At 67.3% G+C, this 56530-nt stretch carries 52 protein-coding genes and 1 tRNA gene (2 of these 53 running past the window's edge); 22 read left to right on the top strand and 31 right to left on the bottom strand.

Annotated elements, in window-relative coordinates:
• The 3 genes in view from GV161_RS16470 to GV161_RS16460 are tightly spaced (at most 16 nt apart) and all read left to right on the top strand, a layout consistent with a single transcriptional unit that may run on beyond the window.
• Positions 1-120: the final stretch of a glutamine synthetase family protein gene (locus tag GV161_RS16470; RefSeq protein WP_152016717.1), read on the top strand. Its footprint begins 1254 nt before the window's first position; only the last 120 of its 1374 coding nucleotides appear in the window; its start codon lies beyond the left edge, outside the window; the stop codon is at positions 118-120.
• A 16-nt stretch (positions 121-136) separates the two neighbouring features.
• On the top strand, positions 137-1528 hold the full coding sequence (locus tag GV161_RS16465; RefSeq protein WP_152016716.1) for an aldehyde dehydrogenase family protein: 1392 nt from the start codon (positions 137-139) through the stop codon (positions 1526-1528).
• Between the two features lie 12 nt (positions 1529-1540).
• Complete coding sequence (locus GV161_RS16460) at positions 1541-2689, top strand: iron-containing alcohol dehydrogenase (RefSeq protein ID WP_152016715.1); 1149 nt, start codon at positions 1541-1543, stop codon at positions 2687-2689.
• A 51-nt stretch (positions 2690-2740) separates the two neighbouring features.
• Here the strand turns inward: GV161_RS16460 and GV161_RS16455 are convergent, their stop codons facing one another.
• From GV161_RS16455 to GV161_RS16430, 6 genes are all read right to left on the bottom strand, one after another.
• Positions 2741-3223, bottom strand: a complete 483-nt coding sequence (locus GV161_RS16455; RefSeq protein ID WP_152016714.1) for a YHS domain-containing (seleno)protein — start codon at positions 3221-3223, stop codon at positions 2741-2743.
• Positions 3224-3239: 16 nt separating this feature from the next.
• Positions 3240-3725: a DUF6789 family protein gene (locus GV161_RS16450; RefSeq protein WP_152016713.1), complete on the bottom strand. Its 486-nt coding sequence runs from the start codon at positions 3723-3725 to the stop codon at positions 3240-3242.
• A gap of 20 nt (positions 3726-3745) precedes the next feature.
• Positions 3746-5152: a tetratricopeptide repeat protein gene (locus GV161_RS16445; RefSeq protein ID WP_152016712.1), complete on the bottom strand. Its 1407-nt coding sequence runs from the start codon at positions 5150-5152 to the stop codon at positions 3746-3748.
• Positions 5153-5221: 69 nt separating this feature from the next.
• A complete protein-coding gene (locus tag GV161_RS16440) occupies positions 5222-6415 on the bottom strand; it encodes an OpgC domain-containing protein (RefSeq protein WP_152016711.1) in 1194 nt (397 codons plus the stop codon).
• Positions 6415-8061 carry a thiamine pyrophosphate-binding protein gene (locus tag GV161_RS16435; protein WP_152016710.1) on the bottom strand — a complete coding sequence of 549 codons (1647 nt, stop codon included), beginning with the start codon at positions 8059-8061 and terminating at the stop codon, positions 6415-6417. The genes GV161_RS16440 and GV161_RS16435 overlap by 1 nt, the downstream gene beginning before the upstream one ends.
• A gap of 72 nt (positions 8062-8133) precedes the next feature.
• The gene (locus GV161_RS16430) at positions 8134-9024 is read right to left on the bottom strand and encodes a PHB depolymerase family esterase (protein ID WP_152016709.1); all 891 of its coding nucleotides are present in this window, start codon (positions 9022-9024) and stop codon (positions 8134-8136) included.
• Between the two features lie 149 nt (positions 9025-9173).
• Between GV161_RS16430 and GV161_RS16425 the strand changes: the two genes are divergently transcribed.
• Together GV161_RS16425 and GV161_RS16420 are read left to right on the top strand one after the other, a co-directional pair.
• Positions 9174-9749, top strand: a complete 576-nt coding sequence (locus GV161_RS16425) for a sigma-70 family RNA polymerase sigma factor (RefSeq protein ID WP_244624237.1) — start codon at positions 9174-9176, stop codon at positions 9747-9749.
• 49 nt (positions 9750-9798) lie between these two features.
• Positions 9799-10455 (top strand): DUF1109 domain-containing protein, encoded by a 657-nt coding sequence (locus tag GV161_RS16420; protein ID WP_152016707.1) that lies wholly within the window; start codon positions 9799-9801, stop codon positions 10453-10455.
• A gap of 70 nt (positions 10456-10525) precedes the next feature.
• Here the strand turns inward: GV161_RS16420 and GV161_RS16415 are convergent, their stop codons facing one another.
• The 4 genes from GV161_RS16415 to GV161_RS16400 all read right to left on the bottom strand — a co-directional run bounded on the left by GV161_RS16415 (position 10526) and on the right by GV161_RS16400 (position 15155).
• Positions 10526-11524, bottom strand: coding sequence for an extracellular solute-binding protein (locus tag GV161_RS16415; protein WP_152016706.1), 999 nt, complete (start codon positions 11522-11524; stop codon positions 10526-10528).
• Positions 11525-11598: 74 nt separating this feature from the next.
• Complete coding sequence (locus tag GV161_RS16410) at positions 11599-13239, bottom strand: iron ABC transporter permease (protein WP_152016705.1); 1641 nt, start codon at positions 13237-13239, stop codon at positions 11599-11601.
• Positions 13236-14294, bottom strand: a complete 1059-nt coding sequence (locus tag GV161_RS16405) for an ABC transporter ATP-binding protein (RefSeq protein ID WP_152016704.1) — start codon at positions 14292-14294, stop codon at positions 13236-13238. The genes GV161_RS16410 and GV161_RS16405 overlap by 4 nt, the downstream gene beginning before the upstream one ends.
• A 66-nt stretch (positions 14295-14360) precedes the next feature.
• The gene (locus GV161_RS16400; RefSeq protein ID WP_152016703.1) at positions 14361-15155 is read right to left on the bottom strand and encodes an inositol monophosphatase family protein; all 795 of its coding nucleotides are present in this window, start codon (positions 15153-15155) and stop codon (positions 14361-14363) included.
• Positions 15156-15310: 155 nt separating this feature from the next.
• Between GV161_RS16400 and GV161_RS16395 the strand changes: the two genes are divergently transcribed.
• Complete coding sequence (locus tag GV161_RS16395; protein WP_152016702.1) at positions 15311-16087, top strand: DeoR/GlpR family DNA-binding transcription regulator; 777 nt, start codon at positions 15311-15313, stop codon at positions 16085-16087.
• Positions 16088-16317: 230 nt separating this feature from the next.
• Here the strand turns inward: GV161_RS16395 and GV161_RS16390 are convergent.
• From GV161_RS16390 to GV161_RS16375, 4 genes are all read right to left on the bottom strand, one after another.
• Positions 16318-16393 (bottom strand) — tRNA-Thr (locus GV161_RS16390).
• 116 nt (positions 16394-16509) lie between these two features.
• Positions 16510-17454: a prephenate/arogenate dehydrogenase family protein gene (locus GV161_RS16385; RefSeq protein ID WP_152016701.1), complete on the bottom strand. Its 945-nt coding sequence runs from the start codon at positions 17452-17454 to the stop codon at positions 16510-16512.
• Complete coding sequence (locus GV161_RS16380; RefSeq protein WP_152016700.1) at positions 17451-18560, bottom strand: histidinol-phosphate transaminase; 1110 nt, start codon at positions 18558-18560, stop codon at positions 17451-17453. The genes GV161_RS16385 and GV161_RS16380 overlap by 4 nt, the downstream gene beginning before the upstream one ends.
• 23 nt (positions 18561-18583) lie before the next feature.
• Positions 18584-19417, bottom strand: coding sequence for a chorismate mutase (locus GV161_RS16375; protein WP_152016699.1), 834 nt, complete (start codon positions 19415-19417; stop codon positions 18584-18586).
• Between the two features lie 155 nt (positions 19418-19572).
• Between GV161_RS16375 and GV161_RS16370 the strand changes: the two genes are divergently transcribed.
• Both GV161_RS16370 and metW read left to right on the top strand, forming a co-directional pair.
• Positions 19573-20751 (top strand): homoserine O-acetyltransferase, encoded by a 1179-nt coding sequence (locus GV161_RS16370; protein ID WP_152016698.1) that lies wholly within the window; start codon positions 19573-19575, stop codon positions 20749-20751.
• Positions 20752-20753: 2 nt separating this feature from the next.
• Positions 20754-21377: a methionine biosynthesis protein MetW gene (gene metW, locus GV161_RS16365; protein ID WP_152016697.1), complete on the top strand. Its 624-nt coding sequence runs from the start codon at positions 20754-20756 to the stop codon at positions 21375-21377.
• A 123-nt stretch (positions 21378-21500) separates the two neighbouring features.
• Here the strand turns inward: metW and GV161_RS16360 are convergent, their stop codons facing one another.
• The gene (locus GV161_RS16360; protein ID WP_152016696.1) at positions 21501-23339 is read right to left on the bottom strand and encodes a glycoside hydrolase family 15 protein; all 1839 of its coding nucleotides are present in this window, start codon (positions 23337-23339) and stop codon (positions 21501-21503) included.
• 14 nt (positions 23340-23353) lie between these two features.
• Positions 23354-24151 carry a trehalose-phosphatase gene (gene otsB / locus GV161_RS16355; protein ID WP_348521240.1) on the bottom strand — a complete coding sequence of 266 codons (798 nt, stop codon included), beginning with the start codon at positions 24149-24151 and terminating at the stop codon, positions 23354-23356.
• A gap of 220 nt (positions 24152-24371) precedes the next feature.
• On the opposite strand from otsB, the gene GV161_RS16350 reads away from it, so the two are divergent.
• The 6 genes from GV161_RS16350 to GV161_RS16325 all read left to right on the top strand — a co-directional run bounded on the left by GV161_RS16350 (position 24372) and on the right by GV161_RS16325 (position 32124).
• On the top strand, positions 24372-25925 hold the full coding sequence (locus GV161_RS16350) for a trehalose-6-phosphate synthase (protein ID WP_244624236.1): 1554 nt from the start codon (positions 24372-24374) through the stop codon (positions 25923-25925).
• 118 nt (positions 25926-26043) lie between these two features.
• Positions 26044-28311 (top strand): phosphoenolpyruvate--protein phosphotransferase, encoded by a 2268-nt coding sequence (gene ptsP / locus GV161_RS16345; protein WP_193219585.1) that lies wholly within the window; start codon positions 26044-26046, stop codon positions 28309-28311.
• A 61-nt stretch (positions 28312-28372) separates the two neighbouring features.
• A complete protein-coding gene (gene prfA / locus GV161_RS16340) occupies positions 28373-29458 on the top strand; it encodes a peptide chain release factor 1 (protein WP_152016694.1) in 1086 nt (361 codons plus the stop codon).
• A 62-nt stretch (positions 29459-29520) separates the two neighbouring features.
• Positions 29521-29766 (top strand): hypothetical protein, encoded by a 246-nt coding sequence (locus tag GV161_RS16335; protein ID WP_152016693.1) that lies wholly within the window; start codon positions 29521-29523, stop codon positions 29764-29766.
• A gap of 94 nt (positions 29767-29860) precedes the next feature.
• Positions 29861-30679, top strand: coding sequence for a peptide chain release factor N(5)-glutamine methyltransferase (gene prmC / locus GV161_RS16330; RefSeq protein WP_152016692.1), 819 nt, complete (start codon positions 29861-29863; stop codon positions 30677-30679).
• A gap of 392 nt (positions 30680-31071) precedes the next feature.
• Entirely contained in the window at positions 31072-32124 is a 1053-nt protein-coding gene (locus GV161_RS16325) for a DUF4167 domain-containing protein (protein ID WP_159650275.1), read from the top strand.
• A 57-nt stretch (positions 32125-32181) separates the two neighbouring features.
• On the opposite strand, the gene GV161_RS16320 is transcribed toward GV161_RS16325, so the two are convergent.
• A complete protein-coding gene (locus GV161_RS16320; RefSeq protein ID WP_244624235.1) occupies positions 32182-32970 on the bottom strand; it encodes an MOSC N-terminal beta barrel domain-containing protein in 789 nt (262 codons plus the stop codon).
• A gap of 102 nt (positions 32971-33072) precedes the next feature.
• The gene (locus tag GV161_RS16315) at positions 33073-33411 is read right to left on the bottom strand and encodes a DUF2293 domain-containing protein (protein WP_152016690.1); all 339 of its coding nucleotides are present in this window, start codon (positions 33409-33411) and stop codon (positions 33073-33075) included.
• A gap of 180 nt (positions 33412-33591) precedes the next feature.
• Between GV161_RS16315 and clpB the strand changes: the two genes are divergently transcribed.
• The gene (clpB, locus tag GV161_RS16310) at positions 33592-36213 is read left to right on the top strand and encodes an ATP-dependent chaperone ClpB (RefSeq protein WP_152016689.1); all 2622 of its coding nucleotides are present in this window, start codon (positions 33592-33594) and stop codon (positions 36211-36213) included.
• Between the two features lie 174 nt (positions 36214-36387).
• On the opposite strand, the gene GV161_RS16305 is transcribed toward clpB, so the two are convergent.
• The gene (locus tag GV161_RS16305) at positions 36388-37596 is read right to left on the bottom strand and encodes a M20 family metallopeptidase (protein ID WP_152016688.1); all 1209 of its coding nucleotides are present in this window, start codon (positions 37594-37596) and stop codon (positions 36388-36390) included.
• Positions 37597-37831: 235 nt separating this feature from the next.
• Between GV161_RS16305 and GV161_RS16300 the strand changes: the two genes are divergently transcribed.
• Entirely contained in the window at positions 37832-39298 is a 1467-nt protein-coding gene (locus GV161_RS16300; protein WP_159650274.1) for a methyl-accepting chemotaxis protein, read from the top strand.
• 210 nt (positions 39299-39508) lie between these two features.
• Here GV161_RS16300 and GV161_RS16295 read toward each other — a convergent pair whose 3' ends face one another.
• Together GV161_RS16295 and GV161_RS16290 are read right to left on the bottom strand one after the other, a co-directional pair.
• Positions 39509-40699, bottom strand: a complete 1191-nt coding sequence (locus GV161_RS16295; RefSeq protein WP_152016686.1) for an aminotransferase class V-fold PLP-dependent enzyme — start codon at positions 40697-40699, stop codon at positions 39509-39511.
• A 107-nt stretch (positions 40700-40806) separates the two neighbouring features.
• Positions 40807-41439 (bottom strand): LysE family translocator, encoded by a 633-nt coding sequence (locus GV161_RS16290; RefSeq protein WP_152016685.1) that lies wholly within the window; start codon positions 41437-41439, stop codon positions 40807-40809.
• 176 nt (positions 41440-41615) lie between these two features.
• On the opposite strand from GV161_RS16290, the gene GV161_RS16285 reads away from it, so the two are divergent.
• Positions 41616-42152 carry a GNAT family acetyltransferase gene (locus GV161_RS16285; protein WP_152016684.1) on the top strand — a complete coding sequence of 179 codons (537 nt, stop codon included), beginning with the start codon at positions 41616-41618 and terminating at the stop codon, positions 42150-42152.
• 13 nt (positions 42153-42165) lie between these two features.
• On the opposite strand, the gene GV161_RS16280 is transcribed toward GV161_RS16285, so the two are convergent.
• The 3 genes from GV161_RS16280 to GV161_RS16270 all read right to left on the bottom strand — a co-directional run bounded on the left by GV161_RS16280 (position 42166) and on the right by GV161_RS16270 (position 44898).
• Positions 42166-42672 carry a DinB family protein gene (locus GV161_RS16280; protein WP_152016683.1) on the bottom strand — a complete coding sequence of 169 codons (507 nt, stop codon included), beginning with the start codon at positions 42670-42672 and terminating at the stop codon, positions 42166-42168.
• Positions 42673-42690: 18 nt separating this feature from the next.
• On the bottom strand, positions 42691-43911 hold the full coding sequence (locus tag GV161_RS16275) for an FAD-binding oxidoreductase (RefSeq protein ID WP_152016682.1): 1221 nt from the start codon (positions 43909-43911) through the stop codon (positions 42691-42693).
• A gap of 72 nt (positions 43912-43983) precedes the next feature.
• Entirely contained in the window at positions 43984-44898 is a 915-nt protein-coding gene (locus tag GV161_RS16270) for a LysR family transcriptional regulator (protein ID WP_152016681.1), read from the bottom strand.
• Positions 44899-45079: 181 nt separating this feature from the next.
• Between GV161_RS16270 and GV161_RS16265 the strand changes: the two genes are divergently transcribed.
• From GV161_RS16265 to GV161_RS16250, 4 genes are all read left to right on the top strand, one after another.
• Positions 45080-46600, top strand: a complete 1521-nt coding sequence (locus GV161_RS16265; RefSeq protein ID WP_152016680.1) for an aldehyde dehydrogenase family protein — start codon at positions 45080-45082, stop codon at positions 46598-46600.
• Between the two features lie 125 nt (positions 46601-46725).
• Entirely contained in the window at positions 46726-47943 is a 1218-nt protein-coding gene (locus tag GV161_RS16260; RefSeq protein ID WP_152016679.1) for an acyl-CoA dehydrogenase, read from the top strand.
• Between the two features lie 102 nt (positions 47944-48045).
• Positions 48046-49236, top strand: coding sequence for a CaiB/BaiF CoA-transferase family protein (locus GV161_RS16255; protein ID WP_152016678.1), 1191 nt, complete (start codon positions 48046-48048; stop codon positions 49234-49236).
• Positions 49229-50905 carry a thiamine pyrophosphate-binding protein gene (locus tag GV161_RS16250; protein WP_152016677.1) on the top strand — a complete coding sequence of 559 codons (1677 nt, stop codon included), beginning with the start codon at positions 49229-49231 and terminating at the stop codon, positions 50903-50905. Before GV161_RS16255 ends, GV161_RS16250 begins: the two co-directional genes overlap by 8 nt.
• Here the strand turns inward: GV161_RS16250 and GV161_RS16245 are convergent.
• Together GV161_RS16245 and GV161_RS16240 are read right to left on the bottom strand one after the other, a co-directional pair.
• Positions 50890-51444 carry a cytochrome b/b6 domain-containing protein gene (locus tag GV161_RS16245; RefSeq protein ID WP_152016676.1) on the bottom strand — a complete coding sequence of 185 codons (555 nt, stop codon included), beginning with the start codon at positions 51442-51444 and terminating at the stop codon, positions 50890-50892. The two genes, GV161_RS16250 and GV161_RS16245, sit on opposite strands and share 16 nt — an antisense overlap.
• A 38-nt stretch (positions 51445-51482) precedes the next feature.
• Positions 51483-52049, bottom strand: a complete 567-nt coding sequence (locus tag GV161_RS16240; RefSeq protein WP_152016675.1) for a YceI family protein — start codon at positions 52047-52049, stop codon at positions 51483-51485.
• 269 nt (positions 52050-52318) lie between these two features.
• On the opposite strand from GV161_RS16240, the gene GV161_RS16235 reads away from it, so the two are divergent.
• A complete protein-coding gene (locus GV161_RS16235; protein WP_152016674.1) occupies positions 52319-52822 on the top strand; it encodes a hypothetical protein in 504 nt (167 codons plus the stop codon).
• Here the strand turns inward: GV161_RS16235 and GV161_RS16230 are convergent.
• The 5 genes from GV161_RS16230 to GV161_RS16210 all read right to left on the bottom strand — a co-directional run.
• Entirely contained in the window at positions 52816-53532 is a 717-nt protein-coding gene (locus GV161_RS16230) for an SDR family NAD(P)-dependent oxidoreductase (protein ID WP_152016673.1), read from the bottom strand. The genes GV161_RS16235 and GV161_RS16230 overlap by 7 nt on opposite strands.
• Complete coding sequence (gene tal / locus GV161_RS16225; protein WP_152016672.1) at positions 53529-54515, bottom strand: transaldolase; 987 nt, start codon at positions 54513-54515, stop codon at positions 53529-53531. The genes GV161_RS16230 and tal overlap by 4 nt, the downstream gene beginning before the upstream one ends.
• A gap of 128 nt (positions 54516-54643) precedes the next feature.
• Positions 54644-55480: a carbohydrate ABC transporter permease gene (locus tag GV161_RS16220; RefSeq protein ID WP_244624234.1), complete on the bottom strand. Its 837-nt coding sequence runs from the start codon at positions 55478-55480 to the stop codon at positions 54644-54646.
• The gene (locus tag GV161_RS16215; protein WP_348521258.1) at positions 55480-56277 is read right to left on the bottom strand and encodes a sugar ABC transporter permease; all 798 of its coding nucleotides are present in this window, start codon (positions 56275-56277) and stop codon (positions 55480-55482) included. Before GV161_RS16215 ends, GV161_RS16220 begins: the two co-directional genes overlap by 1 nt.
• 196 nt (positions 56278-56473) lie before the next feature.
• Positions 56474-56530, bottom strand: partial view of an ABC transporter substrate-binding protein gene (locus tag GV161_RS16210; protein ID WP_152016669.1) — the final stretch only. The gene runs 1323 nt beyond the window's last position; only the last 57 of its 1380 coding nucleotides appear in the window; its start codon lies beyond the right edge, outside the window; it ends in the stop codon at positions 56474-56476.

Here is a 56530-nt window from a genome sequence, read left to right as displayed (position 1 = left end):
CGGGCTGCCTTGGGCGATGCGGTGGTCGACCATTACGTCCACACCGCGCGCTGGGAGCAGCTCGAATACGACCGCCGCATCACCGACTGGGAACTGAAGCGCGGCTTCGAACGCTACTGAGACGGATAGCCCGACAATGACTGACGTATTGCGCTGCGTGTCGCCCGTGGACGGGCGTGTCTATGCCGAGAGGCCCGCTGCCAGCGATGCCGCGATCGCCGCGGCGCTGAGCGCCGCCCGCGATGCCCAACGCGACTGGCGCCGGCTTGATATCGCCCGCCGAGCCGCGCTCTGCTCCGCCTTCGTCGATGCGATGCTGGCGATGAAGGACGAGATCGTTCCCGAGCTCGCCTGGCAGATGGGTCGGCCGATCCGCTACGGCGCCGGCGAGTTGCGCGGCTTCGAGGAGCGCGCCCGCCATATGATCGCGATCGCCGGGAGCGCGCTCGCGCCCTTGCGGCCAGAGCCGAAGGACAAGTTCGAGCGCTGGATCGCCCGCGAGCCGCTCGGCGTGGTCATGGTCGTCGCGCCCTGGAACTATCCTTACCTCACCGCGGTGAACACGGTCGTCCCGGCGCTGATGGCCGGCAATGCCGTCATCCTCAAGCATGCCGCCCAGACGCTGCTGGTCGGCGAGCGCTTCCAGAAGGCGGCGGAGGCTGCGAGGCTTCCGGCCGGGCTGTTCCAGAACCTCGCGCTCAGCCATGCCCAGACCGGCTGGATCATCGCCGGCCGCGGCGTTGACCAGGTCAACTTCACCGGCTCGGTCAATGGGGGCAAGGCGATGGAGGCGGCGGCGAACGGCACCTTCATCGGCCTCGGGCTCGAGCTCGGCGGCAAGGACCCGGCCTATGTCCGGGCCGATGCCGACCTCGCCCAGGCGGTCGAGAACCTGGTCGATGGCGCCTTCTTCAACTCCGGCCAGTCCTGCTGCGGCATCGAACGCATCTATGTCCATCGCGACCTCTATCCGAAGTTCGTCGACGGCTTCGTCGCGCTGACCAAGACCTACGTGCTCGGCGATCCGCTCGACGAAGCCACGACCCTGGGCCCGATGGTGAAGGCCGAGGCGGCCACCTTCGCCCGCGGCCAGGTCGCGGAGGCCGTGCGAGCAGGAGCCAGGGCGCTGGTCGATCCTGGCCTGTTCGCCCGCGATCGCGACGGCACGCCCTATATGGCGCCGCAGGTCGTGGTCGACGTGAACCACCAGATGGGCCTGATGCGCGAGGAAAGCTTCGCGCCAACCGTCGGCATCATGCCGGTCGCCGACGACGACGAAGCGCTCGCGCTGATGAACGACAGCCCCTACGGCCTGACCGCCTCGCTCTGGACGCAAGATCCGGACGCCGCCGCGCGCCTCGGTGCCGAGATCGAAACCGGCACGGTCTTCATGAACCGCTGCGACTATCTCGACCCGGCTTTGGCCTGGACCGGGGTCAAGGACACCGGCCGCGGGGCGACGCTCTCCCCTATCGGCTACGAGACACTGACACGCCCGAAATCCTTCCATCTCCGCACTGCGTTCTGAAAGAGGCGACCCGTGACGCTGAAGGCCAACTGGAATTACCCGACCGCGGTCCGCTTCGGACCGGGGAGGATCAGCGAACTGGCGCAGGCCTGCCGCGCCGCTGGCATCGAACGCCCGCTGCTCGTCACCGATTCCGGCCTCTCCGGCCTGCCGATGATCAAGGACGCCATCGCGCAGCTCGGCACCGACGGGCTCAAGGTCACACTGTTCGACCGCGTCCAGGCCAATCCGGTGGCCGCGAATGTCGAGGACGGGCTGAAGGTCCTGCGGGACAGCGGCAGCGACGGCGTCATCGCCTTCGGCGGCGGCTCGGCGCTCGATTGCGGCAAGGTCGTCGCCTTCATGGCCGGGCAGAGCCGGCCGATGTGGGATTTCGAGGACATCGGCGACTGGTGGACGCGCGCCGACCCTTCCGGCATCGCCCCGATCATCGCCGTCCCGACCACGGCCGGCACCGGCTCCGAGGTCGGCCGTGCCGGCGTGATCACCGACGAGACGACGCAGACCAAGAAGGTGATCTTCCACCCGAAGATGATGCCGCAGATCGTGATCTGCGACCCCGAGCTCACCGTCGGCCTGCCGGCGAAGGTCACGGTCGGCGCCGGGATGGATGCGCTGGCCCATTGCCTCGAAGCCTATTGTGCGCCGGGCTTCCACCCGCTGGCGGACGGGATCGCGGTCGAGGGCATTCGGCTCTGCAAGGTCTTCCTGCCGCGCGCGGTCGCCGATGGCGCCGATATCGAGGCACGGGCCCAGATGATGGCCGCCGCCGCCATGGGCGCCACCGCCTTCCAGAAAGGGCTCGGCGCCATCCACGCTTTGTCGCATCCGATCGGCTCGGTGCACCACACGCATCACGGCATGACCAATGCCGTGTTCATGCCCTATGTCCTCGCCTTCAACCGCCCGGCGATCGAGGCGAAGATTGCGCGACTCGCCGCCTATATCGGGCTGGAGCCAAGCTTCGAGGCCTTCTACGACTGGATCGTGACCCTACGCCGCGAGCTCGGCGTGCCCGAGACGCTCAAGGACTTCGGCGTCACCGGGATCGACTATGGCAGGCTGGCAAAGATGGCGATCGTCGACCCGACCGCCGGCGGCAATCCCGTCCCCCTCACCGAGACCGCCGCCGAGGCCTTGTTCAGGGAGGCTACCGGCTGATCCAGGGCGGGCGGGCGCGCATCGGCTCGATCCCGCGCGCCCGGTCCATCCTCAGCGAATGTCCTTCGCCGTAAGCCGCGGCCAGTTGCCGTCAGCCCGGGCGATATAGGTCTTCGTCCGGCGCGCCCAAGTCTCGCGTATGCTGAGATCGTAATTGAGATAGAGCCTGCCATCGACGATCGACCAGGCCTCCGGCTCGATCTTGACGAGATAAGCGCGCGACGTGCCATAGGCGCAAAAGCCGCCATAGGCCGGCAGATAGCGCTCCGGATCGGCCTCGAACAGCGCCTTGTGCTCGGCGCTGGCGAAGCGCCAGACGGCGCCGCCATGCCGAACCGAGAATTCCGGCTTGCCGAGCCGCGGGCCGCCATCGCGAAAATAGGCGACGGGGTCATAGCCGCGGATCGCGACGCCGTCCGAGGAGCCGAGCGTATTGACCGGCTGGGGCGTGTCCGCTTGCGCTTCAGCCCTGGCGACGCCCGCGGCGGCGAGCGCCGCGACCGCGAGATGGATGAATGCGCGTCTGTCGAGCATGGCATTCCCCCCGCACTCAGGACCGGCGCGCTTCGAGCGCTTCGAAGACATAGGCCGCGAGGTAGCCGTAGATCGCGTGCCCGACGAGACTCATGGCAGACAGGCGCGGCACGTCGTTCAGGAGGAAGTGCTGCCCGGCCAGAGGCGCGAAGAAGGCGAGCGCGATGAAATAGGTGATCACGCCCCAGATCCAGCCGTCGGCCGGCATGCCGAAGCTCTTCACCCAGCGGGTCAGCAGCCAGTAGCCGAGCGGATAGAACAGGAAGCCGGTGACGAAGTGCAGCAGCTTGGCGGTCGGCGTCGACAGGGTCAGGCCAAACTGGTGCGCAAACAGCGACTTCACCAGCTCCGGCGGCTCCAGCGGATATTCGGCGAACCAGGCGGTGGGCACGGCCGAGAACAATTCCCAGAAGCCGAGGCCGGCGAAGCCACCAATGGCGAGGTTGAACACGGTGCGGGTGGAGGGCAACGCGAAGCCCTGGGTCATGGTCGCGGTAGTCATGGCGTATCCTTTCCGTGAGATCAGTGGGCGATGGCGAGCGGGGTAGAGGCGACTGCGAGCGCGGCGACGAGGCCGCTCGCCGTCTTTCCGAGCCGCCCGAGCGTTTCGAGCCGGCGGCTGGCGAAGCGGTTGTGTCCCTTGCGCCGTGCCAGGCGCTCGAGCAGGACGACTGCGGCGCGATCGTGCTCGCCGGACCGGATCAGGCTCTCGGCATAGGCTTGCTCGAACAGGTCACGCTGGGCGTGGCTGCCTCCGACGGTGAGCAGACCGTCACGGGCGGCGCCGAGCAGGCGGGCCGCCTCGCGGTAGTCGCGCTCGTGGAAGGCGATCAGCCCGAAAGCAGCCAGCGCGCCGTTGCGGGCCGCGTCACGCCGTTCGCCGCTGGGATGGGCCTGCGCATCCGCGATCAAACCGCGGGCGATTGTCTCGGCCTGCGCGGCATGTCCGGCGCCGAGCAGCGACAGGGCATAGTGCAGGTCGGCGAAGACGAGACAGCCATCATGGACGCGGCCTTCCGCCCTGGCGGCGAGCTCCTCCCAGCGCTGGCCGACGTCCACACCGGCGAACTCAAGCCGCGCCAGCAGCGAGGCGCCATTGGCGATATCGCGGTAATCGTCGGTCGACTCGGCCCGGATCTCCTCGTCATAGAGCCGCAGCACCTCGCCGGTCTCGCCGCGTTCCAGCCGGAACAGAGCGAGATGCCAGAAGATGTGGAAGCGCAGGTTGTTGGCGTGGGCGATGTCGCGGCCATCGCCGAGCCAGACGATGCCTTCGTCCGCGCGGCCGGTCATCTCCAGCACATGGGCGACGGCATGCCGCCCCCAGGCGTCGCGCGGGCTCAACGCGACGGCGCGGCGTCCGGCCCGCTCGGCCTCAACATAGAAGCCACGCTCCTCCAGCGCGAAGGCATGGCAGCCATGGACATAGCCGGCGAGCGGATGGCTCTCGCCGAAGCCGGGTGCGACGCGGCGCAAGGTCGACAGCATCTCGACCTGGTCGCCGAGCATGAAGCGGATGCCGTGCGAGAGCTTGAGCGCCAGCACGTCGAAGGGATGGGCGAGGAGGATCGCTTCCAGCCGCTCCGCCGCCCGGCGCGGGGCCGCGTCGAGCCAAAGCGCCAGTGCCTCGACGACCATCGCCTCGCGCCGCGTGACCTGCCGCAGGCGCGCCGCCGCGCGGGCCCTGGCGAGGCAATCGCGGGCCGGACCGAGCAATTCGCTGCGCGCCAGCGAGAGCAGCATCAACCCTTTGGCGGCATGCGCCAGGGCGAAATCCGGATCGGCTGCGAGCGTCCGGGCGAGATGGTCGGGCGTGGCGGCGGCATGGGCGAGCAGCGCTTCAAGCGTATCGTTCCAGGCGAGCCGCGCGGCATCGTTCGCGACGGTGATGCGGTCGCCGGAGAGATCGTGATGCAAGGCGTAGGACATGGGCTGCTCCATTGCCGCGCCGGTGAAGGCGCTCGTCAGGAAGTTCGCAGCAGGTCGATCAAGCGGCGTTCAACTCGCTTCACGGACCCGTGTTGTCAGCGAGGCCGCGGCCGGTTCATGCTGCCGCTCCGCGGCGGGCTTGAGCCTCGGACCCGACCAGGGCGCGCTCTTGAACCAGCCGACGACAAGCGCGGCGGCGAGGATCAGCGCGAAGCCGGCGAGGTTGAGCAGCGCCACCACCGGCTCGCTGCGCCCGGCCATGTCGGCGACCGTACCCAGCAGCCGCGCCAGCACCACGCTGGCAAGGAAAGCCGCGAGCGATTGCCGTCCGATCAGGATGAGGAAATGGCCAGCGCCACGGTCGAGCCGGTCGCGCCAGGGCTCGATCAGGCTCAGAACGAGATAGGCGAGCGCCAGGAAGTGCAGCACCCGCAGGATATGCAGGTCGGTCTTCTCGCTGGCGGGGATGATCAGGTCGCGGATCGCCTGCGCCGCCGGCCAGTGATCGAGGATGCCCCAGAAGGACAGCGGCACCGAGACGAGGATGAAGAGCCCGGCTGCGATCATGAGGCGCCGGTCGCCGAGCCGCGGCACCGGCAGCCAGCTCATGCCGATGAAGAAGCCGATGAAGAAGATCAGCTGCCAGGCGAAGGGGTTGAGGAACCAGCCGGCATCGTTCCAGGGGTTGCCGGGCAGGTTGAGCCCCCACCGCCAGACTGCCGCGTAGAGCCCGACCGCGATCAGGAAGGGCAATGCGGCGTGCAGGCGCCGGCCCAGCATCATCACCGGCACCAGCGCAAGGATCACGAGATACATCGGCAGGATGTCGAGATAGTCCGGCTGCCAGGTGAGCGTGGCGAGGCCGAGCAGCGCGCGTTCCGGATCAGCCAGCAGCGGCGAAAATTGCTGCGCGAGGACGGAGAGGCCGAAAGCACGATCCAGCAGGGCGGCGAGCGCGATCAGCGCCAGAACGAGGCCGATCTGCGCCCAGTAGACCTGCCAGATCCGGTAGGCGATGCGGGCCGTACCGAGCCAGAGGCCGCGCCGGGTGAAGACGCCGCCGAAGGCGAGCGCGCTGGCGAGGCCGGAGCAGAAGACGAAAAGCTCCGCCCCCGAGGAGAAACCGAAGCGTGCGGGTATCCAGGCGTTCCAGCTGTTCGCGGGCAGATGCGCGACGAAGATGATCAGCATGGTCAGGCCGCGGAAGAGGTCGAGCCGCTCGTCGCGAGGCCGCTTCGCCGGCGCGGAAGGGAGCGCGGTCATCAGAAGGCGCCCTCATAGCTGCCGGCGTCGATGCGGCAGGCCAGCAACGTGAAGCCATCGCGTCGGAAGGCTGCCTCAGCCTCGCGTGCGAGCGTCTCTCGATCCTCTATCGTCGCGCCATGCCCGCCTATCGCCCTGGCGATACCGGCGAAGTCGGTCTCGCCGATATCGACGCCAGAACGCGCCAGGCCGAGCTGGCGCTGCTTCAGCGCGATCAGCCCGAGCGCCCGGTCGACGAGCACGACGACGATCACCGGCAGGTTCAGGTCGCGCAAGGTCGCTAGTTCGCCGAGCACCATCTCGAGCCCGGCATCGCCGACGAAGCAGAGGGTCGGGCGGCCGGAGCCGAACGCAGCCCCCGTCGCCAGCGGCAGGGCGCAGCCCATGGTGCAGAGCCCGCTCGATTGCAGCAGGGTGCGCGGGCCGTCGCAATTCCAGATCTGACTGAGCAGGATGCGGTGCGCACCGGAATCGGCAGTCGCAACCGTGCCGGCCGGAGCGATCTTGCGCAGGGTTTCGAAGACGGCATGCGGCCCCCATTCGGCGGGAGCGGTGAAGGCGGCGCGGAAGGCCCCGCGGATCGCCGCGGGCTCGCCGCCCAACCAAGTCGCCTTCGCTGAAAGCCCGTCCGTGAGCCGCGTCAGGATCGTGCCGACATCGCCTTCCAGCAGCAGACTGGAATGATGCATGCCGTGCTGGACCGGCTCGGCGACGATGTCGATGACCGGCTTGCCGGCGGGCCAGGGATTGCGCCAGCCCTGGCGCATCTCGATCGGGTCGTAGCCGGCGAGCACGATCAGATCGGCCGCCTCGATCAACGGCTGGACGATCGCGTCGGCCCTGGGCGAGAGGCCGACGGCGCCGATCACGCGCGGATCGTCCTCGGGAACCAGTCCTTTGGCCTTGTAGGTGGTGAGCAGCGGCGCGCCGGTCGCGGCTAGGAAGCGATCGAGCGCAGCCCCGCCCCGCTGCTCGACGAGATCGAGCCCAGCAATGACCAGAGGCCTTTGCGCTGCGGCGATCAGCGCTTGCGCCGGCCGCAGATCGGCGGGGATAGCGGACACGGCCGACGTCAGCGCAGGCGCCACGCGCCAGACCGTGCGGGCTTCAGCGACAGAGATCGGCAGGTCGATATGGACCGGCCCCGGCCGGCCGCGCCGGGCGGTGGCGGCGGCCTTGGCCACCACGAGGTCCTCGGTGCCGGGGGCGATGCGGAAGCTCGCCTTGACCAGCGGGCGCAGCACGGCCTGATGGTCGAAGACCTGATGCGTATAGCTCTCGGCCAGAGCCTGATCGACGCAGCCGGTCACAAAGATCAGCGGCACCCGGTCCTGCTGCGCATTGGCGACGACGTTGACCGCATTGGCGACGCCAGGGCCGAGCGTCGCGACCAGCACGGGCAGCGCGCCGGTCGCATGCCAGAGCCCTTCGGCCATGAAGCCGGCGGCGTTCTCGTGCCGGGCGAGCTCGAAACGGATGCTGGCGCGCCCGAGCGCGTCAACCAACGCCAGTACTTCGCCGCCGGGGATGCCGAAAGCGTGGGTGGCGCCGGCAGCGGCCAGTTGCGCGGCCAGGAGATCGGCGCCCGTGACGGGTTGCCCGAGGCCGGAGCCCGCCGGCTCCGCCGCTATCCGTTCATGGCGCATCATCTCTCTCCGCTTCGCCGCCGCGGCAGCCATGCGAGAGAGATCGTGCGGGAGGCCGGTTTGGTTACAGGATCACGGAGACGTGAGCGGGCGATGTGCTGTGGAGAGAGGTTCGCCTGCCGGCATCATCAGCCGCCAGGCGCGCTCGACCCAGGCCGGATCGGCCCCGTGGCCGCCGGCATGCAGGCAAAGCTCCAGCCTGGCCTCACCGCCGCAGCCGGAGGCGACGCGACAGGTGAGATCCTGTACTCCGGAAGGGCCGCGGGCGGTTTCGGCCCAGGGCGCCGTGCAGCCGCCCGGCGCGAGGATCGCAAAGCTCCTGAAGACATCGCCCTGCCGCGCTCCAGAGCGCAACGTGCGGCCGACGAGCGGCACCGTCGTATCGCTCGTGCCATGGACATGGATCAGCGGTGGGCGCGGACCATCGCAGCGCTCCGGCAGAGGCTCCCAGAAAGCGCCGGCGATCGGCGCGAAGGCGGCGAACCGCGCCGGCATCCGGCAGGCGAGATACCAGGCCATCGAGCCGCCCTGCGAGAAGCCGCTCGCCAGGATGCGGCGATGATCGACGGGAAAACGCGCCGCGACATCGTCCAGCACCTGTCCGATGAAGGCGAACTCGTCGCGATGTCGCGCCGGCGAGCCGGGATAGGACCAGCTGTGCCCGGCTCCGTCGGGCGCGATCAGCGCGACGCCGAGGCGCCGGGCGACGGCGAGCAGTCCGGGATCGGCGATCGTCTCCTCGGCCGAGCCTTGATAGCCATGGAAATACATGATCGCCCCGACCGGCCGCTCGCTGGTGGCTTGCTGCGGCAGGACGATCCGATAGCTGCCGCTCGCCACGATGCAGCCCGCATCACTGGGACAGGCATCTCCGGATTGCGGCCGGATGGGCTCCTGGGCGCCGGCCGATGCGACAGTGATCAAGCTGGCCAGCGCGCCTGCGAGCCATCGCCTTCTGGCCATCTGCGTCTCCCGGAGAGCAAGGGCTCGTACACCCTCGCGCGAGCGTAACGGACGAGTGCAAGCGCTTCACCATCCCCTCGCAGGCTTGTGAGCCCGCCCCTGCCATGCGACGGACACGCAGATTATTCCCCGTGCGAGAAGCGCAAGGCGTGTCGCTGCAAGAGCTTGAAACCCGGCTCCGACCGATCTTCCTCGCGGCCCTTGCCGGCGATGCCGCGGCCTATCGCCTGTTCCTCGACACGATCAGCGTGCGGCTGCGGGGCTATCTCAGGCAGATGCTGGCGCGCGCCGGCCGAAGCGAGGCGAGCGAGGCCGAGGACGTGCTGCAGGAAACCCTGCTGGCATTGCACCTGGCCCGCCACACCTATGACGCCGCGAGCCCGGTGACGGCCTGGGCGCACGCGATCGCACGCTACAAGCTCGTCGATCATCTGCGCCGCTCCGGCCGCCATGTCGCCAACCTGCCGCTCGACGACGAGGCCTATCAGCTCGCCGGGCCGGTCGATGGTGCGGCGGCAGAGGCGAAGCTCGATCTGGAGCGCGCCATGGCCGCCCTGCCGGAGCGCACGCGCGCCCTGATCGACAGGGTCAAGCTTCAGGGAACGAGCGTCGCCGAGGCTGCGCAGGCGGCGGGCATGACCGAAAACGCCGCCAAGGTCGCGATCCATCGCGGATTGCAGGCCATGGCCAAGTTCCTCTCCCGGCGCGGGGAGCGGCCGGGATGACCGAGGCAGCGCGTAACCTTTCGACGATCCCGAGCGAATTCCCTGCTGAATGGACCAGAGAACCATGCAGACCAATGAGCTGATCGCGGTGATGACCGCGGGCCACCGCCCGGTGGATACCGGCTGGCTGCGCCGGGCCACCTGGCTCTGCGCGCTGGCGGCGCTGGCGCTCACCGCCCTGCTCGTCCTGATCGTCCTGGGTGTTCGCCCGGATCTTGCTGGCGTCTGGTCGACGCCCCCCGTGATCGCCAAGGCGCTGGTCGGCGCCAGCGTCGCCGGCATCGCGCTCGTGCTGTTCCAGCGCAGCCTGCGCCCGGGGCTGAAGCCAGGCAGAGAGCTGCCGCTGGTTGCTCTCCCGGTCGCACTCATCGCTCTCTGGGCGCTAGCCGCACTCTTCCAAGCGCCTTTCGCGGATTGGAGCGCGCTGATCTTCGGCCGCTATTGGCGCGCCTGCCTCGTCGCGGTGCCGCTCTACGCGCTGGTTCCGCTCGTCGTCCTCTTCGGATTGGCGCGTCGCGGCGCACCGGTCGACGGCAGGCTGACGGGAGCCTGCGCCGGCCTCGCCTCGGCCGGACTTGCGACCCTCGCCTACAGCCTGCATTGCCCGGACGACACGGCGCCGTTCCTGGCAACCTGGTACACGATCGCGATCGCGGCGGTCACCGGAATCGGCGCGCTGATCTTCCCGCGGCTCCTGCGCTGGTAGACGAGGCGCCCAGCAGCAAGCGGCAGGTGACTTCGGGCCGATGAGCGGCCCGACCGTTCCGGAAGGCGAACTACTTCGCGGCGGTAGCGTAAGACTGCCAGCGCTTGAGGAACTCGTCACGCTTGGCGGCGGCATCGTCTTCGTCGATGGCGAAGACCTTGATGCTCTCCATGGCGGGCAGCTCGACATGCTTGGAGACGTCGATATCGCTGCGGCTGGGCCGGCGGAAAGCGTTCTCCAGCAGCGCGATCTGGGCTTCCTTCGACAGCATCAGGTCATAGGCGGCCCTGGCAGCGGCGCCGGCCGGCGCGCCCTTGACCAGCACCTGGAACTCCGGCGTCGAGAAGGTGCCTTCGGCGGGATAGAGCAGCGAGATCTCGCGCTGGCCGCCGGCGACATAGGCATAGGCGTTCGACTCGAAGGTGAGGCCGATGGCATATTCGCCCTGGCCGACGGCACGCAGCACGGTCGAGGCGGCGCTTGAGACGGTCAGGTTGGCGGCGAGCGCCTTGAGCCCGTCCGGTCCCATCAGCTTGTCGACGCCCCAGAGGATGGTGAAGGCGGTCGAGCTGTTGGTGGGATCGGCGATGATGATCTTGCCCTTGAAAGCCGGATCGACCAGGTCCTTCCAGGTCTTGGGCGCCGGCTTGCCGCCGAGCTGGTTCTTGTTGACCATCGCGACGACGAGATGGACGTTCGAAGCGGTCCAGAGGTTCTCGGGATGGCGCAGCACTGCCGGAATGGCGGCAGCAGCTGGCGAGGCATAGGCTTCGAACAGCTGCTTGAAGGCGCCGAGCGTGTTGGCGCTGGAGCTCCAGAAGATGTCGGCCTGGGGCTTGGCGGACTCGGCCTCGATGCGGCGCAGGAGCTGGCCCGAGCCGCCGGTGATCGTGCTGATCTTGAGGCCAGGCTGCTTCTCCTTGGCGACGCCGAGCACGGCATCGACCGACTGGGCGTTGTTGGAGGTGTAGAGCACGACGGTGCCCGAGGCGCTCTGGGCGAAAGCGGGAGCAGCCGCCATGCCGGCAAGGCCTGCGAGCACGGCGCGGCGATCGATGAGATGGGTCATGGTCGTTCCTTTCCTTTCGCCTTCCTTGGGAGAACCGGGCGACGAGGCGATGCTGGCCCGGCTTGGCTGTCCGTTCAGGCCTTCGACGAGAACAGGTCGATCTTGAAAACGCGGGTCGCGACGATGATCGGGATCAGGATCACCGCGACCAGCACCAGGCCATAGGCCGAGGCCGGGGCCATCAGGTTGGAGTCGATCAGCTTGTAGATCTGGATCGGCATGGTCTCTCGGCCGCCGGAATAGACGATGATCGAGGCCGAGAGCTCGGCGACGGTGGTCGTCCAGGTCAGCACGGTGGCGGCGGCGACGGCGGGCAGCATCAGCGGCAGCACGACCTTGAAGAAGGTCGCCACCGGCGGCACCCCGAGGCTGATCGAGGCTTCCTCGATCGAATTGGGGATGTTGTAGAGCGTCGAGGACGAGTTACGGATGCCGAAGGGCAGCCGGCGCACGACATAGGCGAGCACGATGATGCTGGCAGTGCCGGTCAGCGGCAGGAAGCCGGTGTTGAAGGACATGATCAGGCCGATGCCGATGATCGTGCCTGACAGCGCCAGCGGCAGCGCCGTCAGATAGTCGAGCGCCGGCGTCAGGATGTTCCGCTTCTTGACGATCAGATAGCTTACGAGGGCGCTGAAGGTGATGCCGATCGCGGTCGCGGCGGCCGAGTAGAGCAGCGTGTTGATCACGGGATCGGGCGCGATCCTGACGAGCCGCTCGACATGGGCCGTGGTCCACTCGCCCCAGCGCATCACCGGGCCGCGCGAGACTGTGAAGGCGCCGACGACGATCGAGCCCAGCGGCAGCAGCGAGACGATGACCAGCACCGCGGCAGACAGGCCGATGACGAGGCCGGGCAGGCCGCGCAGCCTCTCGGCGCGGGCGCCGCGTCCTTGCGTGACCTCGTGGCGGCCGCGCGCCACGATCCAGCGCTGGACGAAGAGCACGATCATCACAAGCGCAATCGAGACGGTGGCCAGCGTCGACTGCATCACCGGGTCGGAGCCGCCCTCGGCGACGGCCGCCTGGTAGGTCAGCACCGAGAGCAGTGGCACGCGGCTGCCGAGGATGGTGGCGGTGGCGAAGTTCCCGACGACCAGGGTGAAGACGAGCAACGCGCTCGCCAGCACCGAGGGCAACACCACTGGCAGCATCACCTTCAGACGCGACTGAGCCGGCGAGGTGCCGAGGCTCTGCGCGGCTTCCTCGAGCTGGACGTCGAAGCCGCGGATGGCGGCGAGCGTGCCGATATAGGTGTAGGTGTAATAGGTGAAGGTCATCACCGTGATCAGGCCGGGCCAGCCGTAGAAGCTCGGCATGTCGATGCCGTGGCCGCCGAGCCAGCGGGTGATGAAGCCGTTGTTGCCGAGCATCATCAGCCAGGTCTGGGCGGCGATGACCTCGGGGATGACCAGGGTGATCAGCGGCAGCACCGCGACGATGCCCTTGCCCGGAAAATCGAAGCGCGCCGTGAAATAGGCGAGAGGCACGCCGATCAGCGTCGTGGTGAGGGTCACCGCGATCCCGAGCACGACGGTGTTGACGATGGCGGCGAAGTACTTGGGATCGCCGGCCAGTGTCACCCAGCCGTTGCGGCTGCCACTGCCGATGGAGCCGGTCAGCACGTTCAGCAGCGGATAGAGCAGGAAGACGGCCAGGATCGCCAGCGCCAGCGCGGAGAGCCAGAACCAGATCGAGCGGAACTGCACGCTCATGACGCGAGCACCAGCGTGCGGGCGGGATCGAGGCCGAGGCCGACAGCGGCGCCGGGCTCGAAACGGTCATGCGCGCCGCTCTGCAGGTCGACCGCGAGCGTGCGGCCGCTGTCGAGCGCGACCTTGTAGCTGGTCTTGCCGCCGAGATATTGCCGGTGCGCGATCCGGCCCGGCAGCGTGCCGGCCGTGCCGGGCTCGGCGAGGAGAATGTCTTCCGGACGGGCGACCAGCATGGCGCGGCCGGCTGCGACCGCTGCCAAGGCACGCGCCGTGATGGTGACGCCGTCGAGCGCGAGCGGGCCGGTCTCGCCGGCCTGGCGGGCCGCCGTCTCGATTTCGACGATGTTGGCGCCGCCGACGAAATCAGCGACATAGCCGGTACGCGGCTCGCGGTAGATCTGCGCGGGGGTGCCGACCTGCTCGAGCCGGCCCTGCTTCATCACACCGATCCGGTCGGACATGGCGAGCGCCTCCTCGCGGTCATGGGTAACGAAGACCGTGGTGATCTTGGCCTCGCGCTGGAGCTCGACGATGGTCTCGCGCACCTGCAGGCGCAGCTTGGCGTCGAGATTGGAGAGCGGCTCGTCCATCAGCAGCACCTTCGGCTGGATGACGAGGGCGCGGGCCAGCGCCACGCGCTGGCGCTGGCCGCCGGAGAGCGCGGCGGGATGGCGGGCGCCGAGATGGCCGAGACCAACGCGCTCCAGCGCCGCCTCGACCTTGGGCTTGATCGCGCTTTCCGACTGCTTGCGGGCGCGCAGGCCATAGGCGACGTTGTCGAACACGGTCTTGTCGGGAAACAGCGCATAATCCTGGAAGACCATGCCGATATCGCGCCGGTGCGGCGGCAGATGCGTCACTTCCGTGCCGCCGAAGCGCATATGCCCCCGCTCGGCCGGCACGAAGCCGGCAATGGTACGCAGCAGCGTGGTCTTGCCGCAGCCGGAGGGGCCGAGCAGCGTGAAGAAGCTGCCCGGCTCGATCGTCAGCTCGAGCCCGTCGATCACCCGTTGGCCGCCATAGGAGACGGCCAGATTCTCGATCGCGATTCCCATCTCGTCATCCCCTCTCAACTGAAAGCTCCGGCGGATCGGCGCCGTCTCGGAGCGGATATGGTCGGCTCAGCGCCCCATGGCGCTCTCGACGAGGCGCAGCATCTCGCGATGGCGGGCCGGATCGCCGGCGGCCATGATCCGCTTGCCCGTCTTGTGGTCGATCGGCTGGCCTTCCCAATCGGTGACGACGCCGCCGGCACCCTCGATGATCGGGCGGAAGGGCGCGAAGTCCCAGAGCTTCAGGCGCGTGTCGAAGGCCGCGTCGGTGCGCCCGCTCGCCAGCAGGCCGAAGCTCATGCAGGCTCCGCCCCAGATTCGCCAGGCCGTGGCCGCGCGCATGGCGTCTAGGGCCGCTAGCTCCTCCGCCTCGAAGAAATCGGGATTGCTGGCGGACAGGATGGCATTGCCGAGTGCTCCGCAGTTGCGCGTGCGGCAGGGGCGGCCGTTATGCGTGGTCGGGCTGCCCTTGACGCCGATCCAGCGGTCGCCGGTGATCGGATGGTCGATGATGCCGAGGATCGGCTCGCCTTCCCGCATCAGCGCGATCAGCGTGCCGTAGACCGGCAGGCCGGCGATGAAGGCGGCGGTGCCGTCGATCGGATCGAGCACCCAGACCAGATCGGCATCGAGATCGGTGGGGGCCTCCTCCTCGCCGATGATGCCGTGGCTGGGAAAGCGATCGGCGAGCATCTCGCGCATGCGCCGCTCGATGCGGGCGTCGAGCGCCGTGACGAAGCTCCTGTCGGATTTGACCTCGACATCCGGGCGAACGGAAGCCGTCTCACGCAGGATCGCCCCGCTTTCCGTCGCGAGCCGCAGCGCAAACGCCAACCACTCCGCCTGATCGCCTTCGGCACGCATCCGCCATCCCCCGAATTTTCTGGAGGCGGCTTAGCATTTGTGGATATATGTGGCAATGTGGATTTTTGACCGATTTATTACCCCCGGCGTTGTGCCACTCTTGCCAGCGGTCTTGCCAGAGGTGAAATGAACCGGTTCGCAGGAGACGGCACCGCATGTGGCAGGGCGAGAGAAAGCAGCGGATCCGCGCGCTTCTCGACACGTTCGGCGGCGTCTCGGTCGAGAGGCTCGCCCACGAGTTCGGCGTTTCCAACGAGTCGATCCGCCGCGATCTGGTGGCGATGGAGCAGGACGGCAGCCTGCGGCGGGTCCATGGCGGGGCGGTCAGCATGCCTGCCGAGCAGGACGCGTCCTATGGGGCCCGCTCCACCGTCCGCCTGAAGGAAAAGCGCGCGATCGCCCTGGCCGCGATGACCCTGATCAAGAGCGGCCAGACCCTGTTCCTGGACGGGGGCACGACGACGGCGGCGTTGGCCGAGGAGCTGAAGAGCGTTCCCGAGCTGAATATCCTGACGAATTCCCTGCAGGTTGCGACGACCATGGCATCGACGCAGCAGAGGACCGGCAGCCGCGTCTTTCTTCTCGGCGGAACGATCGTCCATGAACCGCCGGAGACCGGCGGCGCATCGACGATCAACGACATCTATCGCTACAAGGCCGACCTGGCGCTGCTGTCGCCCTTCGGGGTCGACATGAAAGGCGCGGCGACCAATTTCTTCGAGCACACCGCCGAGATCGCCCGGGCCATGGTCATCAACTCGGCTGGCGTCGTCCTGATCGCCGATCACTCGAAGATCGGTGTGACCAGCCGCTTCCGCTTCTGCGAGCTCGATCGGATTTCCGCCATCGTCACGGACAAGAAGGCGAAGACCTTGCCGGCGTTGGCTGCGCTTTCGAGCGTGGTCGGACGCGTTATCGTTGCCGACGCCTAGAGCAATTCCAGCAAGAGTGCATCGCGGTCCCGCCCGAGGATTTGGCGCCTCTGACAGCGATGCCGAGCCATCTGCCGGTCTCGAATCTGTCGGCCTTGCTCAGGGGACCAACGGGAAAGCCAACATTTTTGCGGCTCTCCGCGGTCACAAGAAAGAGCAGCGGCTGCCGAACACGAAAAAACCGGCCGTCTTGGCCAGTTTGCGGACGTCAGCGAATGCTGGTTGGGGAATGGTGCCGCAAGAGGGATTCGAACCCCCGACCCCCTCATTACGAATGAGGTGCTCTACCAGCTGAGCTATTGCGGCGACGGGTGGGGCTGTATCAGCCCGACCCCGTTTTGACAAGGCAGACAAGTCCACCGGAGGCACCGAATTCACGCCCGGCTGTGGGAATCCCGCGGAGACACCAGCGCGCTCGCCACTCAGCCCTTCTTCAGCTTCTCCGTTTCGGCCTTCTCCTGGCCGAGCGCGACGATGCCGCGGCGGATGGCGCGCGTGCGGGTGAAATGCTTGTGCAGGGTCTCGCCGTCGCCGTAACGGATGGCGCGGGTGAGCAGGGCCAGATCCTCGTTGAAGCGACCGAGCATCTCCAGCACCGCCTCCTTGTTGGCAAGGAAGACGTCGCGCCACATCGTCGGGTCCGACGCCGCGATGCGGGTGAAGTCGCGGAAGCCGCCGGCCGAGAACTTGATCACCTCCGACTGCGTCACCGCCGCCAGGTCCTCGGCGGTGCCGACGATATTGTAGGCGATCAGATGCGGCAGGTGGCTGGTGATGGCGAGGACGAGGTCATGGTGCTGCGAGCCCATCACCTCGACGATCGCCGCCATGCCTTCCCAGAACTGGCGGGTGCGGGCGATCGCCGCCTCGTCCGTGCCGGGCGGCGGCGTCAGGATGCACCAGCGGTTGAGGAAGAGGCTGGGGAAGCCGGCATCGGGGCCGGAATTCTCAGTGCCTGCGACAGGATGGGCCGGGACGAAATGCACGCCCTCGGGCAGATGCGGGCTGACGGCCTCGACCACCGCATGCTTGACCGAGCCGACATCGGACAGGATCGCGCCGGGCTTGAGCACGCCGGCGATCTCCTCCGCGACGGCGCCGCAGGCACCGACCGGCACGCAGAGCACGATGTGGTCTGCATCGCGGGCGGCCTCGATCGCGGTCTCGGCGATCTCATGGCCGAGATCGAGCTCGCGGGCGCGGCGGCGGACATCAACGTCGGCGTCGCTCAGCACGATATGGCGGGCGAGGTTGAGCTCCTTCGCGGCATGCGCGATCGAGGAACCGATCAGGCCGATGCCGATGATGGCGAGCCGCCCGAAGAGCGGCTCGTCGCGGCGCGGCGCGAAGCTCTCGGGCGCGCTCACGCGGCCTTGCCCAGGAACTCAGCCAAAGCTGCAACGACGAGGCGGTTGGCCTCCTCGCTGCCGATGGTCATGCGCAATGCATCGGGCAGGCCGTATGACGCGACCGAGCGCAGGATCAGTCCGCGCTGGGTCAGGAAAGCATCGGCCTCCCTGGCGCTCTTGCCGGCAGCCGCCGGGAAATGGATCAGGAGGAAGTTGCCGACCGAGGGCGTGACGATGAGGCCGAGCTTCTCCAGCTCGGCCGTGGTCCAGGCCAGCCATTTGTCGTTGTGCTCTATCGCGGCAGAGATATGCGCCTCGTCGGCGATCGCGGCGACACCGGCCTCGATCGCCGCGCCATTGACGTTGAAGGGGCCGCGGGTGCGGTTCAGCGCATCGATGATGTGGGCGGGACCATAGACCCAGCCGAGGCGCAGATTGGCGAGGCCGTAGATCTTCGAGAAGGTGCGCGTCATCACGACGTTCTCGCTGGTCGCGACCAGTTCTAGGCCCGAAGCATAGTCGTTGCGGCGGACATATTCGGCGTAGGCCGCGTCGAGCACCAGCAGCACATGCGGCGGCAGGCCAGCCTGCAGACGCTTGACCTCGTCGAAGGGCAGATAGGTGCCGGTCGGGTTGTTGGGGTTGGCGAGGAAGACGATCTTGGTGCGCGGCGTCACCGCGGCGAGGATCGCGTCGATATCGGCCGTCAGGTTCTTTTCGGGCACGATCACCGGCTTGCCGCCGGCGGCAAGGATCGCGATCTTGTAGACGAGGAAGCCGTGCTCGGTGAACACGCCTTCATCGCCATCGCCGAGATAGACCTTGGTGATCAGCTGCAGCAATTCGTCCGAGCCGGTGCCGCAGACGATGCGGTTGGCGTCGAGGCCGTAGCGGCCGGCGATCGCCTCGCGCAGCTTCGTCGCCGAGCCGTCCGGGTAAAGTTCGAGCTTGCCGGAGAGATTGCCATAGGCGGCGATCGCCTTCGGGCTCGGGCCGAGCGGGGTCTCGTTGGAGGAAAGCTTGTGCAGCTTGACGCCGGCCGGAGCCGAGGACTTGCCGGGGACATAGGCCTCGATGTCGAGGACGCCGGGACGCGGGACGGGGCGAGGAGCGGGCAGAGCCATGGGGCTGGACCTTGAAGGAGTGATCAGCGGGCGGATTTGAAGGCGAAGCGGGCGGCGTGGCTGCCGATCTCGGTCAGCTCCTTGAGGCCCGCGGGTTCGAGTGCGCTGCGGATGGCTTCGACCGGGGTTTCACCGGAGGCGGCCACCAGCAGCGCCAGATGCGAGCCGTCGGCGGCGCTGGCCGAGACCTCGGCGAGATGCTGGGCGAGGCCATGGCGAAGCGGCTCCGACCAGCGCTCGACGCGAGCCGCGTAGAGCACGATCTCGCGCACGGCGGCGTCGGTCAGCGGCTTGGCGATGCAGTAGACCGGCGTGCCGGCCGGATGGTCGGGCCGCTCGATGAAGGGCAGGCGCGCGATGATCTTGGGCTGTGCGGGACCGATCAGGTCGCGCCACCAGACGCCGGCGCTGGCGCCCAGGTCCATGCGGAAGATGCCGAGATCGCCGGCCGAGTCCGCCACCGCCGCGATCACGGCGCGGGCATCCTCATGCGTGACGAACGGCACGGTGAAGCCGAAATGGAAGCGGGCGCTGTCGCGCATCGCCGCATCGCCGCCGGAGATGTCGGCATGAACGGAATAGTTCGCCTGCACGAAGGTGAAGGTCGCGATGATGATGCGCCAGATGCTCTCGACCGTATCGAGCGGCAGCAGGCCCTGATGGCGCAGCGCCAGCCGCTTCATCATGTCGGCCTCGCGGCCCGGGCGGAAGGCCGAACCGGACACTTGCGTCTTCTTGATCGCGATCAGCGTTTCGATGATCTGCGAGCGTTCCATCAGCAGGCCGTGCATCGCCGCATCGATGCGGTCGATCTCGCTGCGCAGGTCGGCGAGCGTGGTCGGAGCGGCTTGCGTCATGATGGCCAGACTTCTTTAATCGTGCCGGTCTCTTAGCGGTCACCGAGGGGCTTGGCAAAGCGTTCGCAACGCATCGCCGCGTTGACAGACGGGAAGAGCCGCGCCATCGGTAATGTCCGCTATTACGAACGGACCGGACGACAAGACAAATCCGAATGCCGAACCGGACGCAAGCTCCCGAACTTCTCGCCGACCCGCTGGCCGAAGCCAATCAGCCGTCGAGCCTGCTCGTCCAGTTCGGGCCGGACAAGGCCCTGCAGCTCGATTCCGGCGCGGTGCTGGAGCATTGGCAGATCGCCTACCAGACCTATGGCGAGCTCAATTCGGCGCGCTCCAACGCCGTGCTGGTCTGCCACGCTTTGACCGGCGACCAATATGTCGCGAGCCGCAACCCGGTCACCGGCAAGGGCGGCTGGTGGACGGCGATGATCGGGCCGGGCAAGCCGATCGACACCGACCGCTTCTTCGTGATCTGCGCCAATGTCCTTGGCGGCTGCATGGGCACGACCGGCCCGGCCTCGACAAATCCCGCGACGGGCAAGCCCTGGGGCCTGTCCTTCCCGATGGTGACGATCCGCGACATGGTGCGGGCGCAGGCGCATCTCGTCGACTCGCTCGGGATCGACAGCCTGTTCTGCGTCGCCGGCGGCTCGATGGGCGGGATGCAGGTTCTGCAATGGGCGGCGAGCTATCCGACGCGGGTGTTCAGCGCCCTGCCGCTCGCCACCGCCGCCAAGCATTCGGCCCAGAACATCGCCTTCCACGAGGTCGGCCGCCAGGCGGTGATGGCCGATCCCGACTGGCGCCAGGGCCGTTATCTCGACGAAGGGACGCGGCCTTCGAAAGGGCTCTCGGTCGCGCGCATGGGCGCGCACATCACCTATCTCTCGGAGCCGGCGCTGCATCGCAAATTCGGCCGCAAGCTGCAGGAGCGCAGCGCGCCGACCTTCACCTTCGACGCGGATTTCCAGGTCGAGAGCTACCTGCGTTACCAGGGCATCAGCTTCGTCGAGCGCTTCGACGCCAATTCCTATCTCTACGTGACGCGGGCGATGGACTACTTTGACCTCGGCGCCGACCATGACGGCGTGCTGGCCAAAGCCTTTGCCGGGACGCGGACGCGCTTCTGCGTGGCGTCCTTCACCTCGGACTGGCTGTTCCCGACCAGCGACTCGCGCGCCATCGTGCACGCCCTCAACGCAGCCGGCGCCTCGGTCTCCTTCGTCGAGCTCGAAAGCGACAAGGGCCACGACGCCTTCCTGCTGGAAGAGCCCAACCTGTTCGCGACGACGCGCGGCTTCATCGGCGCCGCGGCGCGGGCCAGGGGGATCTGAGCATGGCGCTGGCGGACACCCAGACCAACCGCATCGACCTGCGGCTCGTCGCCGAGATGGTGACGCCGGGCTCGCGCGTGCTCGATGTCGGCTGCGGCGACGGCGAATTGCTGTCGCTGCTCGCCGAGACCCGCGGCGTCGACGGGCGCGGCATCGAATTGTCGCGCGAAGGCGTCGCCGGCTGCGTCGCGCGCGGCCTTTCGGTCGTCCAGGGCGATGCTGACACCGACCTCGCCGACTATCCCGACGACAGCTTCGACTACGTCATCCTCTCGCAGACCATCCAGGCGACCCGCAATCCACGCGATGTGCTGGAACACATGCTGCGCATCGGCCGGCGCGCCATCGTCTCCTTCCCGAATTTCGGGCATTGGCGCATGCGCACCCAAGTCTTCTTCATGGGCCGGATGCCTGTGACCGACTCCCTGCCCTATGCGTGGTGGGAGACGCCCAACATCCATTTCTGCACGATCCGCGACTTCGTCGCGTTGTGTGACGCCGTCGGCGCGGAAAAGGAACGCGCCGTCGCGCTCGACGTCTCCGGTGGCAAGGTCGGCGTCAGCGCGCCCTGGTGGTTCTGGAACCTCTTTGGTGCACAGGCGGTGTTCTTGCTGAAGCGGGGATAGGCTCTCACCCGTCATGCTCGGGCTTGACCCGAGCATCTCAGGCAGGATGAGGCTCCAATCATCGCCTTCTCGTCACGAAATTCTCGGGTCTGCGCTTCGCTCCGCCCGAGAATGACGGCTCGGTCAGAACGCCTCCTCCCAATTCCGGCTGAGCCGCATCGCCGAATTGATCAGACCGACCATCGAATAGGTCTGCGGGAAGTTGCCCCAGAGTTCGCCGGTTTCGAGATCGGCATCCTCCGAGAGCAGGCCGAAGCTGTTGCGGCGCTGCAGGATGCGGCCGAACAGCTCCTTGGCCTCGTCCTTGCGGCCGATCGCGTGCAGTGCGTCGACATACCAGAAGGCGCAGATCAGGAAGCCGGTGTGCATGAAGCCGAAATCGTCTTCCGTGCCGTAGCGCAGGATCAGGTCGCCGCGACCGAGCTCGCGGCCGATCGCCTCGACCGTAGCAATATAGCGCGGATCATCGGGGGTGACGAAGCCGAGCTCGGCGATCAGCAGCAGGGTCGCATCGAGATCCCTCCCGTCGAAGGTCGAGACGAAATGGCCCTTCTCCTGGTTCCAGATCCGGTCGGTTATGATGCCCTTCAGGCGCTTGGCCTCGCCGCGCCAGTATTCCTTGCGGTCGGCGCGGCCGAGCGTGCCGGCGATGCGGGCAAGTCGGTCGCAGGCCGCCCAGCACATCACGCTGGAGAAAGAGTGGACCACCTCTTTTTCGCGCAGCTCCCAGGGGCCGGCATCGGGCTTGTCGAAGACGGCGATGGCCCGCTCGCCCATGCGTTCGAGCTGGGCGAAGAGCGCCTCCTTGCCCGGCTGGATCAGGCGGCGGTCGAAGAAGGACTGGGTCGCGGCCAGCACGACCGCGCCATAGCCGTCGTTCTGGACCTGCGTCGCCGCGCCATTGCCGACGCGCACCGGCTGATGGCCGCGATAGCCGGCGAGGTTCGGCACCTCGAACTCGCGCAATTCGCCGCCGCGCGTGATCGGATAGAGCGGCGGCAGATGCTCGGCGCCGCTCTCCGAATAGGTATCGACGATGTTGGTGATGAAGCCGAGATAGTCCTCCATCGTCCGCGTCGTGCCCAGGCGATTGAGGGCGTGAACGACGAAATAGGCGTCGCGCAGCCAGCAGAAACGATAATCCCAGTTGCGCTGCGTACCCGGTGCCTCCGGGATCGAGGTGGTCAGCGCCGCGACGATGGCGCCGCTCTCCTCGAAGGAGCAGAGCTTCAGCGTGATCGCGGCGCGGATGACCTCGCGCTGCCATTCGAAGGGAATCGAGAGCGAGCGGACCCAGTCGCGCCAGTAGTCGGTGGTCTTGTCGAGGAATTCGCGCGATGTCGTCTCGATCTCGGCGCGTAGCGCCTCGTCAGAGCCGATGAAGAAGGAGAACGGCTTCTCGACCGCGAACGGGATGCTCTCCAGCACATAGGAGACCGGCGCATCGGTCGTCAGCCGGATCGTCTGATCGGCGCCGACGAAGCGGACATGGTTGGAGCCGCGGGTGATCTCGTCCGGTTCCTCGCCGAGGCCGAGGCAGGGCTTCACCACGACGCGGATGCGCGGGCGCCCGGAGATGCGGCGAACACGGCGCACCAGCTGCGGCGGCCGGAAGAAGCGCTCATAGCGAACGAAGCGCGGGGCGAAGTCGAGAATCTCCAGCGCATTGCCCTGGTCGTCGGAGAGCACCGAGGACAGGATCGCGGTGTTGTCGAGATAGCTCTGCTCGCAACGGGTCATGCCGACCATCTCGATGGCGAAGACGCCCTTCTTCGGTATGGCGTCGCCGTCGTCGATCTGGTTGTCGATCAGCGAGCAGAAGACGGGGTCGCGGTCGAAGCGCGGAAAGCAGCCCCAGACGATGTGGGCACGTCGGTCGATCAGCGCGGCGATCGAGCAATTGCCGATGACGCCGAGATCGAGCGAAGCGACGCGCGGCGAGGCGGTGGTCGTCACAGTCATGCCTGTTCCTGAAGTCAGTTCTGGAGAAAGGTTTCGAGCGTGAGGTCGCCGCCTTCGGCGGCAGCGAGCAGAACGTGATGCAAGGCCGTAGGCGAGGCCAGACGATGACGGGCGCAGGTATGGCCATCGCCGATCCGGATCGACAGGCCCGAGGCCGCATTGACCGCGGCGAAGCCGTCCTCGTCGGTAACGTCGTCGCCGATGAAGACCGGCGTGCGGCCGGCATAGCCGTCCTGCTGCAGCAGCCAGTCGATCGCGCCGCCCTTGCTCGCGGTCGCCGGAACCAATTCGGCGACGGCCTTGCCGCGCTGCAGGCGCATCGACGGGCCGATCTCGGCGGCGACCTGCTCCATCAGCACCAAAGCCTCGTCGGCGAGCGACGGCGCCAGTCGCCAGTGCAGCGCTACCGACTGGCGCTTGTCCTCGACGATGACGCCGACATGGCTGTTGGCGAAGCGGACCATCTTGCGCGTCGCAGCGTGCAGCGCCTCCGAAGGCGCAGCGAGCGGAGCATCGGCGCCGCCGAGACGGATCTGGGCGCCGTGCAGGCCGGCAGCGTCGAAACGATAGGGGGTCATCATCTCGTCGAGCAGGGCGACGGGCCGCCCGGAGACCAGGGCGAGCGCGCCGCCAAGCCGGAGGCGCAGCGCCTCCAAGGCACCCGGCAGGCGCCGGTCGATCTTCACATCCTCCGGTGTCGGCGCGATCTCGACCAGGGTTCCGTCGAAATCCAGGAACAGCGCGATCTGCCCGGTGACGGCAGCGGCTTTTGCGGGAGGTTCAGCGAACCCGGGACTCAGCATCTGTGACATGGCAACCTGGTTAGAGGGTGAAGCGGGCGAAAGGGCGGCGATAGGAGATGGTCCCCTGATCGCCACATTCGAGGTTCAGTTTGGCGCGAGGTCGCCATGATCCGGTCACGGCGGCGACGCGAACCGGCCGGGAAAGCCGGCGTGCACACGAAACATTACGCCTGCCCGCGCGTTCTGTTCCCGCGCCTCTGCGGCGAGCGTCAGCGAAAAGTGAGGCATCATGCGTCTTGTCGTCGTGTCCAACCGCGTCACCATGCCCGAACGGGGCGAGAAGGTGGCGGCAGGTGGCCTGGCGGTCGCGCTGCGCTCGGCGCTCGAACAGCATGGCGGCCTCTGGTTCGGCTGGAGCGGCGCCACCAAAACAGAACCCGCAACCAGCGTGGAGCCGGCGCGGCATGGCAAGGTCAGCTACGCCGTCACCGACCTGACCGAGGCCGAGCGCCAGAGCTATTATCTCGGCTTCGCCAACCGCGCGCTCTGGCCACTGATGCATTACCGGCTCGGCCTGACCGAGTTCACCCGCACCGATTATGCCGGCTATCTCGGCGTCAACCGCCGCTTCGCCCGGCTGCTGATCCCGCTGCTCAAGCCCGACGACGTCATCTGGATCCATGACTACCACCTGATCCCGCTCGCGGCCGAGCTGCGCCGGCGCGGCGTCGCCAACCGGATCGGCTACTTCCATCACATCCCCTGGCCGCCGGCCGAGGTGTTCGGCTCCCTGCCCTTCTCGTCGACCCTGATCAGCACGATGACGGCCTACGACCTCATCGGGCTGCAGACCCAGAACGACGTCGCCAACCTGATCGGCGGGCTGGTCGCGCTTTGCGGCGCACGCCGCGAGGGCAACCGGGTCAAGACCGGCCAGCGCGAGGCGGTGGTGCAGGCCTTTCCGATCGGCATCGATGTCGAGGGTTTCCGCAAACTCGCCCAGGCGTCGGTCCGGGCGGCGACGCAGCCGGTGCGGGCGACGACCGCCCCTCTCGGCAGCCGCAAGCTGGTGATCGGTGTCGATCGGCTCGACTATTCCAAGGGCATCGTGCAGCGGCTGGAAGCCTTCGGGACCTTTCTGCGCAACCATCCGGAATACCGCAGCGAGGTCGGCCTGCTGCAGATCGCGCCGCCCTCGCGCAGCGACGTACCCGAATATGCCGAGCTCGACCGGATGTCGGACGAAGTCGCCGGCCGACTCAACGCCGCGCTCGGCGAGTTCGACTGGACGCCAATCCGCGTGGTGAAGAAGGCCTATTCGCGCAGCGCCCTCGCCGGTCTTTACCGGCGAGCGCAGGTCGGGCTGGTGACGCCGATGCGCGACGGCATGAACCTCGTCGCCAAGGAATATGTCGCGGCGCAGAATCCCGACGACCCCGGCGTGCTGGTGCTGTCGCGCTTCGCCGGCGCGGCGCAGCAGCTCGGCGAGGCGCTGATCGTCAACCCGTTCGACACCCATGAGGTGGCCGAGGCGATCCGGACCGCGCTCGCCATGCCGCTATCGGAACGGCAGCGCCGCTTCGAGCGACTCTACGCGACGATCTCCTCGACCGACATCGACTGGTGGACGTCGCGCTATCTCGCCGCGCTCTCCGGCCTCGATATCCCCAGCGGCGACATCGTGCCGCCGGGGCGGCCCAAAACGCTGCGCAATACACGCAGATCGGGCACGAATACCAACCCCGCACGCGTGGATATGCCTCCTCAGGCCTCCCGACCGACACACGACAAAGGCGGCCCGGCACGCGGCAAGGCCTTGCCGAACGCTCCCTCCGCTGGCTAGAAGCAGCGCGCTAGGGGCAGTCAACCCAGCTTGCGCTTGCGACTCAGCGGTTGCGGTGTCAGGTCTGCGGGGGGTATCCGGCTGAAACAGCCGTGGAGGCGGGCGGAGGGCTTTGTTGATGCGAGGCGCACTCGGGGGATCGGGCGTGCTGCTGCGCCGTCTCCGCGAGGTGATGGCGGCGCCGGTCAGTCCGCAGGAGCGGCTCGACAGGCTCGTCGTCGTGATCGCCGGCAACCTCGTGGCCGAGGTGTGCTCGGTCTATGTCCTACGTGAAGATTCCTCGCTCGAACTCTACGCCACCGAAGGCCTCAACCGCGAGGCGGTCCACCTCACCACCATGCGGGCCGGCGAAGGCCTCGTCGGCCTGATCGCCAGCGAGGCGGAACCACTCGCGCTCTCAGACGCGCAGTCGCACCCGGCCTTCTCCTACCGTCCGGAAACCGGCGAAGAGATCTATCGCTCCTTCCTCGGCGTGCCGATCCTGCGCGGCGGAGCCGTGATGGGCGTGCTCGTCGTGCAGAACCGGGCCTCGCGCGTCTACAGCGAGGACGAGGTCGAGTCGCTGCAGACCACGGCCATGATCATGGCCGAGATGATCGCAGCCGGCGGCCTGAAGGCCCTGTCGAAGCCCGGCGCGACCATCGGGCTCGACCGGCCGATCCACAGCATCGGCACCACGCTCGCCGACGGCGTCGGCCTCGGCCATGCCGTGCTGCACGAGCCGCGCGTCGCGATCACCAACCTGATCGCCGAGGACCCCGGCCGCGAGGTGCAGCGGCTGGAAGCGGCGATCGCGACGATGCGGCTCGCCATCGACGAATTGATCGAGCGCGGCGACGTCGCTCATACCGGCGAGCATCGCGACGTGCTCGAAACCTTCCGCATGTTCGCGCACGACCAGGGCTGGCTCCGGCGCATGCGCGAGGTGGTGATGACCGGCCTCACCGCCGAGGCCGCGGTCGAGCGCGTGCAGTCGGACACCCGCGCCAAGATGCTGCGCCAGACCGACCCTTACCTGCGCGAGCGCCTGCACGATCTCGACGACCTCGCCAACCGTTTGCTGCGCACGCTGGTCGGCAAGTCCAACGGCGTCACGCGCGAGGATTTGCCGGAGAACGCCATCCTGATCGCGCGCTCGATGGGACCGGCGGCGCTGCTCGACTATGACCGCCGGCATCTGCGCGGGGTCGTGCTCGAGGAAGGCGGACCGACCAGCCATATCGCCATCGTGGCGCGCGCGCTCAACATCCCGGTGGTCGGCGAGATCGCCAACGCCACCGCGCTGATCCAGGCGGGCGATGCGGTCATCGTCGACGGCCAGGCCGGCGAGGTGCAGATCAGGCCGCAGCCCGACGTCGAGAACGCCTACAAGGACAAGGCGCGGCTGCGCGCCCGCAAGCAGGAGCAGTACCGCAAGCTCAAGACGCAACCTGCCGTGACCAAGGACGGCGTCGAGATCCAGCTGCAGATCAATGCCGGCCTGCTGGTCGACATGGCCAACCTCGAAGAAACCAACGCCTCCGGCGTCGGCCTCTTCCGCACCGAGCTGCAGTTCATGGTGGCGCCGCACATGCCGACCACGGCCGAGCAGCAGGCGCTCTACGATGCCGTGCTCAAGGTCGCGAACGGCCGGCCGGTGACTTTCCGGACGCTCGACATCGGTGGCGACAAGGTGCTGCCCTATATGGAGCGGCTGGAAGAGGAAAACCCGGCGCTGGGCTGGCGCGCCATCCGCATCGGCCTCGACCGCCCCCGGCTGCTGCGTGCGCAGGTGCGGGCCCTGCTGCGGGCCGGCGCCGGCAGCGACATGAAGATCATGCTGCCCATGGTGGCCACGGTGAACGAGTTCCTGCGCGCACGCACGCTGGTGCGACGCGAGCTCGCCATGCTGGAGCGCGACGGCCGCCCGGCGCCGGCCAGCCTGAAGCTCGGCGTCATGGTCGAAGTGCCCTCGCTGCTGTTCGAGCTGCCGGAGATCGCGCGCGAAGCGGATTTCCTCTCGATCGGCACCAACGACCTGATGCAGTTCCTGTTCGCGGCCGATCGCGAGAACAAGCGTGTCTCCGATCGCTTCGACCCGCTCGGCATTGCCGGTCTGCGCGCACTGCGCAACATCGTGGAGGAAGCCGGCAAGGCGGACTGCCCGGTCACCGTCTGCGGCGAGATGGGCGGCAAGCCGATCGAGACCCTGGCGTTGATCGCGCTCGGCTATCGCTCTTTTTCAATGTCGGCTGCATCGGTCGGCCCGGTCAAGGCGATGCTGCGCGCGCTCGACGCCGGCAAGGCGCGCCAGCGCCTCGATGCCTGGATGTCCTCTTCCGATGGCGCCGCCAGCCTGCGCCCACTGCTCGCCGCACTCGCCGCCGAGATGAAGGTGCCGGTCTAGCGACGCTTCACCCGCCGATCGCGCACGCCTCCCCTTTTTCCGTTCAGATCGTTTCCGCATCATGTCGCTCCAGCTTCCGCAAGACCGCCTCGACTCGATCGTCGCCCGCCATGCCGCGGCGAGCGACGCCATCAATCATGCGACCGAGGCGGCCCGCGTCGTCGAGTTGTCGAAGGAACTCGCCGAGCTCGACCCCGTCGTCGCGGCGATCACGGCCTGGCGCAAGGCTCAGTCCGGGCTGGAGGAGGCGCTGGCGCTGATCGACGATCCCGCCACCGACACCGAGATGCGCGACCTCGCCTATGAGGAGCGCGACGCGGCCAGGGCCGAGATCGATGCGCGCGCCCGCGAGATCCTGATCGCGCTCCTGCCCAAGGACGCCGCTGACGAGCGCGGCGTCATCCTCGAAATCCGCGCCGGCACCGGCGGCGACGAGGCCTCGCTCTTCGCCGGCGACCTCCTGCGCATGTACCAGCGCTATGCCGCCGGCAAGGGCTGGAGCGTCGACGTCCTGACCGAGAGCGAGGGCACGGTCGGCGGCTTCAAGGAAGTCATCGCCGAAATCGCCGGCAAGGGTGTCTATGCGAGGCTGAAATACGAATCCGGGGTGCATCGCGTGCAGCGCGTGCCGGACACCGAGACGAGCGGGCGCATCCACACCTCAGCGGCGACCGTCGCCATGCTGCCGCTCGCCAGCGAGGTCGACGTCAACCTCGACGAGAAGGATCTGCGCATCGACACGATGCGGGCCCAAGGCGCCGGCGGCCAGCACGTCAACAAGACCGAGTCGGCCGTCCGCCTCACCCACATCCCGACCGGCGTCGTCGTGCTGGTCCAGGACGAGCGCTCGCAGCACAAGAACAAGGCGCGCGCCTACGAGCTGATGCGGGCCAAGCTCTACGACATGGAGCGCAGCCGCGCCGATGCCGAGCGCTCGGCCGACCGGCGCTCGCAGGTCGGTTCCGGCGACCGCTCAGAGCGCATCCGCACCTACAATTTCCCGCAGGGGCGCGTCACCGACCACCGCATCAACCTGACCCTCTACAAGCTCGACGAGATGATGCAGGGGCTGGTGCTCGACGAGATCATCGATGCGCTGACGGCGCAGCGCCAGGCCGAGCTGCTCGCAGAGCAAGGCAGCGTGTGAAACCTTCGCCCTTCTCGCGCGTTCTGGACGCACCGACCGTTTTTCATGGGGAGGATATAGAGATGAAAGTCCTGTTCAGCGCCATTGCCCTCGCCGCCGCCGTGGTCTTCGTGCCGGCCTCGGCGGGTGCGCAGGAGCGGACCGCGAAGAAGATTCTCAGCGGCCAGCCGGCGACGCTGCAAGGCGCGAAGACCGAGTCGCAGGCGCGGCGCGATTGCCAGCGTCAGTATCGCGGCGCTAGGGAGAGCAAGTCCGCTTTGCGGATCAAGATCAACGCCTGCGTCCAGGAAGGGATGCAGGGCAGATGACCGGCCGCGAGCCGGGCCAGGGACAGGCTTGACCGGCATCGCCAGACCAACTGATACGACAGCGCCCGTTGCCTTGCCGGCAGCGGGCGAAAGCATGTCTGCAGTTCGGAAGGCGATCGCGCTCGTGTTGAAGCGCGGCGGCATCGCCGATTTCACCTTCGAAGCCCGCATCCTGATCGAAGACCTTGCAGGCGGTGGCGATCCGATCGACGAGGCTGCCGCCATCAGGCTCAACTATGCGCTGGCACGGCGGCTCGCCGGCGAGCCGCTCTGGCGCGTCCTCGGCGCGCGCGAGTTCTGGGGCCTGAGCTTCGCCCTCTCGCCCGGCACGCTGGAGCCACGTCCGGATAGCGAGACCCTGATCGAGGCGGCGCTCGGCCATCTCGCCCCGCGCCGGCACGACAAGCTGCGCATGCTCGACCTCGGCACCGGAACGGGCTGCCTCCTGATCGCGACCTTGCGCGAGTTTCCGCAGGCGACCGGGCTCGGGATCGACCTGTCGCCGGATGCGGTCGCGACCGCGACGGGCAATGCCGCGCGCAACGGCGTCGCCGAGCGCGCCGCCTTTCGTCAGGGCAACTGGACAACCGGGATCGACGAGCGCTTCGACCTCATCCTGTCGAATCCGCCCTATATCGGCAGCGCCGAGATCGCTGGCCTGGCCCCAAATGTGCGCGAGTACGATCCGCTGCTCGCTCTCGATGGCGGCGTGGACGGGCTTACCGCCTATCGCGCCCTCGCGGTCGCCCTGCCCGGTCATCTGAAGCCTGGCGGCCTCGCCATCCTGGAGATCGGCGCCGGACAGGAAGAGGCTGTCGTCGCATTGATGGAGCAGGCGGGCCTGCACCATCTTCAGTCCCACCGCGATCTCGGCGGCCATATTCGCGGCCTCGCCTTCGAGCATCGTCGGTGAGCCGTGCACAGCAAGCTGCGCGAATTTGCTTGGAACAGGCCGCAAAACCAGCTATGCACGCATGGTCTTGAAGACAGTGTCGACAGCACATGACCTTTGGCTGGGCCCTGCTGAGCAGACCAAGCCCTCGGATCACTGCGAGAATCGACGTTACTGACATAGCGAGACCGAGACTTCGAATGCGCGGGACAGCCATTCGGAGAGGGAGCCGGTAAGGCTCCATTGGAAAGAGCGCGTGAAGACCCATATCGGCGCAGAGCCCTTTCAGGTCGAACTTCCTACGCACGGCGTCGCAACCCGCCGCGTGTCACGACGCGCATGACGACCTCAAGGTTGCTTTGAATGAACGGAACGCGAGACAGACGCGAATGAGACCAGGTCAGAACCGGCGCATGCGCGGCCGTAGCAACAATAATAACAATAACAACAGCAACAACGGCAATCGTAAGTCACCCAACCCGCTGCAGCGCAGCTACGAGTCGAACGGCCCGGACGTCAAGGTCAGGGGCACGGCGCAGAATGTGGCGGAGAAGTATCTCCAGCTCGCTCGCGATGCGCAATCCTCCGGCGACCCGGTTGCGGCTGAGAACTATTTCCAGCACGCCGAACACTATTATCGCATTCTGCTCGCTGCCCAGGAGCAGATGACGCAGCAGTTCGGCCACAGCTTCCAGCCGAACCGCGCCTTCGTCGAAGACGCTGACGACGGCGAGGAGGAAGGCGAGGAAGACGTCAACTTCCAGGGTGGCCAGCAGCAGGGCGAGCGCCAGTACAACGGCAATGGCGTGAACGGCCATGGCGGCCAGCGTCAGGAAGGTGAGGAAGGCGAAGGCGGCGGCCAGAACAACGGCCAGCGCTTCGACCGGCCTAATAATAATAATAATAATAATAACCGCCCTGAGCGCAATTTCGACCGGAACGGCCAGCGCCGCTTCGACCGGAACGACCGCCAGGATCGTGGCGACCGTCCGGACCGCGGCGAACGCCAGGACCGCGGCGAGCGTCGCTTCGAACGCCCCGAGGGCCAGAACGGTTCCTACGCTCCGCGCCCCGAGGCTCAGCCCGGTGCCGAGCAGCCGGACATCGCACCCGTCCAGCCGCCGATCGAGCAGCGCCGCTTCGAGCGGCCGGAGCGCCCGGACCGTCCGCCGCGCAGCGAGCGTCCTTCGCGCCGTGACCGCGATGAGGCTCGCGCCAGCAACGCCAACGAGGAGCAGGATGTCGCAGCGGCGCTTCCGGCCTTCCTGACCACGCCGACCCGCGTGCCGATCGCAATCGCGGAGGAGCCCGCAGCTCCGGTCGTCGTTACAGCTGCCCCGGCCGAAGCCGCGGAAGGCGCGCCTGAGGCTGGCGAGAAGCCAAAGCGCCGGGCGCCCCGGCGGCGCTCGCCGCGCGAGGTGATGGACGCGCTCGGCGGTGATGGTGGCGAGCCCCCGGTGGAGTAATCCCACCAGGGACATCCGGATCGTTCAGTAGAGGGCCCGAAAGGGCCCTCTTTCTTTTCAGGCGACGCCGAGTGCCACCGGCTCACTGGCCTCGACCAGAGTCAGCCGCTCGCCCTCGCCGAGCGAGCCACCAGCGATGATCCGGCAATAGATGCCGCAGTCGACATGGCCATAGCCCTTCATAAGCGCCTTCGGGATCTGCAGGTCGCGCGCGCCTGTCACCGGGTCGACATTGGTGGCAGCGCAGCGCTCGATCCGCTTGATCACCTGGAGTCGCAGGCCCGACGGTGCGACGAGTTCGCGGTCGACCAAATCGAGCTCGGCCCAGGCCGGCAGGTCCTCGACCATGATGTTGCCACGGAAGCGCAAAGAGTCGACGGGAACGCCGAGCCGCGCCTCCAGGTCGGCGACGCTGGCGAGGTTGATGATCGAGACAAAGCCCGAGCGTGAATCGGTGAAGCGATAGCCCTCCGGCGCTGCCAGCAGGCGCGGCTCGCCGCGCAGTTCCTCCGGCATGAAGGCTTTGAAGAAGGCACTGAGCTGTTCGCGGCCTGCAGCGGTCTGGGTGGCAGCCCTCATCTCCCGGCCGTCATGGGCGATGACGAGATCTCCGCTGCCATCGTCGTAACGCGTCCGCAGGCGTGCCAGCGACTCGTTGCGCATCAGCATCAGGTATTTGATCTTCGGCTGGTGCACCGGCTCGGCCGGATCGAAGCCCGATGGGCCATTCTCGATGGCAAAGAGCCGATCGCCGGGGAAAAAGCCGCCTGTCGGCAGTTCTGCTTGGCTCAGACGCTCGGGCGACAGGCCTTTGACCGGATAGCGATACAGCGAAGCGACGCGCATGGGCCCTGCCCTTCCGATTGCGAGGGCGGAAAATGCCATGCCGGACACCACGACGCCACCATCGCGGCCATCACGGTCGATGAAAGGATTGCATCGATCCGATCAATGCGGCTGCTCTGCGCCCTCTTCCGCGCCCTCTTCCGCGCCCTCGGCGATCGAGCGCTGGCAGCCCCAGCCCGAGAGCACATCATCGATGGCGTCGACGACGAAAAAGCGGGCCGCATCGCGCTCATAGCCTTCGGCGAGCAGGCTGTCGTAGTCGGTGTGGCTGTGCCGAACATGACTGCCCAGTGCGAGCCAGAGCGCGGTCGATGGCGGCAGCGACTTCATCTGGGCCCGGCCGGCGAGCGCCAGCACCGCCTCGGCATCGAGCAGCGGAATGCCGGGCACGAGCGCCCGCAGCGCCTTGCGAATCGCCTGTTGCCGCTTGGTGCCTACCATGCAGCAGGCTGGCCGCGGCCCTTGATGAAGGTCAATGCAAAAGCTGCGCGATCCCCCTTCCGTTGCGCGAAAGCAACACTATCTTTGGAGGCGAAGGGCTGCCCATCAGGGGGCCCTATCCCTTTGAAAGGCAGCCGGCTCCGCCGCTTCGGGGCGCGACCGGCGGGCGGAGGCAACTGAATGAACATCGAGAAATATACCGACCGGGCTAAGGGCTTCCTGCAGGCCGCGCAGACGATCGCGATGCGCGAGGGCCATCAGCAGTTCGCGCCCGAGCATCTGCTGAAGGCACTGCTCGACGACAGCGAAGGCATGGCTTCCGGCCTGATCGACCGGGCCGGCGGACAGTCGCGGCAGGCCAGGCAGCTGGTCGACGAAGCCCTTGCCAAGCTCCCCAAGGTGAGCGGCGCGGGCGCCAACAGCCTGCACCTGACCCCTGCGCTGGCACGCGTCTTCGACACGGCGGAGAAGGCTGCCGACAAGGCTGGCGACTCGTTCGTCACGGTCGAGCGGCTGCTGCTCGCGCTGGCGATCGAGAAGGACAGCGAGGCCGGCAAGATCCTGGCCAAGGCCGGCGTCACGCCGCAGGGGCTGAATGCCGCGATCGAGGCGATCCGCAAGGGGCGCACCGCCGACTCGGCTTCCGCCGAGCAGGGCTATGACGCCCTGAAGAAGTACGCGCGCGATCTCACCGCCGCGGCCCGCGACGGCAAGCTCGATCCCGTCATCGGCCGCGACGAGGAAATCCGCCGCACCATCCAGGTTCTGAGCCGGCGCACCAAGAACAACCCCGTGCTGATCGGCGAGCCCGGCGTCGGCAAGACCGCCATCGCCGAGGGCCTCGCGCTGCGCATCGTCAATGGCGATGTGCCGGAAAGCCTGAAGGACAAGGAATTGCTTGCCCTCGACATGGGCTCGCTGATCGCCGGCGCGAAATATCGCGGCGAGTTCGAGGAGCGGCTGAAGGCCGTGCTCTCCGAGGTCTCGGCCGCGGCGGGTGGCGTCATCCTGTTCATCGACGAGATGCACACCCTGGTCGGCGCCGGCAAGACCGACGGCGCCATGGATGCGTCGAACCTGCTGAAGCCCGCTCTCTCCCGCGGGGAGCTGCACTGCGTCGGCGCGACCACGCTCGACGAGTACCGCAAATATGTCGAGAAGGATGCGGCGCTGGCGCGGCGCTTTCAGCCCGTCTTCGTCGACGAGCCGACGGTCGAGGACACGATCTCGATCCTGCGCGGCCTGAAGGAGAAGTACGAGCAGCACCACCGCGTGCGCATCACCGACTCGGCGCTGGTCTCGGCGGCGACGCTGTCGAACCGCTACATCACCGACCGCTTCCTGCCCGACAAGGCGATCGACCTCGTCGACGAGGCTTCGGCACGCCTGCGCATGCAGGTCGACTCCAAGCCCGAGGAACTCGACTCGATCGACCGTGAGATCGTCCGGCTGAAGATCGAGCAGGAGGCGCTGAAGAAGGAGAGCGATGCCGGCTCGAAGGAGCGGCTGAAGCGTCTGGAGTCCGAGCTTTCGGAGCTCGAGGCGCGCTCTGCCGTGATCACCGCGACCTGGAAGGCCGAGAAGGACAAGCTCGGCCAGGCGGCGGAGATCAAGACCAGGCTCGACAACGCTCGCAACGAGCTCGCCCAGGCGCAGCGCAAGGGCGAGTACCAGCGCGCCGGCGAACTCGCCTATGGCGAGATCCCACAGCTCGAGAAGCAGCTCGCCGAGATCGAGGCCAGGGGGGATGCGCCGGGCATGGTCGAGGAGGCGGTGACGCCGGACCATGTCGCGCAGGTCGTCAGCCGCTGGACCGGCGTGCCGGTCGACAGGATGCTGGAGGGCGAGAAGGAGAAGCTGCTGCATATGGAGCAGAGCCTCAGCCACCGCGTCGTCGGCCAGGCCGAAGCCGTCGAAGCCGTCTCCAAGGCAGTCAGGCGGGCGCGTGCCGGCCTGCAGGATCCGAACCGGCCGATCGGCTCGTTCATGTTCCTCGGCCCCACCGGCGTCGGCAAGACCGAGCTGACCAAGGCGCTGGCATCGTTCCTGTTCGATGACGACACCGCGATGGTCCGGCTCGACATGTCGGAATACATGGAGAAGCACTCGGTCAGCCGGCTGATCGGCGCGCCTCCCGGCTATGTCGGCTATGAGGAGGGCGGTGCGCTGACCGAAGCCGTCCGGCGCCGACCCTATCAGGTCGTGCTGTTCGACGAGGTCGAGAAGGCGCATCCGGACGTGTTCAACGTCCTGCTGCAGGTGCTTGACGACGGGCGCCTGACCGACGGCCAGGGCCGCACGGTCGACTTCCGCAACGTGCTGATCATCATGACCTCGAATCTCGGTTCGGAGTATCTGGTGAACCAGCCCGAGGGCCAGGACAGCGATGCCGTGCGCGACGAGGTGATGGGGGTGGTGCGCCATGCCTTCCGGCCGGAGTTCCTGAACCGGATCGACGACATCATCCTGTTCCATCGCCTGCGGCGGTCGGACATGGGCGCGATCGTCGACATCCAGATGGCGCGGCTCGGCAAGCTCCTGGTCGACCGCAAGATCGCGCTCGATCTCTCGGAGGAGGCGCGCGACTGGCTGGCGGAGAAGGGCTATGATCCCGCCTATGGCGCACGCCCGCTGAAGCGCGTAATCCAGAAGTCGGTACAGGACCCGCTGGCCGAATTGCTGCTCGCCGGTGCAGTTCGCGACGGCGAGAGCGTGCCGCTGACGGTCGGCCCGGCGGGGCTGATGCTTGGCGAATTTCCCGCGGCCAGCGAGAGCCGGCCGGCGGGCGTGGCGCTGAACTGAACCACAGCATTACTGGAACGACGAAGGGCGCCGCTCACGCGGCGCCCTTTTTCTGTCTAGGGCGTCATTCTCGGCCGTAGCGAAGCGTAGAGCCGAGAATCTCAGGACGAGAAGGCGTTAAGCGGAGCCTCCTCCGGCCCGAGATGCTCGGGCCAAGCCCGAGCATGACGTATGTCATTCCATCCGTGCTGCGGTCCGCATCACCGCCAGCGCCAGCGTCTGCGCTGCCGGCACGATGCTCTCGACCTCGAGGAACTCGTCGGGCGTGTGGGCCATGCCGCCGACCGGGCCGACGCTGCACAAAGTCGGGCAGCCCTGCGCCGCCGTGAAACCGGAATCGGCGCAGCCGCCGGTGTATTCCGCCGTCACCGCGATGCCGAGCCCGGCCGCTGCGTCGCGATAGGTGTCGTAGAGCAGCAGCGAATCCGGCGTCTGCTCCAGCGGCACGAACTCGCCCTTGATGATCAGCTTCGCCGACGAGCCCTCGACCACCGGTGTCTCGATGATGTCGCGGATCGCCTCGACCAGCGCCTCGCGCTGCTTCGCCGTCTTGTAGCGCAGGTCGATCTCGCACCAGGCGGAAGGAGCGACGGTGTTGACGGTCTGGCCGCCGCCGATCAGCCCGACATTGACGGTGACACCGGCTTCAAGGTCGGTCAGCCCCTGCAGACGCGGGATCTTGTGGCCGAGATCGACGATGGCCGAGATGCCCTTCTCGTAATTGGCACCGGAATGGGCGGCCTTGCCGACGAACTCGGCCCGCATGAAGACGCCGCCCTTGCGGCCCGAGGTGATCGACTGCTTGTGGTCGCGGCCATAGTCGGTGCCCGTCGGCAGCCGGCTCGGCTCGGCATTGAAGACGCAGCGCGACTCGCGCGCCGCCGCCTCGATCACCGGCCGCGAGGACGGCGAGGCGATCTCCTCGTCGCTGGTGGTCAGCATCAGCAGCGGCGCCTTGAGGCCGCCATTGGCAGCGAAGGCGGCGGCGACGAAAGCTTCGATCACGAGCCCGGCCTTCATGTCGGCGACGCCCGGCCCATAGGCGCGGCCATCGCGGAGGGTGAAGGGCCGGCGGGTCGGCTCGCCCTCGGGGAAGACCGTATCGCGATGGCCGAGCAGCAGGATCGGCCGCTGGTCGTTCGCGGTCGGGTTGGGCAGGCGCGCCTTGACCGCATCGCCATAGCGTGCATCCGGCACGATCTCGACGGAGAGGCCGTTCGCCTCATGGAAACGAGCCAGCACCTGTCCGGCACGGTCGACGCCGGCCTTGTCATAGGAGCCCGAGTCGGTGTCGACCATCTCGCGCAGCAGATCGATCATCCCCTGCTTGCGCTCGCCGAGCCAGGCGAGGATGCGGGCTTCTTCCTGTGTCGTGTCGGTCATGATGGGCTTCCGGCTGGTGGTGTGGCAGTGAGCTTAGCCAAGCCGCGCGAGCGCCGATAGGAGAGGTACGCAAGGCCGACAGACCTTCGGCGCGGCCGGATCATGCGGAGTTCCCGGCAACAGCGAGCCGGTGGTTAAGCGAAAATTCAGCGTGATGGGACAGGCTGACAAGGGGGACTGGCCTGTCGATCGCTATCGGCCATCTTCCGAACAGCGCTCACAGGCCAATGCCCACATGCAGACCGCTTCCGCCGCGACCTATCTGACGCAGCTGCGATTGCGTGTCGGCGGGGCCCTGACCTTGCTGCTCTGGCTCTTCGTGCCGGCGACGCTGCTGGCCACGTTCGCGACCGGCACCGTCGAACATCTGCCACCTCTGCTGACGACGATCGGGTTGGCAGCCTTGGCGACCCTCGTCTGGCGGCGCGACCCGGCCGGCATGGCAACGCAGATCGTCCTCTCGCTGGGAGCGACCTGCAGCGCGCTCGCCTTCACTTATGCGCTCAAGGGAGCCGAATGGCACGAAGCCGGCCACGCCGTGCTCCTGATCATGCTGACGCTCTCGGCCGGATGGTGTGCCTGGCAACCGCTCGTGGCGGTCACCATCGTCGCACTCGGCCATGTCGCCATTCTCCACTCATCCCTGCCTCAAGCAGGCTTGGCCTTGCAGGACGATGCTCTCTTTTTCGCCTGCGTCCTCATCCAGCTCGGCCTTCTGCTCTGGATCATCCAGCAACAGAACAGGACCCTCGCAACCGCCGGCGACATGGCCGCCGAAGCGCGCCGCGATGCCACGGTGCAGGCCGAGGAGCTGAACCAGGCGCAACTGCGGGACATGGAACGCGAAGCTGCCCGGCGCCAGACGACTCGGGACATCGTCGCCGGCTTCAACACGCAGTTCCTCGCGACGCTCGACACGGTTCTGCAGGATATCCGCGACCTGAAGGGCCGCGCCGCCTCCCTGAACGAGATCGCCGACATCGCCAATGGCGAGGTCACCGCCGTGGCCTCGACCTCGGAGGAATCCTCGCGCAACGTCTCGGACGTCGCCACCGCAACGGAACAGCTTTCGACCGCGATCACGGCGATCGATCGCCAGCTCGCCACCACCCAGGCGCTGGTCGCCGACATGAACGGCAGCGCCCGGACCACCGCCGGCTCGGTCGACGTGCTCGACCAGGCAGTGCAGCGCATCGACGGCATCGTCGCCCTGATCCGCGGGATCGCCGAGCAGACCAATCTTTTGGCCCTCAACGCAACGATCGAGGCGGCGCGCGCCGGGGACGCCGGCAAGGGCTTCGCTGTCGTCGCCGGCGAGGTCAAGAGCCTGTCGCACCAGACCGCGATCGCGACGCAGGACATCGCCGGGCAGATCGCCGAGATCAAGCAGGCGGCCTCCGGCGTGGTCGAGACCATCGCCAAACTGACCGCCGGCATGGCCGACATGGACGAACGGACGATCTCGATCGCGGCGGCGCTGGAGGAGCAGGGGCAGATGACCCATGTCATCAGCCGCAGCATCGCCGAGGTCGCGACCGGCACGGAGTATCTGGCGCAGACCACCAACAACATCCGCGGCTCGGCCAACCAGACCCATGAGGTCGCGAGCGCGGTGCTCGCCTCGACCACGGCGCTCGAAGGCAAGGCCGAAGAGCTCGAAAGCGCCGTTCACCAGTTCCTGCAGCGCGTCTCGGCGGCTTGAGAGCTGATTTCAAAGGGCGCGTACCCTACAAAAAAGGCGCGGGTCGTCCCGGGCGACCGGAGGGAGACCCGGGACCCATTCCGGAACCTTTCCGATAGAGGTTCAGGAATGGATCCCGGATCGGCGCCGCTGACGCGGCTTGTCCGGGATGACACCGGGTGGATGTCGAAATCTACTCCTTGAAAACCCACCCATCATTGTCGATCAGGTTCACGCCGCCACCTCGCGCGCATGAGCGCCGAGATAGGCGATAGCGGCCGCGACACCGCCCTCCCCATGCGGGATGGCTTTTGCCTGCAGCGCCATCTCGACAGCGCTCAGGCTGCCCAGCACCATCGGCGCGTTGACATGGCCCATATGGGCGATGCGGAAGGCCTTGCCGGTGAGATCGCCGATGGCGAGACCGAGCGTGACGCCGCAGACCTCTCGCGCATAGTCGGTGATGACGGTCGGATCGCCGTCGACGAGAATGGTGGTGACCGACGGGGCGCGCTGCGACGGCTCGACGACGTTGAAGCTCAGGACCTGGCCTTCAGCCCATTTCGACATCGCTGCCTGCGTCGCAGCCGCCAGCAGCGCGTGGCGTCGCCAGGCTGCTTCGAGGCCTTCGGTCAGGATCATGTCGAGCGCGGCGCGCAGGCCGAACATCAGATGCTCGGGCGGCGTGCCGCAATGCTTCATGTAGAGCAGCGGGTCCATCCGCGCGGTCCAGTCCCAATAGGGCGTGCGCATATTCGCCTGCCGGTGCGAATGCAAAGCCTTGCCGTTCGCCGCGACGAAAGCGAGGCCGGGCGGTGTCATCAGCCCCTTCTGCGAAGCGGACATCGCGACATCGACACCGAAGTCGTCCATGTCGAACGGCATGCAGCCGAGCGCGGCGACGCCGTCGACCATGTACAGCGCCGGATGGCCGGCGGCATCGATGGCGCGACGGATCGCCTGGATGTCGTTGACCACGCCGGAGGCGGTGTCGATCTGGACCGTCAGGACCGCCTTGATCGCGTGGTCCTTGTCCTGCCGCAGGCGCTCTTCCACCGCGGCGGGGTCGACCGCCGCGCGCCAGGAGCCGGCGAGCACTTCGACATCGGCACCCATGAACCGGGCCATCTCGCCCCAGCCGATGGCGAAGCGGCCGCTGGAGAGCACCAGCACCTTGTCGCCACGCGAGAGGACATTGGTCAGCGCTGCCTCCCAGCCGCCATGGCCGTTGGCCGCGTAGAGGAAGGTCTCCCCCGTCGTGCGGAAGACAGCCTTGAGGTCTTCCAGCAGGGTTTCGGTCAGATCGACGATCGTCCTCGAGGCGAGCTCCTCGGCCGGGCGTATCATCGCCTGGAGGACGCGATCGGGAATATTGGTCGGGCCCGGCATTGCGAGCAGGACCCGGCCATTGGCAACACTCATGAAGACCCCCGCCTTACGCTTCGAATCGGACGCGCTGAACAAACAGCGATCCGACGGCGCGATGCACAAACCCTATGATCGGTGCAGAAATCGTTGCGCGCGGCCTGTCAGCGGCGCGCTTCGGCCGCCATGCGCACGGCAAAGCCAGCGAGCATCGTCGCCATCACCCAGCGCTGCACCAGCGCCCAGAACGGGCGCGTGCGCAGGAACACGGCGATGCCGCCGGCAGCGAAGGTGATCAGCGTGTTGACGCTGACCGAGACCGTGATCTGGATGAAGCCGAGGATGATCGACTGCGCCAGCACGCTGCCTGCAGCCGGATCGATGAATTGCGGCAGCAGCGCCAGGTAGAACATCGCGATCTTCGGGTTCAGCAGGCTGGTCAGGAAGCCCATCATGAAGAGCTTGCGCGGCCCGTCATGCTTGAGCTCGCGGACATGGAAGGGCGAGCTGCCGCCGGGCCGGACCGCCTGCCAGGCGAGCCAGAGCAAGTAGGCCGCGCCGGCCAGCCGCAGCGCGTCATAGGCGAAAGGCACTGCAAACAGCAGTGCGGTGATGCCGAAGGCGGCGCAGAAGACATAGAAGACGAAACCGAGCGCGATGCCGCCGAGCGAGATCAGCCCGGAGGCTGGCCCCTGCGCGATCGAGCGCGAGATCAGGTAGATCATGTTCGGCCCCGGCGTCAGGACCATGCCGAAGGCGAGCAGGATGAAGGCGATCAGGTTGCTCGTATCGATCATGGCGCGCTCCGGCCGCAAGGTGCGCGACCATGGCATTGCCGGCGAAACGCCCGCAAGGCGCAACCCATGACTCGGCTGCATCGCCGCCATCCCGCACCGGCCTCTCTGGCAGCAGGTGGCGGGAACGAGTCGCCGCCTGCCGGGTTCATGGGCATCACCTCGGGGGGATCCGCGCCATGACCTTGTTCAGCCGCCTGCTCTATTCCGGCATCGCCGGCTCCTTGCTGCTGGCGTCCCTGCTGCTGATGGCGGTCGCGATCTCAGGTACTTTCACCGGCTTCCGAACCGGCGAAGGCGCACTCGACACCATGCTCGACGGGATCGGACTGGTGATCATCGCGGTCGCCGTCGCCGATGTCGGCAAGTTCCTGTTCGAGGAGGAGGTCATCGCCGACCGGGAATTGCGGCGGCCGGCGGAAGCTCGCGGCTCCCTGACCAAGTTCATGACGATCATCATCGTCGCGCTCAGCCTGGAATCGCTGGTGCTGATCACCAAGGCGGCGCGCGACAAGCCGGCCGACATCCTGTTCCCGGCCCTGCTGATGCTGGTCGCGGTGGCGGCGCTGGTCGGGCTCGGCCTGTTCCAGAAGCTCAGCCAGCATGCGACGGCGGCTATCCCTGACGATGTCGGGGACGAAGAGGACGAAAGGAAGCCGGACGAACCCGCGAGGGGAAGACTCCAGCGGCCCAAACGGCGAACAACCGAGGCCTAGCTCCAGGCGGGCATCAGCCGCGCAGCTCGACCAGCATCAGGTCGGTATCTTCAGGCTTCGCTCCCGCCGCCGTCAGCATGGCATGAGCCTGGCCGCGGTGATGGGTTTGGTGATTGAAGAGGTGCATGACGAGGATCGGCGCCTGCATCGTCATCTCGCTTCCCGTCAAACCGGAGAACCAGGTCACATTGCCCGCAAGCCACTCCGGCGAGAGGTCTTCCGCCCAGCCCCGGATTGTCTCGTCGAAATCGCGGCGCGCGACCTTCAGCTCCTCCCAGTCCGCGATCATCGAGGCGGACTCGCGGTTGGGCACGGCCGGCTTCGGCGTGCCGGCAAAGCGCGAGAGCCAGGTCTGGTCGGCCCAGAGCAGGTGGCAGAATGTACCGTGGATCGAGCGGAAGAAGGCGCCGCGGTCCTGCCGGCGCGCCTCGTCGGTGAGCATGTCGGCAGCAGCATAAAGGCTGCGGTTCTGCCAGCGATTATAGCGCGCCATGGTCGCGACATAGGCCGTGTCGATCATGGCGCGATCTCCCTTCGATCAGATGATGTTCGCCTCGCGCAGCGGCGTGCCGGCGACGATGCGCTCATGGCCGAGATCGGCGAGATCGAGCGTAAGGTAACGACCGTTGACGATATGCTCGGCGAGGCCGCGGCCGACCGCCGGGGATTGCTGCAGGCCATGGCCGGAGAAGCCGTTGGCGAGGTAGAGATTGGGCACGCCGACGGCAGGGCCGAGGATGGCATTACCGTCGAGTCCGTTCATGTCATAGGGGCCGGCCCAGGCGCGGCCGGGCTTGATCGCCTCGAAGGCGGGCACGCGATGGGCAAGCGGCGCCCAGACATATTCCTCGAAGAAGGACCAGTCGACATCCTCGACATCGGCGTCGGTCTCGACCCATTCGCGGTCGAGTTCCTCCGGCGGCGAGGAGCCGCAGATGAACATCTGCCCCTCATTGCCGCGCTTGCCTTCCGGGCGGACATAGGCGCCGGAGGTGTCGATCAGCAGCGGGCAGTTGTCGACCTCGCCCTTGCAGGTGAAGCTGTAGACATAGCGTTTCATCGACTTGACGGGGATGGCGACGCCGGCAGTCGCGGCGAGCCCGGCGCCATGGGTGCCCGACGCGTTGACCGCGGCGGCGCAGGCGATGCGGCTGCCATCGGTCAGCTCAACGCCGGTGACGCGGCCGCCCTCGACGACATAACCGGTGACCTCACCCTGGCGATATTCGACGCCGAGCGCACGCGCCTTCTTGCGGAAGGCCTGCAGCAAAGCCCAGCCGTCGAACCAACCCTCGCCACTGACGCCATAGGTGCCGCAGAGGAGGTCTGAGGTATTCAGCCAGCCGAATTTGCTGCGCAGCATTTCTGCAGCATAAAGCGCGACATCGGCGCCCTCCTGCTGCTGAAGCGCCTGATTCTGCTGGAGAACCTTACGGCCCTCGTCGCCGGCGACATAGAGATAGCCGCCCTCGTGCAGATCGATCGACGGCGCCTCGCCATCGACCGAGAGGTGCTGGCCGATATTGCGCAAAAAATCGATGCCGAAGAGCGAGACGCGAATGTTCACCGCGCTGGAGAACTGCTGGCGGATCGAGGCAGCCGAGAGCGCCGAGGCCGAGAGCCGATAGGTCGGGTCCTTCTCGGTGACGATGACCTTGCCCTTGAAGCCGGGATCGCTGGCAAGGTGATAGGCGACGGAGGAGCCGATCGCGGCGCCTCCCACGATGACGATGTCGGCCGAGGCTGAGGCGGAAGACATAAGTGACCTGCGCAAGCGGTGGTTCGTGATCTCAGCGCATGAATGACAACTCAACCGGCGCTTGTCGAGTGGCTAGTTCATCCCCTCGCATTCCCCGACGAGCCAGTCGCGGAAGGCGATCACCGCCGGCAGGCTCGCCTTGGCCTCGGGATAGACGAGGTAATAGCCTTCCGGGCCGCGCACCGGCCGATCGACCGGAATAACGAGCGCGCCCGAGCGCAATTCCTCCTCGACCAGGATACGCGGCACGATGGCGACGCCGAGCCCCGCCACTGCCGCCTGCGCCACCATCGCGAACTGCTCGAAGCGCGGGCCCATCAGCGCCCGCTCCGGCGGCAGGCCCTGCTGCTCCAGCCAGTTGGCCCAGGCGCGCGGCCGAGTCGATTGCTGCAGCAGGGGCTGGCGCAGCAGATCGGCGGCCTCCCTGATACCGGCCCGCGCCACCAGCGCCGGGGCCGCGACCGGCACGACTTCCTCGCCCATCAGACGGTGCAGCCGCGCGCCGGGCCAGACCGGGAGCCCGAAATGGATGGCGGCGTCGGCGGCATCATGGGCAAAGTCGAAGGGCACCAGCTTGGTCGAGAAATTGATGGTGACGCCGGGATGAGCCTCGGTGAAGCGCGGCAAACGCGGGATCAGCCAGCGCGTGCCGAAGGTCGGCAAGATGGCGAGATGGAGCAGGCCGGCGCCGCCGCGAAAGGCCATCGCCGAGAGCGTCGCAGCCGCCAAACGCGAGAGCCCGTCGCGCACTTCGGCAGCATAGGCGCCGCCGGCCGGCGTCAGGCTGACGCGTTTCTTCACGCGCTCGAACAGTTTCAGGCCGAGATTCTGCTCCAGCAGCGCGATCTGGCGGCTGACCGCGCCCTGCGTCAGGTTCAGCTCCTCGGCGGCGCGGGTGAAGCTGCCATGGCGCGCCGCCGCCTCGAAGGCGGCGAGCGCCGAGAGCGAGGGCACCGAGAGGCGGCCGGGAACGATCTCCGAGTTCATGATCCCATCTCATCAAGTCGTGAGAACATATCGATTGCGGAGAGCGGCTGGAAGAGGGCATTGTGCAGCCGAACTGGCGGGCTTCCAGCAAGCCACCATCCCTGGATGATCTGGCATCCGGGTCTATTTGCGTTGCTGAAGCTGCGCGATGGCCCGATGACGGCAGGAGCATAGGCGAACGATGACCACCTCCCTTCCGAACGACGCCCTCGCCTTGCTGAAGCGCCTCGGCGTGCCGGAGAGCGCCTATGCCGGCGCCGGCCTTTCCGCCCGCTCGCCGATCACCGGCGAGACGGTCGCGACGCTGCGCGAGACCTCCCCGGCAGAAGCGGAAACTGCGATCGGCCGGGCCCAGTCCGCCTACCTCGCCTGGCGCAAGGTGCCGGCGCCGCGGCGCGGCGAGTTCGTCCGCCTGCTCGGCGAGGAACTGCGCGCCGCCAAAGCCGATCTCGGCCTGCTGGTGACGCTGGAAGCCGGCAAAGTCACCTCCGAGGGCCTCGGCGAGGTCCAGGAGATGATCGACATCTGCGACTTCGCCGTCGGCCTGTCGCGCCAGCTCTACGGTCTCACCATCGCGACCGAGCGCCCGAACCATCGCATGATGGAAACCTGGCACCCGGTCGGCGTCGTCGGCGTGATCTCGGCCTTCAACTTCCCGGTCGCAGTCTGGTCGTGGAATGCGGCGCTGGCTTTCGTCTGCGGCGACAGCGTCGTCTGGAAGCCGTCGGAAAAGACCCCGCTGACCGCGCTCGCCGTGCAGGCGATCACCCTGAAGACAATGAAGCGCTTCGGCCCCGAGGCGCCGATCGGCCTGTCGGAAATCCTGATCGGCGGCCGCGAGCTCGGCGACACCCTGGTTCAGGACCATCGCGTTCCGGTCGTCTCCGCTACCGGCTCGACCCGGATGGGCAAGGAGGTCGGCCAGAAGCTCGCCGCCCGCTTCGCCCGCGCCATCCTCGAGCTCGGCGGCAACAACGCCGCGATCGTGGCGCCGTCCGCCGATCTCGACATCGCCCTGCGCGGCATCGCCTTTGCCGCCATGGGCACGGCCGGCCAGCGCTGCACCACTTTGCGCCGCCTGATCGTGCATGAGAGCGTCTACGATCAGCTCGTGCCGAAGCTCGCCAAGGTCTACGGCTCCGTGAAGATCGGCGATCCGCGCGAAGCCGGCATCCTGGTCGGCCCGCTGGTCGACGAGGCCGCCTATCAGGGCATGCAGAAGGCGCTGTCCGAGGCCAAGACCGAGGGCGGCAAGGTCCATGGCGGCGAAAAGGTCGATGTCGGCTCCGGCGGCTTCTATGTCCGTCCGGCCCTGGTCGAGATGCCCAGGCAGTGCGGCCCGGTCGAGCGCGAGACCTTCGCCCCGATCCTCTATGTCATGAAGTACAAGACGCTGGCCGAGGCGATTTCGCTGCAGAATGCGGTCGGCGCCGGCCTGTCCTCCTCGATCTTCACCCTCGACATGCGCGAGGCCGAGACCTTCGTGTCCGGCGAAGGCTCGGATTGCGGCATCGCCAACGTCAATATCGGCCCGTCCGGCGCCGAGATCGGCGGCGCCTTCGGCGGCGAGAAGGAGACCGGCGGTGGCCGCGAAGCCGGCTCGGACGCCTGGAAGGCCTATATGCGCCGCGCCACCAATACGCTGAACTACGGCACCACGCTGCCGCTGGCGCAGGGCGTCAGCTTCGATGTGGATGCGTGATCGATAAGCCGTCATTCTCGGGCGAAGCGAAGCGCAGAGCCTGAGAATCTCAGGACCAGCCAGCTGGTTTCCGAGATGGTCGGGTCAAGCCCGACCATGACGTTCCAAAAAGCAGGGAGAGCACTATGGCCGAAGCCGCGCGCAAGACCGCCCAGAGCCACAAGCTGGCCGAGTTCAACTGGCAGGACCCCTTCCTGCTCGACGACCAGCTCAACGAGGATGAGCGGCTGATCCGCGACACCGCGCGCGACTATGCGCAGGAAAAGCTGATGCCGCGCGTGGCTGACGCCTATCTCGAGGAGAAGACCGAGCGCGGCATCTTCAACGAGATGGGCGAGCTCGGCCTGCTCGGCGTGACGGTCCCGGAAGAGTATGGCTGCGCCGGCGCCAACTACGTCTCCTACGGGCTCGTCGCTCGCGAGGTCGAGCGCATCGACTCCGGCTATCGCTCGATGATGTCGGTGCAGTCCTCGCTGGTGATGTACCCGATCTACGCCTATGGCGACGAGAACCAGCGCAAGAAGTACCTGCCCAAGCTCGCCTCGGGCGAATGGGTCGGCTGCTTCGGCCTGACCGAGCCGGATGCCGGCTCCGATCCCGGCGGCATGAAGACCCGGGCCGAGAAGGTCGCCGACGGCTACAAGCTGACGGGATCCAAGATGTGGATCTCGAACTCGCCGATCGCCGACGTCTTCGTCGTCTGGGCGAAGTCGGCCGCGCATGACAACCAGATCCGCGGCTTCATCCTCGAAAAGGGCATGAAGGGCCTCTCCGCCCCCAAGATCGGCGGCAAGCTTTCGCTGCGCGCCTCGATCACCGGCGAAGTCGTCATGGACGGCGTGATCGTGCCGGAAGAGAACCTGCTGCCGAACGTCTCCGGCCTCAAGGGCCCGTTCGGCTGCCTCAACCGCGCCCGCTACGGCATCTCCTGGGGCGCGATGGGCGCCGCCGAGGACTGCTTCCACCGCGCCCGGCAATACGGGCTCGACCGCAAGCAGTTCAACAAGCCCCTCGCCCAGACGCAGCTCTACCAGAAGAAGCTCGCCGACATGGTGACCGAGATCACGCTCGGCCTGCAGGGTTCGCTGCGCGTTGGCCGCCTGCTCGACGCCGGTCAAATGGCGCCGGAGATGATCAGCCTCGTCAAGCGCAACAATTGCGGCAAGGCGCTCGACATCGCCCGCCAGGCCCGCGACATGCACGGCGGCAACGGCATCTCGATCGAGTACCATGTCATGCGCCATGCGGCGAACCTCGAGACGGTCAACACCTATGAGGGCACGCACGACGTCCACGCGCTGATCCTCGGCCGGGCCGTCACCGGGCTGCAGGCGTTCTTCTGATCCACGTCGTCATGGCCGGGCTTGACCCGGCCATCTCTCCCCGAACCATACTCCCGAAGAGATGGTCGGCTCAAGGCCGACCATGACGACGTGGATCAGTCGATGTCCAACACCCCTCCCCTCGCCGGCCTGCGCGTCCTTGAACTGGCGCGCATCCTTGCCGGGCCCTGGATCGGCCAGCTGCTTGCCGATCTCGGCGCCGATGTCGTCAAGGTCGAGGCACCCGAGGGTGACGACACCCGCAAATGGGGGCCGCCCTTCGTCGAGGGCGCCGGCGACGAGCATCTCTCGGCCGCCTATTTCCACTCGGCCAATCGCGGCAAGCGTTCGATCACGGCCGATTTCCGCACGGAAGAGGGCCAGGCGCTGGTTCATCGCCTCGCCGCCCATGCCGACGTGGCGATCGAGAACTTCAAGGTCGGCGGGCTCGTCAAATACGGGCTCGACGCCGCCTCGATGCGCAAGGCCTATCCGCGGCTGATCTATTGCTCGGTCACCGGCTTCGGCCAAGACGGCCCCTATGCGCCGCGCGCCGGCTACGACTTCCTGGTCCAGGGAATGGGCGGCCCGATGTCGGTCACCGGCGAGCCCCAGGGCGCGCCGATGAAGGCGGGCTATGCCGTCGCCGACATCTATACCGGTCTTTATGCCACCACCGGCATCCTCGCCGCGCTGCGCCGGCGCGATGCGACTGGCGAAGGCGCGGTGCTCGACATGGCGCTGCTCGATGCCCAGGTTGCCGTGCTCGGCAACCAGGCGATGAACTACCTCACCTCCGCCAAGGCGCCGCAGCGCCTTGGCAACGCCCACCCAAACATCGTGCCCTATGACGTCTTCCCGGTGGCGGACGGGCACATCATCATCGCCACCGGCAATGACGGGCAGTGGCGCAAGCTCTGCGAGGTGGTCGGCGATGCCGGCTTCGCAGCCGAGCCCGACTATCTCGACAACCGCTCACGCGTCGCCAACCGCGTCGCCCTGACGGTGCGCCTCAATGCGCTGACCGGCCGTTTCGCCAAGCTCGACCTCTTGGCGAAGCTGGAGGCGGTCGGGGTGCCGGCCGGCCCGATCAACACGATCGAGGAGGTCTTCGCCGACCCGCAGGTCAAGGCCCGTGGTGTGCGCGTCGATCTGAAGAACCCGGCGGCCAAAGCCGGCTCGACCCCGACCGTCGCCTCGCCGATCGTGCTCGACGGCGTCAGGCAGGTCGCGAGCCGTCCGAGCCCGCGCCTCGGCGAGCATGCCGAGGAAATCCTGAACGATCCGGCCTGGGGAGGGCCGCACAATGGCTGAGCGCACTGGCGGGCAGATCCTCGTCGACCAACTCCTGATCCACGGCGCGACCGACGCCTTCTGCGTGCCGGGCGAGAGCTATCTTGCCGTGCTCGACGCGCTGCACGACGCCGACATGAAGGTCACCATCTGCCGGGCCGAGGGCGGCGCGGCGATGATGGCGGAGGCCGCCGGCAAGCTGACCGGCAAGCCCGGCATCTGCTTCGTGACGCGCGGCCCCGGCGCGACCAACGCCTCACCCGGCATCCATATCGCCGACCAGGATTCGACGCCGATGATCCTGTTCGTCGGCCAGATCGAGCGCGGCATGCGCGAGCGCGAGGCCTTCCAGGAGCTCGACTACCGCGCCGTCTTCGGCACGATGACGAAATGGGCGACCGAGATCGACGATGCCGCGCGCATCCCCGAGATCATCAGCCGCGCCTTCCATGTCGCGACCGCCGGCCGCCCCGGCCCGGTGGTGATCGCGCTGCCGGAAGACGTGCTGACCGACCTCGCCGACGTGCCGGACGCAGCGCCCTACCAGGTCACCGAGACACATCCCTCGCTCTCGCAGACCATCGACCTGCAGAAGCGGCTCTGGGCGGCCAAGGCACCGATCGCCATCCTCGGCGGTTCGCGCTGGGACCCGCAGGCGATCGCACGCTTCCAGCGCTTCGCCGAGCGTTTCGACCTCCCGGTCGCGGTCTCGTTCCGCCGGCAGATGCTGTTCCCGGCCGACCATCCGAACTTCGCCGGGGATCTCGGCATCGGCCCCAATCCGAAGCTCCTGAAGCGCATCCAGGACAGCGACCTCGTACTCCTGGTCGGCGGGCGTCTCTCCGAGATGCCGAGCCAGTCCTACACGCTGTTCGGCATTCCCAATCCTGGCCGGCCGCTGGTGCATGTCCATCCCGATGCGGAAGAGCTCGGCCGCGTCTACCGACCGGAGCTGGCGATCAACGCCTCGCCGACCGCCTTCTGCGCGGCGCTCGAGACGGTGCATCCGCCGCAGGTGATCCCGTGGGCTGGCGCGGCCGCCGAGGCACATGACGCCTATCTCGCCTGGAGCGAGCAGCCGGCGCCGGTGCCCGGCAAGTTCCACCCCGGCGAGATGGTGACCTGGCTGCGCCGCAACATCCCGGCCGACGCCATCATGTGCAACGGCGCCGGCAATTACGCGACCTGGGTGCACCGCTTCCATCGCTTCACCAAGTTCGCGACGCAGCTCGCGCCGACCTCGGGCTCGATGGGTTATGGCGCGCCGGCGGCGATCGGCGCCAAGCGGTTATTCCCTGAGCGGACGGTGATCGCCTTTGCCGGCGATGGCTGCTTCCTGATGAACGGCCAGGATTTCGCGACGGCGGTGCAGTACGACCTGCCGGTGATCGTCATCGTCGTCGATAACGGCATGTACGGCACGATCCGCATGCACCAGGAGAAGCATTATCCCGGCCGCGTCTCGGCGACGATGCTGAAGAACCCCGACTTCGCCGCCTATGCCAAGGCCTTCGGCGGCCATGGCGAGCGGGTCGAGACGACCGAGGAGTTCGCGCCGGCCTTCGAGCGCGCCGTCGCCAGCGGCAAGCCGGCGATCATCCATTGCCTGCTCGATCCCGAGGCGATCACCCCGGCGAAATCGCTCTCGACCATCCGCGCCGAGGCGCTGGAGGCTCAGGGCAAGGGCTGATCGCGACCGAACCAGATCCGGCGCATCAGCCCGTCCTTCAGCACGAACTGATGGAACAGGGCCGCGCCGGCATGGATCGCGGCGAGCACGGCCAGCGTGGTGAAGAGCGCCTCGTGCAGGCGCAGCATCGCCTCGTAGATCGCCTTGTCCGGGCCGATCGGGTGCGGCACGGCGATCCAGCCATAGAACAGCGTCGGGATCTGGATCGGCGCCGCCGAGACCATCAGCAGGCCGGTCAGCGGCAGCGCGAGCAGGCAGAGATAAAGCCCGGCCCGGACGCTTGCCGCGGCGAGCGCCTGCCAAGCCGGCAGGGCGAGCGACTGCGGCTCCGGCAAGGCCAGCCGCAACAGGAGGCGCAGGAAGACGAGCGCCGCGACCGTGAGCCCGATGGATTTGTGCCATTGGTAGAGCGAAAAGCGGCTGATCAGGTCGCGCGTCTCGTCGCGCATCAGCCGCGCCAGCCCGAACTGCACGAGGATCAGCGCCAGCGTCAGCCAGTGCAGCACGATGATCAGGGGATGCCAGCGTCTCGGGCGCATCGCAAATCCGAGCCCTCTCCTGCGAGGACGAGCGCCGCTCAGCGGAGAATCTCGCCGCGGATCGCCAGATCGACCTGATCGTCCACAACGTTGACGTCGCGCCCGATGGCGAAGGCGTTGCGCGAGAAAGCTGTGGTCGCACGGAAGGGAAGCCGCTCGCCGGGCCGCAACTCCGCCGGGTCGCGCTCGGCGATCGCGCTGACGTTCACCGCTTGCGTGGTACCGCGGATCGTCAGCCGGCCGCGGATCGCGAGGCTGCGACCGTCGATGCGGCTGACCTGTTCGGAGACGAAGCTCGCCGTTGGGTGGTGGCCGACATCGAGCATGCTCTCGCCCTTGATGAAGCCGTCGACCAAAGCGGTGCCGGTGTGAAGCGAGACCGTTTCGATCGTCATCCTGATGCGGCTGCGCTCGGGGTGGTCGAAATCGAGGGAAATGGCGCCATCGACATGGTCGAAGATGCCCGACGCGGTCGGCACGCCGAAGCGCTTGGCGGTGAAGGAGACTTCGCCGGAACCCTGACGCAGCGTGCCTGAGGGCTCGGCGGATACCGCCGTCGCGAGGGCGGCGGAGAAGAGCAGCACGAGGAACGAACGGATCGCCATGACTGCTGGCCCGGCCTGCGTGGACAAGAACGGATGTCTAGACCCACGCCGCAACGCCCGCCAGAGCGCGCGCGCAATCGTGTACGCAGCGACCGCAACCGCCGGCCTGCGGCCGGCGCAATGATGATGCAACGAAGAGATCGAACTTTCCCGCCCGTGCCTCGTTTGAGGGATGCGGGCGCCTGATCCGGTCGATTGTGGCGCTGACGCGAACAAGCGCGACGCAACCGGGCAGTGCACGAACAGGAGGTTCGGCCATGACACGACGGATGATCCTCGCGCTCGGCATTGCCGGCACGATCGGCTTCGCCATGACGCCCCAGGCAAAGGCTGCGGGCTTCCTCGACGATCTGACCCGGGCGATATTCGGCAATCCGACCCCGCCCGCCGCGATCGGCGTTCCGGACGGACCGGCGATCAGGCCGAAGCCCAGTAAGCCGCGCCCGGTGAATACAAGGCCCGCGGAACCCGCGGTCAAGCTCGACCCGGCCAGCGATGCCTACTGGTATCTGCGCGATCCCACGCTGCGGAAGGGCGACATTGTGGTCACCCGCAGCGGTATCGTGGTCTTCGACGGGCAGAAATCCTCGGAACATGCGAGCAGCGCGTTCACCGCCCTCGAGGACACCAAGCACCTGCCGAAGGTCCAGCAGCAGACGCTGGAAGCCGCAGCAGCACGCGGCCGGGCCTTGTTCACGCCGTCCGCCACCGCACCGGTCGTCCCCACGCTACAGACGAAGGCAGAGATCGGCACGACCGCGCAGGCTCAGTAGGTCGCGCGGCCGCCCGAGAGATCGAAGATAGCGCCGGTCGAGAAGCTGCATTTCTCGGTGGCAAGCCAGGCGACCAGTTCCGCCAGCTCATCGACCGTGCCGAGCCGCTTCAGCGGGCTCTTGCCAACCATGGTCGCGACCGTCTCGGCGCTCATCTGCTGCAGGAGTTCGGTCTCGATCGCAGCCGGCGCCACGGCATTGACCAACACACCTGTGCCGGCGAGTTCCTTGCCATGCGCCTTGGTCAGCGCGATCACGCCGGCCTTGGCGGCGCTATAGGCCGAAAGCGTCGGCGTGCCCTCCTTGCCGGCAAGCGAGGCGATGTTGACGATGCGGCCATGACCGCGCGGCGCCATTACGGCCGCGACAGCACGCGAGCAGAGGAAGGTGCCGGTCAAATTGACCGCCTGGACCTTTTGCCATTGCGCCAATGGGGTCTCGGCGACCGTGGTCGAGGGGCCGGTCAGGCCGGCATTGTTGACGAGCACCGCGATCGGTCCGTGCTCACGCTCCGTCCGGTCGAGAGCCGCGGCGACTTGCGCTTCATCCGTGACATCGCAGGCGACGAAGTCATGGCCGCCCTCGCCTGCCGCCAGATCCCAGACCACCGGTACGAAGCCGTCCAGTGCCAATCGCTCGCAGACGGCACGGCCGATGCCCTTGGCGCCGCCGGTGACGACGGCGACCTTCGCCGAATTCGCCGAGCTCACGCCGCCTTGGCCTCGTCGAGCTTGGCGGCGACGAGCTTGCGTAGGCTGCGCAGGTCCTTGACGAAGCCGCGAATGCCCTCGGCGAGCTTCTCGGTCGCCATCGGGTCCTCGTTCATGGCGAAGCGGAAGGCCTTCTCGTCGAGCGTGATCTTCTTTGTGCCTTCGGGGGATGCGACTTGCGGCGAGGCTGCTGGCGACAATTTGCGCGGGAGGTTACCGGTCGCGCCAGCGAGCTCGTCGAGCAGGCCGGGGCCAATCGTCAAACGATCGCAGCCGGCAAGTGCCTCGATCTCGCCAGTGTTGCGGAAGGAAGCGCCCATGACCACGGTCTTGATCCCGAACGCCTTGTAATAGGCGTAGATGCTCTTCACCGAGACGACGCCGGGATCGGTCTCGGCGGTGTAGGGGCCACCGCCGGCCTTGACGTGCCAGTCGAGGATGCGGCCGACGAAGGGCGAGATCAGGAAAGCCTTGGCATCGGCTGCCGCGACCGCCTGCGGCAAAGCGAAGAGCAGGGTCAGGTTGCAGTCGATGCCCTCGGCCTGAAGGACGCGCGCAGCCTGGATGCCCTCCCAGGTCGAGGCGACCTTGATCAGGATGCGCTCGCGCCCGACGCCGCGCTCCTTGTAGGCGGCGATGATGGCACGCGCCTTGGCGATCGTGGCTTCCGTATCGAAGGACAGGTCGGCATCGACCTCGGTCGAGACCCGGCCGGGGACGATTTTGGTCAGTTCGGTGCCGAAGGTGACGGCGAGCCGGTCGCAGACCGCCTCGACCGCACCTGCGCCGCTGCCCTGGCGCTTGCCCCAGGCGATCGCCTCCTCGACGAGGCCGGCATAGGCCGGCGTCTCCACCGCCTTGAGCAGCAGCGTCGGATTGGTGGTGCAGTCGACCGGCTTGAGACGGCGCACGGCCTCGATGTCGCCGGTGTCGGCGACCACGGTGGTCATGGCGCGGAGCTGATCGAGCTTGGAGGCGGTCATCACGTCATCCGTATGGGTTGCTGTCGGTCCTGCCATCAATATGAAGCCTGCCGACCGTCATTGCGAGCGAAAGCGAAGCAACCCGGCCCTGCATCAGCTCCGGCCGGGTCGCTTCGTCGATGCTTTCGTCAGCTCTTCACCGCACCCGCGGTCAGGCCGGTGACCATGTTCTTGCGGAAGCCGTAATAGATCACCGCCGGCGGGATGGCGTAGATCAGGCCGGCCGTCATCAAGAGGTTCCAGGGCGCATCATCGGCTGAGAGGAAGAGCCCGAGGCCGACGGCGAGCGGCACCGCCTTTTCGCTGGAGAGCAGCAGGAAGGCGTAGAGATACTCGTTCCAGGCGAGCAGCAGCGCATAGATGCCGATCACCACCATCGAGGGCTTCATCAGCGGCAGATAGACCAGCCGGAAGAGCTGCAGCGAGTTGGCGCCGTCCATGATCGCGGCTTCGTCGAGTTCCTTCGGCAGCTTGTCGGAAGCCTGCTTCAGCACCCAGATCGCATACGGCGAAGCCAACGCCACCATGGCGAGGATCAGCGCGACGCGAGTGTTGAGCAGCCCGAAGGTGCCCATCGCCTTGTACATGGGGATGGCGAGGAAGGCGGCCGGGATCAGATAGGTCGCCAGCGCGAAGTTCATGATCGAGCGGCCGCCCGGCGCCTTCAGCCGCGAGATGGCGAAGGCGGCGCAGGTCGCGATGAACAGCGTGATCAACCCGGTCGCGATCGCGATCATGAAGCTGTTGAACAGCTGCAGCCAGAAATTCGTCAGGTAGTAGTGCTGCTGGTTGAAGACGATCTGGAAGTTCTGCAGCGTCGGCTTGTCCGGCCAGAGCTTGCCGGCGAGCATCGATTCCTGCGTCGAGATCGACAGCACGAAGAGATGGTAGATCGGCAGCAGCGTCCAGATCAGGACGGGAATGGCGATCAGGATCAGCTTGCCCTCGTCGAGAACCTTTTTCATCATTCGGCTCCCTTCGAGAGACGCTTCACCATGAACCAGACCATGGGCAGGATCAGCGGCATCGCGCAGATGATCGAGGCGATGCCGAGGTCGAGATTGTTGTTGCGCATGTAGCGAATGCCGAGCGTCGCCAGCACGTGGTTGAGATCGCCCGGACCACCGCCAGTGAGCAGGTAGACGCTGTTGAAGTCACCCAGCGTCCAGATCATCGAGAGCAGGGTCGAGGTGACGTAGAGCGTCGCCAGCGAGGGCCAGGTGATGAAGCGGAACTGCTGCCATTTGTTGGCGCCGTCGACGCTGGCCGCCTCATAGAGATCCTGCGCGATGGCGAGCCGGCCGGTGACGAGGATCAGCGTCCAGAACGGCAACGACTTCCAGATATGGACCATGATCGAGGACGCGAAGGCGAGCGTCGGGTCGGTCAGCCAGCCGGGCCCCTCGACGATGCCGAACCAGTGGAAGAGCTGCTGGTTGATCATGCCGTTCTCAGGGTTGAGCATGACCCGGAAGGACAGGATGGTCGGGATCGAGGGCACCGCCCAGGGCAGGATGAACAGCACCAGCATGAAGCGCACCCAGGCGCGCTGCTGGACGAAGAAGCCTGAGAGGAACATCGCGATGATGAACTTCAGGTTCACCGCGATGAACAGGAAGACGACGGTGTTGACCAGCGTGCGAACGAAGATCGGATCGGCGAAGAGCGCCTTGTAGGACTGCCAGTTGAGGCCGAGCCAGAGCCCGTAGGCGACCGGGTAGACCACCATCACAGCGAAGACGAGAAGATAGGGGGCGAGCATGAGCACGCCCCAGAACACGCGGTCGCGCGCCTGTCCGGAGGTTGCATCGCTCGAAGCGGTTGCTGGGGGAGCCATCGCTGCCGTGGTCATTCTAGTGTTCTCCCTCGAGACGCGCCCGCCGTCGAAGACGGGTCGGCATCCCGCAGCAAGGTCGCGCTGCGGGATGCCGTGTTTGTCGGCTTGCCTTAGGCCGGCGTCAGCCGGCGATCTGCTTGATGCGGGCGATCATCTCGTCGACCGCCTGCTCGGGCGA

Origin of the sequence: Bosea sp. 29B (assembly GCF_902506165.1) — a bacterium.
Classification (GTDB): domain Bacteria; phylum Pseudomonadota; class Alphaproteobacteria; order Rhizobiales; family Beijerinckiaceae; genus Allobosea.
This window is presented reverse-complemented; position numbering and strand designations above follow the sequence as displayed.

Bases quoted from the DNA above. Each gene is read 5' to 3' on its own strand.
- GV161_RS16465 (WP_152016716.1), top strand. From the start codon at position 137: ATGACTGACGTATTGCGCTGCGTGTCGCCCGTGGACGGGCGTGTCTAT.
- GV161_RS16455 (WP_152016714.1), bottom strand. From the start codon at position 3,223: ATGCTCGACAGACGCGCATTCATCCATCTCGCGGTCGCGGCGCTCGCC.
- GV161_RS16450 (WP_152016713.1), bottom strand. From the start codon at position 3,725: ATGACTACCGCGACCATGACCCAGGGCTTCGCGTTGCCCTCCACCCGC.
- GV161_RS16445 (WP_152016712.1), bottom strand. From the start codon at position 5,152: ATGTCCTACGCCTTGCATCACGATCTCTCCGGCGACCGCATCACCGTC.
- GV161_RS16440 (WP_152016711.1), bottom strand. From the start codon at position 6,415: ATGACCGCGCTCCCTTCCGCGCCGGCGAAGCGGCCTCGCGACGAGCGG.
- GV161_RS16435 (WP_152016710.1), bottom strand. From the start codon at position 8,061: ATGCGCCATGAACGGATAGCGGCGGAGCCGGCGGGCTCCGGCCTCGGG.
- GV161_RS16430 (WP_152016709.1), bottom strand. From the start codon at position 9,024: ATGGCCAGAAGGCGATGGCTCGCAGGCGCGCTGGCCAGCTTGATCACT.
- GV161_RS16420 (WP_152016707.1), top strand. From the start codon at position 9,799: ATGGACCAGAGAACCATGCAGACCAATGAGCTGATCGCGGTGATGACC.
- GV161_RS16415 (WP_152016706.1), bottom strand. From the start codon at position 11,524: ATGACCCATCTCATCGATCGCCGCGCCGTGCTCGCAGGCCTTGCCGGC.
- GV161_RS16410 (WP_152016705.1), bottom strand. From the start codon at position 13,239: ATGAGCGTGCAGTTCCGCTCGATCTGGTTCTGGCTCTCCGCGCTGGCG.
- GV161_RS16405 (WP_152016704.1), bottom strand. From the start codon at position 14,294: ATGGGAATCGCGATCGAGAATCTGGCCGTCTCCTATGGCGGCCAACGG.
- GV161_RS16400 (WP_152016703.1), bottom strand. From the start codon at position 15,155: ATGCGTGCCGAAGGCGATCAGGCGGAGTGGTTGGCGTTTGCGCTGCGG.
- GV161_RS16395 (WP_152016702.1), top strand. From the start codon at position 15,311: ATGTGGCAGGGCGAGAGAAAGCAGCGGATCCGCGCGCTTCTCGACACG.
- GV161_RS16380 (WP_152016700.1), bottom strand. From the start codon at position 18,560: ATGGCTCTGCCCGCTCCTCGCCCCGTCCCGCGTCCCGGCGTCCTCGAC.
- GV161_RS16375 (WP_152016699.1), bottom strand. From the start codon at position 19,417: ATGACGCAAGCCGCTCCGACCACGCTCGCCGACCTGCGCAGCGAGATC.
- GV161_RS16370 (WP_152016698.1), top strand. From the start codon at position 19,573: ATGCCGAACCGGACGCAAGCTCCCGAACTTCTCGCCGACCCGCTGGCC.
- metW (WP_152016697.1), top strand. From the start codon at position 20,754: ATGGCGCTGGCGGACACCCAGACCAACCGCATCGACCTGCGGCTCGTC.
- GV161_RS16360 (WP_152016696.1), bottom strand. From the start codon at position 23,339: ATGACTGTGACGACCACCGCCTCGCCGCGCGTCGCTTCGCTCGATCTC.
- otsB (WP_348521240.1), bottom strand. From the start codon at position 24,151: ATGTCACAGATGCTGAGTCCCGGGTTCGCTGAACCTCCCGCAAAAGCC.
- GV161_RS16350 (WP_244624236.1), top strand. From the start codon at position 24,372: ATGCGTCTTGTCGTCGTGTCCAACCGCGTCACCATGCCCGAACGGGGC.
- ptsP (WP_193219585.1), top strand. From the start codon at position 26,044: ATGCGAGGCGCACTCGGGGGATCGGGCGTGCTGCTGCGCCGTCTCCGC.
- prfA (WP_152016694.1), top strand. From the start codon at position 28,373: ATGTCGCTCCAGCTTCCGCAAGACCGCCTCGACTCGATCGTCGCCCGC.
- GV161_RS16335 (WP_152016693.1), top strand. From the start codon at position 29,521: ATGAAAGTCCTGTTCAGCGCCATTGCCCTCGCCGCCGCCGTGGTCTTC.
- prmC (WP_152016692.1), top strand. From the start codon at position 29,861: ATGTCTGCAGTTCGGAAGGCGATCGCGCTCGTGTTGAAGCGCGGCGGC.
- GV161_RS16325 (WP_159650275.1), top strand. From the start codon at position 31,072: ATGCGCGGCCGTAGCAACAATAATAACAATAACAACAGCAACAACGGC.
- GV161_RS16320 (WP_244624235.1), bottom strand. From the start codon at position 32,970: ATGCGCGTCGCTTCGCTGTATCGCTATCCGGTCAAAGGCCTGTCGCCC.
- GV161_RS16315 (WP_152016690.1), bottom strand. From the start codon at position 33,411: ATGGTAGGCACCAAGCGGCAACAGGCGATTCGCAAGGCGCTGCGGGCG.
- clpB (WP_152016689.1), top strand. From the start codon at position 33,592: ATGAACATCGAGAAATATACCGACCGGGCTAAGGGCTTCCTGCAGGCC.
- GV161_RS16305 (WP_152016688.1), bottom strand. From the start codon at position 37,596: ATGACCGACACGACACAGGAAGAAGCCCGCATCCTCGCCTGGCTCGGC.
- GV161_RS16300 (WP_159650274.1), top strand. From the start codon at position 37,832: ATGCAGACCGCTTCCGCCGCGACCTATCTGACGCAGCTGCGATTGCGT.
- GV161_RS16295 (WP_152016686.1), bottom strand. From the start codon at position 40,699: ATGAGTGTTGCCAATGGCCGGGTCCTGCTCGCAATGCCGGGCCCGACC.
- GV161_RS16290 (WP_152016685.1), bottom strand. From the start codon at position 41,439: ATGATCGATACGAGCAACCTGATCGCCTTCATCCTGCTCGCCTTCGGC.
- GV161_RS16285 (WP_152016684.1), top strand. From the start codon at position 41,616: ATGACCTTGTTCAGCCGCCTGCTCTATTCCGGCATCGCCGGCTCCTTG.
- GV161_RS16280 (WP_152016683.1), bottom strand. From the start codon at position 42,672: ATGATCGACACGGCCTATGTCGCGACCATGGCGCGCTATAATCGCTGG.
- GV161_RS16275 (WP_152016682.1), bottom strand. From the start codon at position 43,911: ATGTCTTCCGCCTCAGCCTCGGCCGACATCGTCATCGTGGGAGGCGCC.
- GV161_RS16270 (WP_152016681.1), bottom strand. From the start codon at position 44,898: ATGAACTCGGAGATCGTTCCCGGCCGCCTCTCGGTGCCCTCGCTCTCG.
- GV161_RS16265 (WP_152016680.1), top strand. From the start codon at position 45,080: ATGACCACCTCCCTTCCGAACGACGCCCTCGCCTTGCTGAAGCGCCTC.
- GV161_RS16260 (WP_152016679.1), top strand. From the start codon at position 46,726: ATGGCCGAAGCCGCGCGCAAGACCGCCCAGAGCCACAAGCTGGCCGAG.
- GV161_RS16255 (WP_152016678.1), top strand. From the start codon at position 48,046: ATGTCCAACACCCCTCCCCTCGCCGGCCTGCGCGTCCTTGAACTGGCG.
- GV161_RS16250 (WP_152016677.1), top strand. From the start codon at position 49,229: ATGGCTGAGCGCACTGGCGGGCAGATCCTCGTCGACCAACTCCTGATC.
- GV161_RS16245 (WP_152016676.1), bottom strand. From the start codon at position 51,444: ATGCGCCCGAGACGCTGGCATCCCCTGATCATCGTGCTGCACTGGCTG.
- GV161_RS16240 (WP_152016675.1), bottom strand. From the start codon at position 52,049: ATGGCGATCCGTTCGTTCCTCGTGCTGCTCTTCTCCGCCGCCCTCGCG.
- GV161_RS16235 (WP_152016674.1), top strand. From the start codon at position 52,319: ATGATCCTCGCGCTCGGCATTGCCGGCACGATCGGCTTCGCCATGACG.
- tal (WP_152016672.1), bottom strand. From the start codon at position 54,515: ATGACCGCCTCCAAGCTCGATCAGCTCCGCGCCATGACCACCGTGGTC.
- GV161_RS16220 (WP_244624234.1), bottom strand. From the start codon at position 55,480: ATGAAAAAGGTTCTCGACGAGGGCAAGCTGATCCTGATCGCCATTCCC.
- GV161_RS16215 (WP_348521258.1), bottom strand. From the start codon at position 56,277: ATGCTCGCCCCCTATCTTCTCGTCTTCGCTGTGATGGTGGTCTACCCG.